This is a genomic window from Massilia sp. CF038 (assembly GCF_900129765.1).
In the GTDB taxonomy this organism is placed as follows: domain Bacteria; phylum Pseudomonadota; class Gammaproteobacteria; order Burkholderiales; family Burkholderiaceae_D; genus Telluria_A.
On sequence record NZ_FQWU01000002.1, the window covers coordinates 1 to 55,811 of the forward strand.

General features: G+C 61.3%; 53 protein-coding genes and 2 tRNA genes (1 of these 55 running past the window's edge). 17 read left to right on the forward strand and 38 right to left on the reverse strand.

Features of this window, described 5'->3' with window-relative positions:
- Positions 1-160 precede the first annotated feature (160 nt).
- The 5 genes from lon to BUC24_RS10070 all read right to left on the reverse strand — a co-directional run bounded on the left by lon (position 161) and on the right by BUC24_RS10070 (position 6,409).
- Complete coding sequence (lon, locus tag BUC24_RS10050) at positions 161-2,569, reverse strand: endopeptidase La (RefSeq protein WP_073215093.1); 2,409 nt, start codon at positions 2,567-2,569, stop codon at positions 161-163.
- A gap of 287 nt (positions 2,570-2,856) precedes the next feature.
- The gene (gene clpX / locus BUC24_RS10055; RefSeq protein ID WP_073215095.1) at positions 2,857-4,125 is read right to left on the reverse strand and encodes an ATP-dependent Clp protease ATP-binding subunit ClpX; all 1,269 of its coding nucleotides are present in this window, start codon (positions 4,123-4,125) and stop codon (positions 2,857-2,859) included.
- A 150-nt stretch (positions 4,126-4,275) separates the two neighbouring features.
- Positions 4,276-4,893 (reverse strand): ATP-dependent Clp endopeptidase proteolytic subunit ClpP, encoded by a 618-nt coding sequence (gene clpP, locus BUC24_RS10060; protein WP_073215098.1) that lies wholly within the window; start codon positions 4,891-4,893, stop codon positions 4,276-4,278.
- Positions 4,894-4,945: 52 nt separating this feature from the next.
- The gene (gene tig, locus BUC24_RS10065; protein WP_073215101.1) at positions 4,946-6,286 is read right to left on the reverse strand and encodes a trigger factor; all 1,341 of its coding nucleotides are present in this window, start codon (positions 6,284-6,286) and stop codon (positions 4,946-4,948) included.
- A gap of 36 nt (positions 6,287-6,322) precedes the next feature.
- Positions 6,323-6,409 (reverse strand) — tRNA-Leu (locus BUC24_RS10070).
- 215 nt (positions 6,410-6,624) lie between these two features.
- Here BUC24_RS10070 and BUC24_RS10075 point away from each other — a divergent pair.
- Complete coding sequence (locus BUC24_RS10075) at positions 6,625-7,980, forward strand: MATE family efflux transporter (RefSeq protein ID WP_073215103.1); 1,356 nt, start codon at positions 6,625-6,627, stop codon at positions 7,978-7,980.
- Positions 7,981-8,234: 254 nt separating this feature from the next.
- Here the strand turns inward: BUC24_RS10075 and BUC24_RS10080 are convergent, their stop codons facing one another.
- Together BUC24_RS10080 and BUC24_RS10085 are read right to left on the reverse strand one after the other, a co-directional pair.
- Positions 8,235-11,321, reverse strand: coding sequence for an efflux RND transporter permease subunit (locus BUC24_RS10080; protein WP_073215105.1), 3,087 nt, complete (start codon positions 11,319-11,321; stop codon positions 8,235-8,237).
- Positions 11,318-12,478 (reverse strand): efflux RND transporter periplasmic adaptor subunit, encoded by a 1,161-nt coding sequence (locus BUC24_RS10085; protein ID WP_229448157.1) that lies wholly within the window; start codon positions 12,476-12,478, stop codon positions 11,318-11,320. Before BUC24_RS10085 ends, BUC24_RS10080 begins: the two co-directional genes overlap by 4 nt.
- 159 nt (positions 12,479-12,637) lie before the next feature.
- On the opposite strand from BUC24_RS10085, the gene hpnC reads away from it, so the two are divergent.
- From hpnC to BUC24_RS10110, 6 genes are all read left to right on the forward strand, one after another.
- A complete protein-coding gene (gene hpnC, locus BUC24_RS10090; RefSeq protein ID WP_073215108.1) occupies positions 12,638-13,447 on the forward strand; it encodes a squalene synthase HpnC in 810 nt (269 codons plus the stop codon).
- 81 nt (positions 13,448-13,528) lie between these two features.
- The gene (gene hpnD, locus BUC24_RS10095) at positions 13,529-14,362 is read left to right on the forward strand and encodes a presqualene diphosphate synthase HpnD (protein WP_073215112.1); all 834 of its coding nucleotides are present in this window, start codon (positions 13,529-13,531) and stop codon (positions 14,360-14,362) included.
- Positions 14,355-15,689, forward strand: coding sequence for a hydroxysqualene dehydroxylase HpnE (gene hpnE, locus BUC24_RS10100; protein ID WP_073215114.1), 1,335 nt, complete (start codon positions 14,355-14,357; stop codon positions 15,687-15,689). The genes hpnD and hpnE overlap by 8 nt, the downstream gene beginning before the upstream one ends.
- Before the next feature lie 142 nt (positions 15,690-15,831).
- The gene (locus BUC24_RS26915) at positions 15,832-15,981 is read left to right on the forward strand and encodes a hypothetical protein (RefSeq protein WP_178372524.1); all 150 of its coding nucleotides are present in this window, start codon (positions 15,832-15,834) and stop codon (positions 15,979-15,981) included.
- A 26-nt stretch (positions 15,982-16,007) separates the two neighbouring features.
- A complete protein-coding gene (locus BUC24_RS10105) occupies positions 16,008-16,895 on the forward strand; it encodes a DUF1700 domain-containing protein (RefSeq protein ID WP_073215117.1) in 888 nt (295 codons plus the stop codon).
- Positions 16,896-16,914: 19 nt separating this feature from the next.
- Positions 16,915-17,730, forward strand: a complete 816-nt coding sequence (locus BUC24_RS10110; protein WP_073215121.1) for a head GIN domain-containing protein — start codon at positions 16,915-16,917, stop codon at positions 17,728-17,730.
- Here BUC24_RS10110 and BUC24_RS10115 read toward each other — a convergent pair.
- Complete coding sequence (locus tag BUC24_RS10115; protein WP_073219898.1) at positions 17,711-18,961, reverse strand: TIGR03862 family flavoprotein; 1,251 nt, start codon at positions 18,959-18,961, stop codon at positions 17,711-17,713. The genes BUC24_RS10110 and BUC24_RS10115 overlap by 20 nt on opposite strands.
- Before the next feature lie 131 nt (positions 18,962-19,092).
- On the opposite strand from BUC24_RS10115, the gene BUC24_RS10120 reads away from it, so the two are divergent.
- Positions 19,093-19,482 carry a hypothetical protein gene (locus BUC24_RS10120; RefSeq protein ID WP_073215123.1) on the forward strand — a complete coding sequence of 130 codons (390 nt, stop codon included), beginning with the start codon at positions 19,093-19,095 and terminating at the stop codon, positions 19,480-19,482.
- Positions 19,483-19,587: 105 nt separating this feature from the next.
- A complete protein-coding gene (locus BUC24_RS10125; protein ID WP_073215126.1) occupies positions 19,588-20,514 on the forward strand; it encodes an alpha/beta fold hydrolase in 927 nt (308 codons plus the stop codon).
- 11 nt (positions 20,515-20,525) lie between these two features.
- On the opposite strand, the gene moaD is transcribed toward BUC24_RS10125, so the two are convergent.
- The 6 genes from moaD to kbl form a co-directional block, all read right to left on the reverse strand.
- Positions 20,526-20,783 (reverse strand): molybdopterin converting factor subunit 1, encoded by a 258-nt coding sequence (moaD, locus tag BUC24_RS10130; RefSeq protein WP_073215129.1) that lies wholly within the window; start codon positions 20,781-20,783, stop codon positions 20,526-20,528.
- A gap of 6 nt (positions 20,784-20,789) precedes the next feature.
- A complete protein-coding gene (gene glp, locus BUC24_RS10135) occupies positions 20,790-22,040 on the reverse strand; it encodes a molybdopterin molybdotransferase MoeA (protein ID WP_073215132.1) in 1,251 nt (416 codons plus the stop codon).
- A 1-nt stretch (position 22,041) separates the two neighbouring features.
- Positions 22,042-23,517, reverse strand: a complete 1,476-nt coding sequence (gene thrC / locus BUC24_RS10140; RefSeq protein WP_073215135.1) for a threonine synthase — start codon at positions 23,515-23,517, stop codon at positions 22,042-22,044.
- A gap of 169 nt (positions 23,518-23,686) precedes the next feature.
- A complete protein-coding gene (locus BUC24_RS10145) occupies positions 23,687-25,084 on the reverse strand; it encodes an L-serine ammonia-lyase (RefSeq protein ID WP_073215139.1) in 1,398 nt (465 codons plus the stop codon).
- A 33-nt stretch (positions 25,085-25,117) separates the two neighbouring features.
- Positions 25,118-26,080, reverse strand: coding sequence for an NAD-dependent epimerase/dehydratase family protein (locus BUC24_RS10150; protein WP_073215142.1), 963 nt, complete (start codon positions 26,078-26,080; stop codon positions 25,118-25,120).
- Positions 26,081-26,113: 33 nt separating this feature from the next.
- On the reverse strand, positions 26,114-27,325 hold the full coding sequence (kbl, locus tag BUC24_RS10155; RefSeq protein WP_073215146.1) for a glycine C-acetyltransferase: 1,212 nt from the start codon (positions 27,323-27,325) through the stop codon (positions 26,114-26,116).
- A 182-nt stretch (positions 27,326-27,507) separates the two neighbouring features.
- Here kbl and BUC24_RS10160 point away from each other — a divergent pair, with 182 nt between their 5' ends.
- Positions 27,508-28,083: a helix-turn-helix domain-containing protein gene (locus tag BUC24_RS10160; protein WP_073215150.1), complete on the forward strand. Its 576-nt coding sequence runs from the start codon at positions 27,508-27,510 to the stop codon at positions 28,081-28,083.
- On the opposite strand, the gene BUC24_RS10165 is transcribed toward BUC24_RS10160, so the two are convergent.
- The 8 genes from BUC24_RS10165 to BUC24_RS10200 all read right to left on the reverse strand — a co-directional run bounded on the left by BUC24_RS10165 (position 28,084) and on the right by BUC24_RS10200 (position 38,726).
- The gene (locus BUC24_RS10165) at positions 28,084-28,830 is read right to left on the reverse strand and encodes a substrate-binding periplasmic protein (protein ID WP_073215154.1); all 747 of its coding nucleotides are present in this window, start codon (positions 28,828-28,830) and stop codon (positions 28,084-28,086) included. It abuts the gene before it with no gap.
- Positions 28,831-28,858: 28 nt separating this feature from the next.
- Positions 28,859-29,596, reverse strand: a complete 738-nt coding sequence (locus tag BUC24_RS10170; protein WP_073215165.1) for a hypothetical protein — start codon at positions 29,594-29,596, stop codon at positions 28,859-28,861.
- Positions 29,597-29,714: 118 nt separating this feature from the next.
- Positions 29,715-31,877 carry a prolyl oligopeptidase family serine peptidase gene (locus BUC24_RS10175; RefSeq protein WP_083598860.1) on the reverse strand — a complete coding sequence of 721 codons (2,163 nt, stop codon included), beginning with the start codon at positions 31,875-31,877 and terminating at the stop codon, positions 29,715-29,717.
- A 118-nt stretch (positions 31,878-31,995) separates the two neighbouring features.
- Positions 31,996-34,404, reverse strand: coding sequence for a putative bifunctional diguanylate cyclase/phosphodiesterase (locus BUC24_RS10180; protein WP_073215168.1), 2,409 nt, complete (start codon positions 34,402-34,404; stop codon positions 31,996-31,998).
- 1 nt (position 34,405) lies between these two features.
- Positions 34,406-35,035 (reverse strand): methylamine utilization protein, encoded by a 630-nt coding sequence (locus BUC24_RS10185; RefSeq protein ID WP_073215172.1) that lies wholly within the window; start codon positions 35,033-35,035, stop codon positions 34,406-34,408.
- Between the two features lie 153 nt (positions 35,036-35,188).
- Positions 35,189-36,598, reverse strand: coding sequence for a tetratricopeptide repeat protein (locus BUC24_RS27505; protein ID WP_073215177.1), 1,410 nt, complete (start codon positions 36,596-36,598; stop codon positions 35,189-35,191).
- A 225-nt stretch (positions 36,599-36,823) separates the two neighbouring features.
- Entirely contained in the window at positions 36,824-37,456 is a 633-nt protein-coding gene (locus tag BUC24_RS10195; RefSeq protein ID WP_073215180.1) for a 3'-5' exonuclease, read from the reverse strand.
- A 7-nt stretch (positions 37,457-37,463) separates the two neighbouring features.
- Positions 37,464-38,726 carry an Hsp70 family protein gene (locus BUC24_RS10200; RefSeq protein ID WP_073215184.1) on the reverse strand — a complete coding sequence of 421 codons (1,263 nt, stop codon included), beginning with the start codon at positions 38,724-38,726 and terminating at the stop codon, positions 37,464-37,466.
- A 209-nt stretch (positions 38,727-38,935) separates the two neighbouring features.
- On the opposite strand from BUC24_RS10200, the gene BUC24_RS10205 reads away from it, so the two are divergent.
- The 3 genes from BUC24_RS10205 (at position 38,936) to BUC24_RS10215 (ending at position 42,155) form a co-directional block, all read left to right on the forward strand.
- Positions 38,936-39,976 carry a LacI family DNA-binding transcriptional regulator gene (locus BUC24_RS10205; protein ID WP_073215187.1) on the forward strand — a complete coding sequence of 347 codons (1,041 nt, stop codon included), beginning with the start codon at positions 38,936-38,938 and terminating at the stop codon, positions 39,974-39,976.
- A 106-nt stretch (positions 39,977-40,082) separates the two neighbouring features.
- Positions 40,083-41,702 carry a cytochrome c oxidase subunit I gene (gene ctaD / locus BUC24_RS10210; protein ID WP_073215190.1) on the forward strand — a complete coding sequence of 540 codons (1,620 nt, stop codon included), beginning with the start codon at positions 40,083-40,085 and terminating at the stop codon, positions 41,700-41,702.
- A 3-nt stretch (positions 41,703-41,705) separates the two neighbouring features.
- Positions 41,706-42,155 carry a DUF2244 domain-containing protein gene (locus tag BUC24_RS10215; RefSeq protein ID WP_073215193.1) on the forward strand — a complete coding sequence of 150 codons (450 nt, stop codon included), beginning with the start codon at positions 41,706-41,708 and terminating at the stop codon, positions 42,153-42,155.
- Here the strand turns inward: BUC24_RS10215 and BUC24_RS10220 are convergent.
- Positions 42,148-42,768 (reverse strand): 2-hydroxychromene-2-carboxylate isomerase, encoded by a 621-nt coding sequence (locus BUC24_RS10220; RefSeq protein WP_073215197.1) that lies wholly within the window; start codon positions 42,766-42,768, stop codon positions 42,148-42,150. The genes BUC24_RS10215 and BUC24_RS10220 overlap by 8 nt on opposite strands.
- A gap of 174 nt (positions 42,769-42,942) precedes the next feature.
- Here BUC24_RS10220 and BUC24_RS10225 point away from each other — a divergent pair, with 174 nt between their 5' ends.
- Complete coding sequence (locus BUC24_RS10225) at positions 42,943-43,551, forward strand: M15 family metallopeptidase (RefSeq protein WP_073215200.1); 609 nt, start codon at positions 42,943-42,945, stop codon at positions 43,549-43,551.
- A gap of 24 nt (positions 43,552-43,575) precedes the next feature.
- On the opposite strand, the gene tagH is transcribed toward BUC24_RS10225, so the two are convergent.
- Entirely contained in the window at positions 43,576-44,199 is a 624-nt protein-coding gene (gene tagH / locus BUC24_RS10230; RefSeq protein WP_229448159.1) for a type VI secretion system-associated FHA domain protein TagH, read from the reverse strand.
- Between the two features lie 178 nt (positions 44,200-44,377).
- Here tagH and BUC24_RS10235 point away from each other — a divergent pair, with 178 nt between their 5' ends.
- On the forward strand, positions 44,378-45,241 hold the full coding sequence (locus BUC24_RS10235; RefSeq protein WP_073215203.1) for a class I SAM-dependent methyltransferase: 864 nt from the start codon (positions 44,378-44,380) through the stop codon (positions 45,239-45,241).
- A 23-nt stretch (positions 45,242-45,264) separates the two neighbouring features.
- Here the strand turns inward: BUC24_RS10235 and BUC24_RS10240 are convergent, their stop codons facing one another.
- The 9 genes from BUC24_RS10240 to BUC24_RS10275 all read right to left on the reverse strand — a co-directional run bounded on the left by BUC24_RS10240 (position 45,265) and on the right by BUC24_RS10275 (position 50,336).
- A complete protein-coding gene (locus tag BUC24_RS10240) occupies positions 45,265-46,062 on the reverse strand; it encodes an SDR family NAD(P)-dependent oxidoreductase (RefSeq protein ID WP_073215207.1) in 798 nt (265 codons plus the stop codon).
- 47 nt (positions 46,063-46,109) lie between these two features.
- The gene (locus BUC24_RS10245; RefSeq protein WP_073215210.1) at positions 46,110-46,916 is read right to left on the reverse strand and encodes an oxidoreductase; all 807 of its coding nucleotides are present in this window, start codon (positions 46,914-46,916) and stop codon (positions 46,110-46,112) included.
- Between the two features lie 70 nt (positions 46,917-46,986).
- Complete coding sequence (locus BUC24_RS10250; protein ID WP_073215213.1) at positions 46,987-47,592, reverse strand: TetR/AcrR family transcriptional regulator; 606 nt, start codon at positions 47,590-47,592, stop codon at positions 46,987-46,989.
- A gap of 95 nt (positions 47,593-47,687) precedes the next feature.
- Complete coding sequence (locus BUC24_RS27460; RefSeq protein ID WP_267873476.1) at positions 47,688-47,819, reverse strand: hypothetical protein; 132 nt, start codon at positions 47,817-47,819, stop codon at positions 47,688-47,690.
- 52 nt (positions 47,820-47,871) lie between these two features.
- Positions 47,872-48,138: a hypothetical protein gene (locus BUC24_RS10255; protein WP_073215216.1), complete on the reverse strand. Its 267-nt coding sequence runs from the start codon at positions 48,136-48,138 to the stop codon at positions 47,872-47,874.
- Positions 48,139-48,258: 120 nt separating this feature from the next.
- Positions 48,259-48,333: transfer RNA gene (locus tag BUC24_RS10260), tRNA-Val, on the reverse strand.
- A gap of 44 nt (positions 48,334-48,377) precedes the next feature.
- Positions 48,378-49,076: a DNA polymerase III subunit epsilon gene (dnaQ, locus tag BUC24_RS10265; protein ID WP_073215219.1), complete on the reverse strand. Its 699-nt coding sequence runs from the start codon at positions 49,074-49,076 to the stop codon at positions 48,378-48,380.
- 46 nt (positions 49,077-49,122) lie between these two features.
- Positions 49,123-49,560, reverse strand: a complete 438-nt coding sequence (gene rnhA / locus BUC24_RS10270; RefSeq protein WP_073215223.1) for a ribonuclease HI — start codon at positions 49,558-49,560, stop codon at positions 49,123-49,125.
- Positions 49,557-50,336, reverse strand: a complete 780-nt coding sequence (locus tag BUC24_RS10275) for a class I SAM-dependent methyltransferase (RefSeq protein WP_073215227.1) — start codon at positions 50,334-50,336, stop codon at positions 49,557-49,559. The genes rnhA and BUC24_RS10275 overlap by 4 nt, the downstream gene beginning before the upstream one ends.
- Before the next feature lie 26 nt (positions 50,337-50,362).
- On the opposite strand from BUC24_RS10275, the gene gloB reads away from it, so the two are divergent.
- A complete protein-coding gene (gene gloB / locus BUC24_RS10280) occupies positions 50,363-51,163 on the forward strand; it encodes a hydroxyacylglutathione hydrolase (protein WP_073219908.1) in 801 nt (266 codons plus the stop codon).
- 1 nt (position 51,164) lies between these two features.
- Here gloB and aceB read toward each other — a convergent pair whose 3' ends face one another.
- On the reverse strand, positions 51,165-52,754 hold the full coding sequence (gene aceB, locus BUC24_RS10285; RefSeq protein ID WP_073215231.1) for a malate synthase A: 1,590 nt from the start codon (positions 52,752-52,754) through the stop codon (positions 51,165-51,167).
- Between the two features lie 132 nt (positions 52,755-52,886).
- On the opposite strand from aceB, the gene BUC24_RS10290 reads away from it, so the two are divergent.
- Positions 52,887-53,792, forward strand: a complete 906-nt coding sequence (locus BUC24_RS10290) for a LysR family transcriptional regulator (protein ID WP_073215233.1) — start codon at positions 52,887-52,889, stop codon at positions 53,790-53,792.
- 130 nt (positions 53,793-53,922) lie between these two features.
- Here the strand turns inward: BUC24_RS10290 and BUC24_RS10295 are convergent, their stop codons facing one another.
- The 4 genes from BUC24_RS10295 to BUC24_RS10310 all read right to left on the reverse strand — a co-directional run.
- Entirely contained in the window at positions 53,923-54,126 is a 204-nt protein-coding gene (locus tag BUC24_RS10295; protein ID WP_008448165.1) for a cold-shock protein, read from the reverse strand.
- Between the two features lie 334 nt (positions 54,127-54,460).
- Positions 54,461-54,826, reverse strand: a complete 366-nt coding sequence (locus BUC24_RS10300; protein ID WP_073215236.1) for an Hpt domain-containing protein — start codon at positions 54,824-54,826, stop codon at positions 54,461-54,463.
- A 12-nt stretch (positions 54,827-54,838) separates the two neighbouring features.
- Positions 54,839-55,489 carry a uracil phosphoribosyltransferase gene (gene upp / locus BUC24_RS10305; RefSeq protein ID WP_073215239.1) on the reverse strand — a complete coding sequence of 217 codons (651 nt, stop codon included), beginning with the start codon at positions 55,487-55,489 and terminating at the stop codon, positions 54,839-54,841.
- 85 nt (positions 55,490-55,574) lie between these two features.
- Positions 55,575-55,811, reverse strand: partial view of an isovaleryl-CoA dehydrogenase gene (locus tag BUC24_RS10310; RefSeq protein ID WP_073215243.1) — the 3' portion only. It continues 1,443 nt past the right edge of the window; 237 of the gene's 1,680 nt are visible here — the last part of the coding sequence; its start codon lies beyond the right edge, outside the window — the gene reads right to left on this strand; it ends in the stop codon at positions 55,575-55,577.

The window sequence follows — 55,811 nt, forward strand, 5'->3', positions numbered from 1 at the left end:
CGAAACAGGCTCACGGCCTTGAGGACGATTCAGCCTGCCTGCGCTCGGTTTTCCAAGCGTCCCTGGAATCATAACGTCTTCGTGACGTATAGAGGACGATGTAGTGGCCAAAAAAAACAGGCACCCGAAGGTGCCTGTCTACTACAGCGATACTACCGGTTTAATGTTTCACGATATCAGTCGCAGCTTGACCATCGACCGCGGCAGGCGCCACTGCAACCGCAGCAACTTCCACCACTGGCGTCGGCAAGCGCTCCAGTGCAATTTCCAGGACCTTGTCAATCCAGCGCACCGGCACGATTTCGAGCTTGTTCTTCACATTGTCTGGAATGTCGGCCAGATCCTTGACGTTCTGCTCCGGAATCAGCACCGTCTTGATGCCGCCACGATGCGCCGCCAGCAGCTTCTCTTTCAAGCCACCGATTGGCAACACTTCGCCGCGCAGCGTGATCTCGCCTGTCATGGCCACATCGGCGCGCACTGGAATGCCCGTGAACACGGAGACCAGCGCGGTCGTCATGGCGATACCAGCAGACGGACCATCCTTCGGCGTCGCACCTTCCGGCACGTGAATGTGGATGTCCGCTTTTTCGAACACATCATTCTTGATGCCCAGGCGATTCGCACGCGAACGCACCACGGTGCGGGCCGCTTCGATCGATTCCTTCATCACGTCGCCCAGGGTACCGGTGCGCACAACAGCGCCCTTGCCCGGCATTTGCACCGCTTCGATGGTCAGCAGATCGCCGCCCACTTCGGTCCATGCAAGGCCGACCACCTGGCCAATCTGATTCTCTTTTTCCGCCACGCCAAAGTCGTAGCGGCGCACGCCCAGGAACTTGTCCAGATTCTTGCCCGAGACGATGACCTTTTTATCGGCCTTCTTCAGCAGCAGCATCTTGACGACCTTGCGGCAGATCTTCGAGATTTCACGCTCGAGCGAACGCACGCCGGCTTCGCGGGTGTAGTAGCGGATGATGTCGCGGATCGCGCCCTCTTCCACCTTGATCTCTTCTTCCTTCAGACCGTTGGCCTTGACTTGCTTCGGCAGCAGATAGCGCTGCGCGATGCTGGTCTTTTCGTCTTCGGTGTAACCCGACAGGCGAATGACTTCCATGCGGTCCAGCAGTGCTGGCGGAATGTTGAACGAGTTCGAGGTCGCCACAAACATCACATCCGACAGATCGAAATCAACCTCGATGTAATGATCGGAGAACGTGTGGTTCTGTTCCGGGTCCAACACTTCAAGCAAGGCCGAGGAAGGGTCGCCGCGGAAATCCGCACCCATCTTGTCGATCTCATCGAGCAAGAACAGCGGGTTACGCACGCCAACCTTCGCCAGCGATTGCAGCACCTTGCCTGGCATCGAGCCAATGTAGGTCCGGCGGTGGCCGCGGATCTCTGCCTCGTCGCGCACGCCGCCCAGGGCCATGCGCACGAACTTGCGGTTCGTTGCCTTGGCAATGGACTGGCCCAGCGAGGTTTTACCCACACCTGGAGGACCCACGAAGCACAGAATCGGCGCCTTGAGCTTGTCCACACGCTGTTGCACCGCGAGATATTCCAGAATGCGTTCCTTGACCTTGTCCAGGCCATAGTGATCGCCTTCGAGTACTTTCTCGGCGTTGCTCAGGTCGTTATTGACCTTGGATTTTTTCTTCCACGGCAGATTGACCAGGGTGTCGATGTAATTGCGCACGACGGTCGCTTCAGCGGACATGGGCGACATCAGCTTGAGCTTCTTGAGTTCGTTGGTGGCCTTGTCCAATGCCTCTTTCGGCATCTTGGCGGCAATCACCTTCTTCTCGAGTTCGTCGATATCGGCACCGTCTTCGCCCTCACCCAGCTCTTTCTGGATCGCTTTGACTTGCTCGTTCAGGTAGTACTCGCGCTGCGACTTTTCCATCTGGCGCTTGACGCGGCCGCGGATGCGCTTTTCCACTTGCAGAATATCGAGCTCGCCTTCCAGCTGGCCGAGCAGATGCTCAAGCCGTTTGGCGACGTTGAAGATTTCCAGGATCACTTGCTTCTGCTCGAGCTTGAGCGGCAGATGGGCAGCAACCGTGTCAGCCAGACGGCCGGCGTCGTCAATGCCTGCCAGCGAGGCGAGGATCTCAGGTGGAATTTTTTTATTCAGTTTGACGTACTGGTCAAACTGCTGAACGATCGCGCGGCGCATCGCTTCGACTTCGGAATCGTCACCGATTTCCGAATCGAGCGGCGTCAGGTCCGCGATAAAGTGCGTCGGCGCATCGCTGATGTGGTTGATGCGCGCACGCTGGGCTCCCTCGACCAGCACTTTGACGGTGCCATCGGGAAGCTTGAGCATTTGAAGAATATTCGCCACGCAACCGATCTCGTAGATGTCGGACGCGGACGGTTCGTCCTTCGCGGCAGCCTTTTGCGCGGCAAGCATGATGCTCTTGCCCTGCTCCATGGCGGCCTCGAGTGCCTTGATCGACTTGGGACGGCCGACGAACAGTGGTATCACCATATGCGGGAAGACGACCACGTCGCGCAACGGCAGTAATGGCAGCGTCGTTTGCTCGGTTAATTTGGAAGTTGTCATGGCATACCTTATAGAAAGCGTGTTTATGATGTTGGCACTCTCTGCCAAAACACAAGACCGGCGGAAAACAATATTTTCTACAAGTAGTTTGAATAATTCAGCAACTTGAATCGAATACAACCGGGTTAATCTAAAAGAATTTATTAGAACATCAAATAAAAAAGCCACCGCGCAGCTTGTTGCTGCGAGTGGCTTTTCGAATGAAGCCTGATTCTTTTATTGAGGTAAATTGTACCGCCAAGAATTAGGTATTCAAACCCTTTTTGTTGCGTGCACGCGGCAGATGTTTAGTTTTCTCCGGATGCCTTGGCAGTTTCGCTATAGATCAACAGGGGTTTTGCCCCATTCGTGATCGTATTTTCATCAATAACCACTTTGATGACATTCTGCTGATTTGGCAATTCGTACATAACATCGAGCAATGCATGCTCCAGGATCGAACGCAAGCCACGCGCACCGGTTTTGCGTGCCAATGCTTTACGTGCAATGGCGTGCAAAGCAGCCGGACGAATTTCCAGTTCCGCGCCTTCCATTTCCAGCAATTTTGAATATTGCTTGATCAAGGCATTTTTTGGCTCGATCAAAATCTGGATCAGTGCTTCTTCAGTCAACTCGCTCAATGCTGCTACGACAGGCAGACGGCCAACCAGTTCCGGGATCAGACCAAATTTGATCAGATCTTCCGGCTCTGCATCGAGCAGCACATCGCTGTTGTCGCGCTGCACCTGGCTCTTGACGCTGGCCGAGAAGCCGATACCGCTCTTTTCGGAACGGTTCTGGATAATCTTGACCAGGCCGTCGAAAGCGCCACCGCAGATGAACATGATGTTGGTCGTGTCGATCTGCACGAAGTCCTGGTTCGGGTGCTTGCGCCCGCCTTGTGGCGGTACCGAAGCCATGGTGCCTTCAATCAGTTTCAGTAACGCTTGCTGCACGCCCTCGCCCGATACATCGCGGGTAATCGACGGATTGTCGGATTTACGCGAAATCTTGTCGATCTCATCGATGTAGACGATGCCGCGCTGGGCCTTGTCGACTTCGTAATTGCAGCTTTGCAGCAGCTTCTGGATGATGTTTTCCACGTCCTCGCCCACGTAACCGGCTTCGGTCAGGGTGGTGGCATCGGCAATGACGAAAGGCACATTGAGCATGCGTGCCAGGGTCTGGGCCAGCAGGGTCTTGCCCGAGCCGGTAGGACCGACCAGCAAAATGTTGCTCTTGGCCAGTTCGACTTCATCTTTCTTGCCGAGGTGCTTGAGACGCTTGTAATGGTTGTAAACGGCCACCGACAGGATGCGCTTGGCCTTTTGCTGGCCAATCACGTACTGGTCGAGCAAGTCCTTGATTTCATTCGGCGTCGGCAAGTCGGACTTGGCACCGGCGACCGATTCCACGTTCGAGGTTTCGTCGCGGATGATGTCGTTGCACAAGTCGATGCATTCATCACAGATGAACACCGACGGTCCTGCGATGAGTTTCTTTACTTCGTGCTGGCTCTTGCCGCAGAACGAGCAGTAAAGGAGTTTTTCGCCGCTGGAGGATTTTTTGTCTGACATGGGCAGGTTTCTAATGGATTGCTATAAATATAACGCTAAGACGAGCGCGCAACAAGTGCGCTGCGCATTGCCATGCTACCCGAAATAAAAAACAAACGCCCGAACGTTGTCGCGCTCGGGCGTTTTTTCAGCAACAGAATTCGGCTTGCATCAAGCGCGGGTGGTCAGTACTTTGTCGATCAGACCATATTCCGCAGCTTCGTCACCGGACATGAAGCGATCCCGGTCGGTATCTTTGTGGATCTGTTCCATCGTCTTGCCGGTACGCTCAGCCAGGATGTGGTTGAGGCGTTCGCGCAAGTACAGGATTTCCTTGGCCTGGATTTCGATATCCGAGGCCTGGCCCTGCGATCCACCGGACGGCTGGTGAATCATGATGCGCGAGTTTGGCAGCGAGAAACGTTTGCCCTTGGCGCCAGCAGCCAGCAGGAAAGCGCCCATCGAAGCAGCCATGCCCGTGCACAGAGTCGACACGTCAGGCTTGATGAAGTTCATCGTATCGAAGATCGCCAGACCAGCCGACACCGACCCGCCAGGCGAGTTGATGTAGAGGGAAATATCCTTGTCAGGATTTTCGCTCTCAAGGAACAGCAGCTGGGCCACAATCAGATTGGCCATCTGGTCGTTGACCGGGCCGACCATGAACACCACGCGCTCCTTCAGCAGGCGCGAGTAAATGTCGTAGGAGCGTTCGCCGCGGCCACTCTGTTCTACAACCATCGGGATCAGACCCAAGGATTGCGTATCCAATGCCGGATTTCGGTTCATCGTTGTCTCTTCCTTAATTAGGCGCGCAAGCCCGAAGGCTCGCGCCGAAGGCTTACGCTTGTGCGTTACTTCCCATCAATTCGTCAAAAGCGACCACTTTGGTGGAAACTTTTGCCTTACCGAGCACATAGTTGACGACGTTTTCTTCCAATACAAGGGCTTCGACTTCCGACAGACGACGACGGTCGCTGTAGTAGTACTTGAGCACTTCTTTTGGATCTTCATACGACTGGGCGAAATCTTCGATCTGGGCCTTGACCTGCTCGGCCGTGGCTTGCAGTTTGTTGTCAGCAACCAGTTGCGACAGGATCAGACCCAAACGCACGCGACGCTCGGCCTTGGTGGCGAACAGTTCTTGTGGGAAAGGCATGTTCTTGACATCCATACCGCGCTGGGCCATGTCCTGACGGGTCATTTCAGCCAGACGCTCGGAATCCTGGGCGATCATCGACTTTGGCACTTCCATGTCGGTCACGGCAACCAGGGCATCCATCACGGCATCTTTATTGCGCGCCTTGACGCGGCCAGCGACTTCGCGCTCGAGGTTGACCTTGATGTCAGCGCGCATTTTGTCCAGATCGCCATCTTCCATGCCCAGCGATTTGGCGAATTCTGCATCAACTTCTGGCAAGTGCGCCCATTCCAGCTTTTTCAGGGTGATGGTGAACTCGGCGGTTTTGCCGGCCACATCTTTACCGTGGTAGTCCTCTGGGAAAGCCAGTGGGAAAGTCTTGCTTTCGCCAACTTTCAGGCCAATGGTAGCGGCCTCGAATTCTGGCAGCATGCGGCCTTCGCCGAGCACGAAGGCGTAGTCGTCAGCTTTGCCGCCTGGGAATTCAACGCCATCGATCACGCCGACGAAGTCAACGGTCACGCGGTCGCCACCGGCAGCAATGGCTGCGCCGCCGTCGCCGTGGGCGCCAGCTTCACCTTTGGTGTGGTAGTGCACGCGCTGCTTGCGCAGGATGTCGATGGTTTTTTCGATTTCCGCGTCGGACACGTCAGCCTTGACGGTCTCGATGTCCACAGCCGACAGGTCGCCAACGACCACATCCGGGTAGACTTCGAAAGTTGCGTCGAAGGTCAGCACGCCTTCCGGACTCTCTTCTTTTGGTTCGATTTTCGGGTAGCCGGCAACGCGCAGCTCAGCCTTGTTGGCAGCATCGGCAAACGCGCGGCCGACTTTGTCGTTCAGCACGTCGTTTTCGATCTGGTAGCCATATTGGGCTGCGACCATTTTCATCGGAACTTTGCCTGGGCGGAAGCCTGGGGCTTTGGCCGTTTTAGCCTGTTGTTTCAGGCGCTTTTCGACTTCCGTACGGACGTCAGTCAGCGGAAAAGAGATCGTCAAGCGACGTTCGAGTTTACCCAGGGTTTCGACTGCAGTTGCCATTGTAAAAATCGTCCAAAAAAATATGAATTAAACTCGTGGTGCGAGGAGGGGGACTCGAACCCCCACACCATTGCTGGCGTCAGGACCTAAACCTGGTGCGTCTACCAATTTCGCCATCCTCGCGGGATCGCAACCGTTTATGGCGGATGCCTCTTACCGTCTGAAAACACAAAGGGCGCCCGACGATGAAACCGGCCGCCCTGCACTGCCTTTGTTAGGGGCTACAACATCAACCCGGTATTTTACTGGATTTTCTGACCACATAGGAGAAAATTCGAAACGAGCTCAGCTTGGGTATAATGTGAAACCGATTTCAAGTTCACTGTTATTCCGCTCGCATGCGCATCGACAAATCCAGCCAGCTGCGCAATGCGGGGCTGTTCGCGATTACCTGGCCCATCTTTATCGAGCAGCTCTCGCATATTCTGCCGGGCATCGTCGACACCTTCATGGTCAGCCACCTGGGCGACGGCGCCGTGGCCGGGCTGGCCGTGGCCAACCAGATTGTCGGCTTCTTCATTATCCTGTTTTCGTTCATCGGCATTGGCAGCACGGTGGTGCTGACGCACTACCTGGGCGCGCGCGATCGCGACGGTGCCGCACGGGTCGCCGCCACGGCGGTGGGCGTGAATTTCTGGCTGGGCGTGGTGGTCAGCGTGCTGATCTGGCTGGGATCGGGCGCCATGCTGCGTCTGCTGCACTTGCCGCCCTCCCTGATGCCCTACGCCCAGCCCTTCCTGGCCTTAATGGGCGGCACCCTCTTCCTCGAATCGCTCAATATTGCCTTTGGCGCGGTGCTACGCGCACACGGGCATACGCGCGAAGCCATGTTCATTGCCATCGGCATGAACGTGATCAATCTGCTGCTCAATGTCGTGCTCATTTTCGGTATGCTGGGATTGCCGAAGATGGGCGTGGTTGGCGCCGCCTTGTCGACCGTGGTCAGCCGTGCGCTGGCGTGCCTGGCCCTGGCCTGGGTGGTGCGGCACCAGTTGCAACTGCGGTTACGGCTGCATTGGCTAACGCGCTTTTCGCGTGATGCCATTGCACGCATCCTGCGTATTGGCATTCCCGCTGCCGGCGAGAATCTGTGCTGGCAAGCCAGCTTTATGGTGATCACCTATTTTGTCGGACAGATGGGCGAAAGTTCGCTGGCGACGTTCTCGTACGCCATGCAGCTCTCCATGATCATGATGATGCTGGGCATTGCGATCGGGATCGGCACCGAGATCATTGTCGGCCACCTGGTCGGCGCAGGCGAGCTGGACGAAGCCTATCGCCAGCTGCTGCGCAGTCTGAGGGTCGGGCTGGGCGTGACCGTCATCACCACCTGCAGCGTGGTGGCGCTGGCGCCCTGGCTGTTTGGCATGTTCACCCAAGACCCCGTCATCATTGCCGGCGGCGCCCTGCTCCTGCGCGTCAGTCTGCTGCTCGAACCCGGCCGCACCTTCAACCTGGTGGTAATCAACTCCCTGCGCGCAACAGGCGACGCGCGCTTTCCCGTGCTGATGGGCATGTGCTCCATGTGGGGCGTGGCCGTCCCGCTGGCCTGGTACCTGGGGCTGCACCTGGGCTGGGGCCTGATCGGCATCTGGATTGCCTTCACCTGCGACGAATGGGTGCGCGGATTAAGCATGTACGCCCGCTGGAAAAGCCGCGTCTGGGAAAAACACGCCCGCGCCATCCACGCCTGACAGGGGTCAGACCTCAATACTGCAATTATTTCAGTATTGAGGTCTGACCCCGATTCTGCAACTATTTCAGTATCGAGGTCTGACCCCGTTTGCGCACTATGAAAGGGCCACTTTTCCGACTTCCCAACTGTCGGCCCAAATCGCCACTCCCCTATGAAAAAATCGGGGTCAGACCTCAATACTGCAATTGTTTCAGTATTGAGGTCTGACCCCGATTTTGCAACTTGTCGCGGCGCGTGGCCGTGCCGCTTTGCTTAGCGGTGGGCGGGACGCTTGACGCGGAACCAGGCGGCGTACAACGCTGGCAGGAACAGCAGTGTCAGCGCGGTTGCGACGACCAGGCCGCCCATGATGGCCACTGCCATCGGGCCCCAGAAAACGGAGCGCGATAGGGGGATCATGGCCAGCGCGGCAGCAGCAGCCGTCAGGATGATCGGGCGGCAGCGCCGCACTGCCGCTTCCACTACGGCGTCCCACGGCTCGGCGCCGTTGGCGATGTCGTGCTCGATCTGGTCCACCAGGATCACGGAGTTGCGGATGATCATGCCGAACAGGGCGATCACGCCCAGGTTGGCAACGAAGCCGAATGGCCGCTGCAAAATCAGCAGGGCCATCGCGGCGCCGGCCACGCCCAGCGGGCCCGTCAGGAACACCAGCAGCGCCCGCGAGAAGCTGTGCAGCTGCAGCATCAGCAAGGTGAAGACGATGAACAAGACCAGCGGCACATTCGCGGCAATCGATGCTTCGGCCGCTTTGCTGTCCGCTTCCGCACCTTCCAGACTGATGGTGTAACCAGGCGGCAGCGCGGCGCGCAGGTCGCCCAGCTTTTCGCTGATCTGGCCCGATACGGTCGGCCCCTGGATGCCGTCGACCACGTCGCACTGCGCGGTGATGGCCCATTCGCGCCCTTCGCGCCACACCACGCCCGGCTCCCACACGAAGTGGGCGCGCGCGATCTGCGATATGGTCACCGATTTGCCCGAGGCAGTGGGGATGTTGGTGTCGTTCAGGACCGAAATCGTGGCCCGCTCTTCCAGCGGCTGGCGCACGACGATGTCGATTAACTTGTTGTCTTCCCTGAACTGGCCGATGGTGGTCCCCGACAGGATGGTGTTTGCGGCCCGCATGACCGTTTGCGAGGTCACGCCCAGTGCGCGCAGCTTGTCCTGGTCCAGATCGAGGCGCAGCACCTTGACCGATTCGTTCCAGTTGTCGTTGACGCCGATCGCATTGGGATTGGCGCGCATGATGTCTTTGAGCTTGTCGGCGTATTCGCGCACGGTTGCGATCTCCGGTCCGGCCACGCGGAACTGCACCGGATACGGCACCGGCGGCCCGTTCGGCAGCAGCTTGACGCGCCCGCGCACTTCGGGGAAGTCGTTCTTGAAGATCTCGACGATCTTCAGGCGCACGGCGTCGCGGCTCTTGATGTCCTTGGCCAGCACGACGATCTGCGAGACGTTCGATTGCGGGAAGATCTGGTCCAGCGGCAGGTAGAAGCGCGGGCTGCCTGTGCCGACGTAACTGGTCACGCTTTCGATGTTCTCCAGCTTGCCCATCATGGCTTCGAATTTTTTGACTTGCGCTTCATTGGCGGCAAAGCTGGTGCCTTCCGGGGTCCACATTTCCACCATCAGCTCCGGCCTGCTCGAGTCAGGGAAGAACTGCTTTTCGATGAAGTTGAAGCCGTACACGCCCAGGAAAAACACCAGCAGGCTCAGTGCGATGGTGGTCTTGCGCCATGCGACGCACCAGGTGACGATGCGGCGAAAACGCTGGAAGCCCGGGGTGTCGAACACTTCGTGCCCTGCTTCGCCTGGCGCATGCGGTTTGACCTTCAGGATCAAAAAGCCGATGTAGGGCGTGAACACGACCGCCACAAACCAGGAAATGATCAGCGCAAGGGCGTTCACCGAGAACATGGAGAAGGTGTATTCGCCCGCCGCCGATTTGGCCAGGCCGATCGGCAGGAAGCCGGCTGCGGTGATCAGGGTCCCGGTCAGCATCGGCATGGCTGTCGAGGTATAGGCGAAGGTGGCTGCTTCAAAGCGCGACATGCCCTCTTCCATTTTTCGGACCATCATTTCAACGGCGATGATGGCGTCGTCCACCAGCAGGCCCAATGCGATGATCAGGGCGCCCAGCGAGATCTTGTGCAGGTCGATCGAGAGCATGCTCATGAACAGGAAGGTGATGGCCAGCACCAGCGGTATGGTGAGTGCCACCACCAGGCCGGGGCGCACGTCCAGGCGCAGCGGTTTGGTGTGCAGACCCAGCGCCAGGAAGCTGACGATCAGGACGATGGCAATGGCTTCAATCAGCGTGTGGATGAATTCACTGACCGAGGCGGTCACCGCGCGCGGCTGGTCCGATACCCGCGCCAGTTCGATCCCCACCGGCAGTTGAGAGCGGATTTTGGCCACGGTCTCATCGAGCCCCTTGCCCATGTTGATGATGTTGCCGCCCTTTTCCATCGAGACGCCCAGGCCGATGACCTCCTTGCCATTAAAGCGCATCTTGTCGCCCGGGGGATCCTGGTATTCGCGCTTGATGGCGGCAAAGTCGCCCAGCCGGAAGGTGGTGCCGTTGGCGCGCAGTTCGAGGTTTTCCAGGTCTTTCACCGTCTTGAGCGCACCTGTCACGCGCACCTGCAGGTCGTCGGTCGGGGTGACCAGCACGCCCGTCGATTCGACCGTGTTCTGGGTGGCGATCTGGTTGGCGATCACTTCAAACGGCACGCCCAGTTGCGCAAATTTCTTGTGCGAGAATTCGATGTTGATTTTTTCGTCCTGCACGCCGAACTGCTCGACCTTCGACACCAGCGGCACTTGCAGCAGCTGCTGGCGCACGAAGTCGGCATAGTCCTTCATCTCGGCATAGGTAAAGCCGTCGCCCGACAAGGCGAAGATGGAGCCGTAGGTGTCGCCAAATTCGTCGTTGAAGAAGGGGCCGATCACGCCACCGGGTAGCGTGCCGCGGATGTCGCCGATTTTTTTGCGCACCTGGTACCAGGATGCGGCTGTTTCGTGCGGCGGCGTCGATTCGCGCAGCTGCACCAGGATGATGGTTTCACCCGGCTTGGAATAGCTCTTGATGCGGTCGACGTACGGCGTTTCCTGCAGCTTGCGCTCGAGTTTATCGGTCACCTGCTCTGCCATCTGTACTGCGGTCGCACCGGGCCAGATGGCGCGCACCACCATCACACGGAAGGTGAATGGCGGATCTTCATCCTGGCCCAGGTTCATGTAACTCAGGATCCCGCCCAGCAGCAGCACGGCCATCAGGTAGCGCGTCAGCGGGATGTGTTCCAGCGCCCATGTCGATAGATTGAAGCCCTTCATTTTGCGCCCTCGCCCGCTGCCACGGCTGGCACGCCTTCTGTCGCCGAGCGTTCGCTTGCGAGGATTTTGACTTCCTGTCCTGGCTTGAGCAGGTTGACCCCGGCCGTGACCACGGTCTGACCCGGCTTGACGCCACCGACCAGCACCACTTCGTTGCCGGCCGTGCCGCCCACCTGCACCGGCACCAGCCTGACCTTGCCGTTTTCAACCAGCCACACCGAGGTGGTGGATTTTTCGTGGAACAGCGCAGTCAGTGGCACCCGAATCAAAGGTACAGCGGTGGTGGAGGAAAACTGCACCAGCGCTGTCATGCCCAGCTTGACGTCGGCCGCGCTGTCGGGAATCGATACCTTGACGGCGTACGTACGCGTGGCCGGGTCGGCCACCGGCGAGACTTCGCGCACTTTGCCGGGAATGACCTGGTCCGGACGCGCCCACATCTTCACTGTCACGTCTTCCACCTTGCGCAGCGTGTCGACCTTGTCTTCCGGCAGACCGATGACGATTTCCTTTTCGCCCGCCTTGGCCACCCGGACCACTGGCTGGCCCGGGGTGACGACCTGCCCGACATCCGCGTCGACCGCGGTGACCACGCCATCGCTGTCGGCGACCAGGGTGGCATAGCCGGCTTGATTCGACTGGCCGAAGTAGCCCGCCTGCGCGGCATCCACATTCGCCTGCGCGGCCCGGAAGCTGGCCAGTTTTTCATCCAGCACGGCTTGGCTGACAAAGTTCTTCACGCGCAGTTCCTGATACCGTTTCAGCTCGGCCTTGGCCAGGTCGCGCGAGGTTTCCGCCGCTTGCAGGCTGGCTTTCGACTGCGCTTGCGAGAGGCGCAAATCGGCCGGGTCGAGCTGCATCAAGATCTGCCCTTTCGTCACCTGCGTGCCCGGATCGACCTTGCGCGCCGTGATTTTGCCCGGCACCCGGAAGCCCAGGCGCGACTCGACCCGCGCCCGCACTTCGCCGGAAAACTCGGCGTTGATCCCGACATTACTGGCATGCAGCACCAGCACCCGCACTGGACGCACGTCCGGTGTCTTGGCGGCCTCTTTGGCGCAGCCGCTCAGCAAGACAGCACTGGTCAGCAGACTGATCGACATGAGGTGGCCGGGGGATGCCGGCAGACGCAGGCGCAGGTTTTTCAGGAGGGACACAGTGTTTTCCTTTACTATGCGGTGGGCTATGCAGAGGAGCGCCTGAGTAGTGTCTTGATGCTACTACTGCGGCGCCGCTCGCTGCTAACTGACTTTTCAGTTAGTAATTATAATGTTGCAACTCATAAATGCAAATGACTTTCGCGTCATTTATTTTCCATGCCCGTTGATCACTACGAAAATTTCCCTGTCGCCTCCGTTTTGTTGCCAAAAAAGCTAGTGCCGGCGGTGGAGGCGATTTACGCCTTTGCCCGCAGCGCGGACGATATTGCCGACGAGGGGGATGCGCTGCCGGCTGCGCGCTTGTCCGCTTTGGCAGCGTACGAAGCTGCGCTGGCGTCCATTGCCGCGGGCGAACACCAGAGCGATCCGATGTTTGCGCGGCTGGCGGCCGTGATTGCGCAGTACCAATTGCCGCTGCAACCGTTTTACGACTTGCTGTCCGCCTTCAAGCAGGACGTGGGCACCAAGCGCTATGCCAATTTTCCCCTGCTGCTGGACTATTGCCGGCGCTCGGCCAACCCGGTCGGCTTCCTGATGCTGTCGCTGTATGGGGCAGCCAGCGCACGCAACATCGCCGATTCGGATGCAATCTGCTCGGCTCTGCAGTTAATTAATTTCTTGCAGGACGTGGCGATTGACCGCGAGAAGGACCGCACTTACATTCCGCTCGACGATCTGGCGCGCTTTGGGGTGGACCAGGCGCAGCTTGACCGTGCCGATGCCGATCCCCGTTTCCAGGCCTTGATGCAGTTTGAAGTGGACCGTGCGCGCGAGATGATGGTGGGCGCCGCGCCACTGGCGAAACGCTTGCCTGGACGCATAGGCTGGGAGCTGCGCATGGTCGTTCAGGGCGGCTTGCGCATTCTCGACCGGATCGAGCAGGTGCAGTTCGATGTATTCCGCCGCCGCCCCAAACTGGCCCTGCCCGACTGGCTGGTCATCGGCTGGCGCGCCCTGTGGATGTAAGAAAAACCCGGCGCGCCACCCTGCTTTCAGCCGCTGCACTATAGAATAGCGGCTTCGCATCGAATTCTTGCACTTTTGCCCATGTCCCCAGACGAATACTGCCAACAAAAAACTGTCCAGAGTGGATCGAGCTTTTATTACAGCTTCCTGTTCCTGCCGCAGGAACGGCGCCGCGCCATCACTGCGCTGTACGCGTTCTGCCGCGAAGTTGACGATACCGTTGACGAATGCACGGACCAGTCGATTGCCCGGATCAAGCTGGCCTGGTGGCGCAACGAGATTTCGAGCATGTATGCCGGCAAGCCGACCCACCCGGTCACGCAAGCCATGCAGCCTCACCTGACGGTCTACGACCTGCAGGAGAAGCACATGCAAGCCATTATTGATGGCATGGAAATGGACCTGGACCAAACCCGCTACCTGGATTACCCGGCAATGCAGAAGTATTGCTGGCACGTGGCCAGCGTGGTCGGCATTCTGTCCGCCAGCATCTTTGGCGTGACCAATCCGAAAACGCTGGAATACGCCGAAAAGCTGGGCCTGGCATTCCAGCTGACCAATATCATTCGCGACGTGGGCGAAGATGCACGCAAGGGCCGCATCTATCTGCCGGTCAACGAGCTGCAGCAATTTAACGTGACTGCGGCCGACCTGCTCAACGCGCGCCACAGCGAGAAATTCGAGAACTTGATGCGCTTCCAGGTCGAACGCGCAAAAAAAGTCTACGACGAAGCCTTCGCCTTGCTGCCGAAGGAAGACCGGCGCGCACAGCGCCCGGGCTTGATGATGGCGGCCATTTACCGCACCGTGCTGGACGAGATCGAACGCGACAATTTCCATGTGCTGACCCAGAGGATCTCGCTCACGCCGATCCGCAAGCTGTGGCTGGCATGGAAGACCTACATTCGTGGCTAACACCGCCGCTGTTGTTGGCGCCGGCTGGGCTGGCTGCGCGGCAGCCGTGGAACTGGCGCACGCTGGTTACCATGTGACCCTGTATGAAGCGGCGCGCACCCTGGGCGGGCGCGCACGCGCGGTGGACGTGAACGGCGCACGGCTCGACAACGGTCAGCATATTCTGCTGGGCGCGTATGCCGAAACACTGCGTCTGATGCGCCTGGCCGGCGTTGACCGCGCTCAGGCGATCCTGACCCTCCCCTTGCAAATGCGTTATCCACCCGGACACGGGATGGATTTTGTTGCCCCTCGCCTGCCAGCCCCGCTGCATCTGGCCATTGCCCTGCTGCGCGCGCGCGGCCTGGCCGGCGCCGACAAGATGGCACTGGCGCGCTTTTCCACCACCGCGCGCTGGATGGACTGGACACTGCACAAGGACTGCAGCGTCAGCGAACTGCTGGCGCGCTTCGACCAGACGCCGCGCCTGATCCAGCTGATGTGGCGCCCGCTGTGCCTGGCCGCCCTGAACACGGTGCCGGAACGCGCCTCGGCCCAGGTTTTTCTGCATGTGCTGCGCGACAGCCTGGGCGCGCGGCGCAGCAGCTCGGACATGCTGCTGCCCAAAGCTGATCTGACGGCCTTGTTCCCGGCAGCGGCAGGCGCTTACATCGAAGCGCGCGGCGGCAGCGTGCGCACTGGCACCAAGGTACAAGCCCTACGTGCACAGCAAGACGGCTGGCAGCTTGACGCCAGCGGCGGCGCAGACGGCCAGACACAAACCCGCGCGGACGTGGTTGTGCTTGCAGCCGGCGCACCAGCGAGTGCACCCTTGCTGGCAGCCGTGGGCCAAACCGCACTGGCCGCCCAGCTCGATGCTTTTGACTACGAACCGATTACCACCTGCTACCTCCAATACGCAGCAGGCACCAGGCTGGACCTGCCGTTTTATGCTTTGGTCGACGACCCGGCCAATCTGCACTTCGGCCAGTTTGTGTTCGACCGTGGCCAGCTCGATGAAGTTCAGTCAGGGTTGTTCGCCGTGGTCATCAGCGCCGCTGCAGAAGCTGCCGCAATGGAACGGGATGCCCTGGCCGATGCCATCGCCGCCCAGCTCGCCAGCGTGCTGGGGCAGCCGGCCCTGCGCCAGCCGCTGTGGACCCAGGTCATCACCGAAAAGCGCGCGACCTTTGCCTGCACCCCCGGTCTGCTACGTCCGCAGGTCGCCAGCGGCCTGCCCGGCCTTGCCATTGCTGGCGACTACACCGCCAGCAACTATCCGGCCACCCTGGAAGCGGCTGTGCGCAGCGGCGTGGCGGCAGCCAGGGCTGTGCAAACCCGGGCTTGAGCGGCGCGCGTGCGCACGGTTATCCCCCCATTTTGTCGTTGATGGCGCGATTTATGCAGACTGTCGCATTCCCGTGGCTGACCAGGACGTGTTCTCGTAAAGTAACACCATCGACAACCGCTCCTTGAAACGGACTTGCACAATGAACATCACCTTGGGATTACGCGCGCTGCTCTTGCTGGCTTTTGTTGCCGCAAGCACGACCGTGATCGTCGCACCTGGCCTGGTGGGCGGCAACAATGCCGCTGACAGCGATGTGCTCGACTTGATCGTTGCGATCAACCATTCCTGACCCACACGCAAACGGAGCCATGCCATATGGACAAGATTGAATACCTGGAAGCGCTCAAGCGTGCGATGACTGGCCTGGCGCCGGAAGCGCAGGCCAAGACGCTGGCCTTTTACGAGCAGCGCTTTGTCGACGGCGTGGCCGCCGGCCGCAGCGAAGCAGAAATCGCCGCCGAGCAAGACGATCCTCGAAAAATCGCCATGACCTTGCGCGCCAACAGCCACATGGCTGCCTTTACCGAAAAAAAGAATCCAGCCAACTTTGTGCGGATGGCGTTTGCCGCTGTCGGTCTGGCCATCTTCAATCTGTTCATGGTCGTACCGGCCATGGTGTACGCTGCCATGCTGACGGTGCTGTACGTCTGCGGCTTGACGTTTTATCTCGCTGGCACAGTCATTACCGCCAGCGGCTTGTCGGGCACCGATGAAATCAAGCTCACCGGCCCGCTGCGCCACATCCTTGACGACGGCGAGAGCACCCCGACGCGCGTCACCATCAACGAGCAAGGCATCAACATCATCACCGACCGCGATAGCAGCAAGCAAGGCACCAGCGTGGTAGCAGGCAAAGATGCCAAGGCCAGCAAGGAAGACGACAGCGAAGCTGACAGCAGCGCCACTACCGAAGACAGCCCCAAAGACGACAGCGTGACCGCCCGCGATTCCTCGGTGGAAGCCGATCCCATCGATGCCATTGCCGAGCGCGCCGCCAAGCGCGCCGAGACGGCTGTCAGCGAGCGCATCACCATTGCCAGCGAGTTGAACGATGAAACCCGCGCCACCCAAGTGTTTGTCGGCATCGGCCTGGTCCTGGGCGGCATTCTCCTGATCCTGCTGAGCCTGGTCATCACCCGCTATACCGTCATTGGCGTCAAGCGCTACATCGAAATGAATCTGTCCCTGCTCAAGGGCCATTGAACCCGGATCGGATCCAGCCATGCGTACCCTAGTCAAAATCGGATTCAGCCTGCTGGCCCTCGCGGTCGTGCTGATCATCATCTTGTTCGGCGCACTGCGCGCTCACGGCAGCAATAGCGGACGCGCCAATCCGGAAGGCCGGGTCGTTGCCAGCGAAAGCCGTACCATCAGCGACAGCGTCAATGAAATCGATTTGAGCGGCCCCATCAACATGACCTTGCGTCAGGGTGCCACCCCGTCATTGACCGTGCGTGGCGAGCAGCGTCTGCTGGGCAACATCGAGACCAGCGAAAACGGCCACAAGCTCAGCATCGGCACCAAGGGCATGCTGTTGCACCATCGCCAGCCTTTGCAGGTGGTGCTGACACTGCCCGCCATCAGCAGCATCACCGTGCGCGGCAGCGGCGACAGCACCATCAATGGCTTTAGCGGCGACAAGGTCGACGTCCAGCTGTACGGCTCGGGCAACGTCAAGTTCAACGGCCGTTACAAGGACGTGGCCGCCAGCGTACATGGCAGCGGCGACATGGAAATGAACGGCGGGTCCAGCGACAAGGTGGAGGTAGCGCTGGTCGGCTCCGGCCAGATGACCGTGGTTGGCCAGTGCAAGGAATTCAAGGCCGAACAAACCGGCACCGGCGACCTCGATGCCGAGCATCTGGCGGCCGATCGCGCAGAAATCAGCCTGCGCGGCTCAGGTACCTCGGTGGTGCAGGCACGTAAAACAGCCGATGTGACCCTGCGTGGCAGTGGTGATGTGAGCGTGCTGGGCAATCCCGACGCGCGCACCATCAACCGCACCGGTAGCGGTGACGTTACCTTCCGCGACCAGTAAGCAGCCAGTCCAGCGCGCCCCGGCCAGCTGCGCGGCCGCTGGCAAAACAAGCGGTCAGCAGGTAGCCGCCCGTGGGTGCTTCCCAGTCGATCATTTCGCCGGCCACAAATACCCCAGGCAGCGCGCGCAGCATGGCGCTGGCCGGATCGATCGCATCGAAACGGACCCCGCCAGCACTGCTGATTGCCTCGTCGATCGGGCGGGCACGGCGCAGCACCAGCGGCAGCATCTTGAGCGCGCTGGCCAGGCTGTCGGTATCGGCAAACTGCGCCGCTGTCAGGCATTCGCGCAGCAAGCCCGATTTCACCCCCTTGATACCCAGCCGGCTTTGCAGATGCGAGGACATCGAGCGCGCGCCACGCGGGCGCGTCACCTCGTCCAGCACGCGCTCGGCGCTCAGGTCGGGCAGCAGGTCGAGCCAGATGGTGGTGCTGCCGTGCGCGCCAATCTGGTCGCGCAGCGTGGCCGACAGGGCGTAAATCAGGCTGCCCTCCACGCCTGTCGCCGTGACGACGAACTGGCCCTGGCGCTTTTGCAGCACGCCCTGGGCATCCTTCCAGCTGATGGCCACGGTGGTCAAAGGTTCGCCCGCATGGCGCTCGCTGAAGTGCGCGCTCCAGTCGGTGTCGAAGCCGCAGTTCGATGGCTGCAAGGGCGCCACCGCCACCGATTTCTCCTGCAGCAGCGGCACCCAGGCCCCATCTGAACCCAGCCGCGCCCAGCTGCCTCCGCCCAGCGCCAGAATGACGGCATCCGCTTCTACGCTGCGCTGCCCGTCGGGCGTGGCAAAGCGCAGCGCGGCGCCGTCCCAGCCCAGCCAGCGATGGCGCATGTGAAACTGCACGCCTGCTTCGCGCAGGCGATGCAGCCAGGCGCGCAGCAGTGGCGCCGCTTTCATAGCAGTGGGGAAGACGCGGCCGGAACTGCCGACGAAAGTGTCCACGCCCAGCGCGTGTATCCATGCGCGAACCGCTGGCGCGTCGAACTGGGCCAGCCATTGCGCCACGGCGTCCTGACGCGCGCCGTAACGGCCCACAAAGTCGACGTATGGCTCGGAATGGGTGATGTTCATGCCGCCTTTACCGGCCAACAGAAACTTGCGGCCGACCGAAGGCATGGCATCATAAACATCAACCAGCACGCCGCCCTGACTGAGCACTTCGGCCGCCATCAGGCCGGCCGGACCACCGCCGATGATGGCAACGCGCGAAATTGTGGGAGCTGTGGTCATGGCATGGTCAGGCATGGAATCGACCCGCATTGTAGTCGACTTCGGGCCGCCAAAAGAAGATGTAAAGCGTGCTTGACATGCGTGGTTCGTGTCACTAAGATGTAAAGCATACTTTACTAAGGGAGCTGATCATGAAAGAGCAAGCCGTCCGCAACACCTTCAATCGCGAGCTGATGGGCGCGCTGGCAGTGTACGCTGTCATCCTGATGGTCTCGCTCAGCGCAGGCAAGGGAATGCAGCCAGGCCTGGCGCGCACCCTGGTCATGCTCAGTCCCATGATCGGCTTCATGCTGGCCCTGCGGGTGATGGTGCGCCAGATGGCCAGAATGGATGAATTCCTGCGCCGGACCAGACTGGAAAATCTGGCCATGGCCGCCGCCATCACGGCAGGCCTGAGCTTTACCTACGGCTTCCTGGAACTGGCGGGCTTTCCCAAGCTGTCCATGTTTTCGGTGTGGTGCGTGCTGGGCGGGGCCTGGGCCTCGATCACCTTTTTGCGCTGCCGTGTCAGGTTTGGATAATCCGATCAGGGCCATGCGCAACGAACTGGGCTTGAGCCAGACCCGCCTGGCCCACCGGCTGTTCGCCAAGCCGATCCCGGCTATTTTTACCCCTACGGAGTCACCATGATTGTTCGCCTGTTGTGTGCCCTGCCCCTGACCCTCGCCATCTTGTCATCCGCGCCAGCGCTGGCACAAGAAACCAATCGTTTCGCCTTGACCGAGCCCGCAGCGGAGCGGTTCCAGATCGGCGCCACCCAGGTGCAGCGCTTCGGCCAGGGCAAACCGGCACTGATCCTGATCCCGGGTCTGGCCAGCGGCCCCTGGGCCTGGCAAGCCAGCATTCGCGATCTGGCGCGCGATCACAGCGTGTATGTGCTGACCCTGCCCGGCTTTGACGGACTGCCTGCCGTCCCGGGCCAAGGCATGGGCGCGGCCCAGGCCTCGCTCGGCGCCTTGATTGCCGAGCGCAAGCTCGATCGGCCCGTATTGGCTGGCCATAGTGTGGGCGCGATGCTGGCGCTGGGCTACGCTGCCCAGCATCCGGACAAGGTGCGCGGTGTGATTTCACTGGACGGCCTGCCACTTCTGGCAGGCACGGAAGACTGGGACCTGCCCCAGCGCGGCAAGATGGCAGCTGACCTGGCGCGTCGCAAGCCGACCACAGCGCAGCAGTTTGCGGCCGAACAGCAGGAATACATGAGCGGCACCGGCGTGATCGACATGGCGCGCGCCGATGAACTGGCGCGCCTGACAGCGAAAAGCGATCCGGCCGCCGTGATGCGCTACATGGCCGAGGCCATGACGCTCGATCTGCGTCCGGTACTGGACAAAGTGACTGCGCCAGTGCTGGTCATCTCGCCCTACTTCCAGCTGGACGCCGATCAGCAGCGCATGACGGAAGCGGCCAAGTCGGCCTACTACACGGCGCTGTTTGAAGGCACGGCCGATCTGAAGGTGGTGTCGATTGCGCCGGCGCGCCACTTTGTGATGTTCGATCAGCCCGACCAAGTCAACAAGGCGATCCGGGAATTCCTGGCGCGGCTGAAATAAGTTTGAGCGGCTCAGCCGCCCGTGACGGGCGGGAAGAATGCCACTTCACCGCCATCGGCAATGGCGGTATCGGCGCCGCACATGACGTGGTTAAAGGCCGTGCGCAAGGGCTTTTCATCAGCCAGTGCACTGGCCCACACGCCGCCGCGCTTTTGCAGGAAGGCGCGCACGGCACCGACGGTCAGCACGCCTTCAGGCAAGGCCAGATTTTCGCTGGCCGTGCCCAGTTCCTCGCGTACGCTGGCAAAAAAACGCAATGCTATTTTCATGTGGCCTTAATGGAGTAATTCGCTGAACGGGATGAAGCGGACCATATCGCCAGCGGCAATCGTCTGGCCGGGCGGGTTATCAATCAGGCCGTCGCCCCAGACGGTGGAGGTCAGCACGCCCGAGCCTTGATTCGGGAACAGGTCCAGGCCACCTTGCGCATTGGTGCGCACGCGCAAAAACTCGTTGCGGCGGTCGGCCTTGGGCCAGTTGAAATCGGCGCGCATGGCAAACGTGCGTGGATCGAATGGCCCGGCCACACCCTGCTGATGCAGGATGAAGGGACGCACGAACAGCAGGAAAGTGATAAAACTGGACACTGGATTGCCCGGCAAGCCAAGGAAGTAAGCCGCGCCGCCATCGCGCCGCACTTCGCCAAAGGCAAGCGGCTTGCCTGGCTTGACGGCGATCTGCCACATGTTCAGACGCCCTTCCGCTTCCACCGCAGGCTTGATGTGATCTTCTTCGCCGACCGACACGCCGCCCGAAGTGATGATCAAATCATTGGCGCGGGCTGCATCGCGCAGCGTGGCGCGGGTCGCTTCCAGGGTGTCGGGCACGATCCCAAAGTCGGTCAGTTCGCAACCCAGGTTTTCCAGCAAGGCACGCAGCAAAAAGCGGTTGGAATTGTAGATGGCGCCAGCGGGCAGTTGGCCGCCTGGCGCTTCGCCCGGCATGATCAACTCGTCACCAGTAAAGAAGACGGCCACACGCAGCTTGCGCAGCACCGGCAAACTGGCCAGTCCCACCGACGCTGCCAGTCCCAGTTCCTGGCTGCGCAAGCGCGTGCCTGCACCAAGAATGACACCGCCGGCGGTGATGTCCTCGCCGGCGCGGCGTATCCATTCGCCCGCCTTGGGCGTGTGCCGAACCGTGACCAGGCCCGCTGTCGAAGCTTCGCACTGCTCCTGCATGACCACCGCATCGGCGCCTTCGGGTATCAAGGCGCCGGTAAAAATACGCGCTGCCGTGCCGGGTGCCAGGAACTGGCCCACGTGCCCGGCCGGAATGCGCTGGGCCACACGCAGGGTCGCGCTGCCGCTGGCGCAATCGTCAGCGCGCACCGCGTAACCGTCCATCTGCGTATTGTCGGCCGAAGGCACATCGATGGTCGAGGCTTGCGCCTCTGCCAGCACACGGCCATTGGCAGCCAGCGTCGGCACGGTTTCCGTGGCCAGCGGCACACGCGGCGCAGCCAGCATGAAGTCCAGCGCTTCACGAACCGACAGCATGGGTGGGCGCGGGGCGACGTCGCTCATCTCACAGTCCCGTATTGGAGGCAATGTAGGACTTCATTTTGGCCACGTCGGCCGGCATGACGACAAACTTTTGCGGCAGCGATTCGATATCCTCAAAGCCGGCCGGACGCTCGGCGTCGACGCCGAGCGCGTCCAGAATGGTCTCGTTGAATTTGGCCGCCAGCGCGGTTTCCAGCACGATCATCGGTACGCCCGGCGCCATGTACTGGCGTGCCACCTTGATGCCGTCGGCAGTATGGGTGTCGATGGTGATGTCGTAGTCGTCGGCCACGTCGCGGATGGTATCGAGCCGGTCTTTGTGGGTCGATTTGCCGGACGCGAAACCGTACTCGGACACGCGCTTGAATTCGTCGCCGTCGCTGCCCGGTTTGCCCGACAGGTCGAAACCACCCTCGGTCTCCACCTTGTGGAACAGCTGGCGCACGCGCGCCGCGTCACGCCCCACCAGGTCATACACAAAGCGCTCGAAGTTCGACGCCTTGGAAATGTCCATCGACGGGCTGCTGGTGTGGTAAGTCTCGGCCGACTTGCGCACACGGTACACACCGGTGCGGAAGAACTCGTCCAGCACATCGTTTTCGTTGGTGGCGGCAATCAGGCGGTCAATCGGCAGACCCATCATGCGCGCAATGTGGCCGGCGCAGATATTGCCAAAGTTCCCGGACGGGACCGTGAACGAGACTTTTTGCGTATTCTCGGTCGTTGCCGCCAGGTAGCCACGGAAGTAGTACACCACCTGGGCCACCACGCGCGCCCAGTTGATCGAATTGACGGTGCCGATCTTTTGTGCGGCCTTGAATGGCAGATCGTTCGACACGGCCTTGACCATGTCCTGGCAATCGTCAAACACGCCTTCCACGGCGATATTGAAGATATTCGGGTCCTGCAGGCTGAACATTTGCGCGCTCTGGAAGGCGCTCATTTTCTTGTGCGGCGACAGCATGAAGACGCGGATGCCCTTCTTGCCGCGCATGGCGTATTCGGCAGCGCTGCCCGTATCGCCCGAGGTGGCGCCAAAAATATTGAGCTCGGCGCCGTTCTTGGCCAGCGCGTATTCGAACAGGTTGCCCAGCAATTGCATGGCCATGTCCTTGAAGGCCAGAGTCGGCCCGTTCGACAGCGCTTGCAGAATCAGGGTTTTGTCGCCGTTTTGTTCCAGCACGCGCAGTGGCGTGATTTCGGCTGCTTTCTGGCCTTTGCGCGTGTTGCGGTACACCTCGGCCGTATAGGTTTTTTTGGTCAGCTTGCGCAGGTCCGCTTCCGGAATGTCGGTGGCGAACTTGCGCAGAATTTCGTAGGCCAGGTCGGCATACGACAGCTTGCGCCATGCATCGAGCTCGGCGCCGGTCACTTGCGGGTATTCGGCTGGCAGATACAGGCCGCCGTCCGGCGCCAGGCCGCCCAGCAGAATGTCGGAAAATTGTTGGGGTGCTTGCGATGCGGCGCCCTGGTCGGCGCGGGTAGACACGTAGTGCATAAAGGTGGTTGAGGTCCGTTTAGAGGCTGGCAAGGTGCAGCTGAAACAAGGCAATCGGACGATTATTATAGTGCGGACCGGATTGCCTTGCGTGGAATGCCACTTTTCCCGAATTTATTGCGGAGCGTTTGCCTCAAACTGACCTTGTTACCACCCGTGTGCGAGCGCCTTAGCAGGCTGCGTGATTGACTGTGACCACGTGGATGGCCAGACCGCCCAAGGAGGTTTCCTTGTACTTGTCCTGCATGTCGGCGCCGGTCTGGCGCATGGTTTCGATCACGTCGTCCAGGCTGACGAAGTGGGTGCCGTCGCCCTTGAGGGCTAGCGAGGCGGCGGTAATGGCCTTGATGGCGCCCATGCCGTTGCGTTCAATGCAAGGAATCTGCACCAGGCCGCCGATCGGGTCGCAGGTCATGCCCAGATGGTGCTCGATGCCAATTTCGGCCGCGTTTTCAATCTGCTCATTGCTGCCGCCCAGCGCGGCGACCAGGCCGGCTGCCGCCATGGCGCAGGCAACCCCCACTTCGCCCTGGCAGCCGATTTCGGCGCCCGAGATCGAGGCGTTCTTCTTGCACAGCATGCCGATACCGGCCGCGGTCAGCATGAAGGCGCGCACACCGGTCACCGGATCGCTGGGGCGGCAATCTTCGGCGTAGTAGCGCAGCACCGCTGGGATGATGCCAGCGGCGCCATTGGTCGGCGCCGTGACCACGCGGCCACCTGCTGCGTTTTCTTCGTTGACTGCCATGGCGTACAGGCTGACCTGGTGCAGCGCATCGTGCGGCAGATCGTTGGCGCGGTTGTCGCCATTGAGTGCATCCTGTGCCTGTTTCCACAGCTTTGCTGCACGGCGCTTCACATTCAGACCGCCTGGCAGCTGGCCGTCGGTGATCAGGCCGTGGGCGATACAGTCACGCATGACCTGCCAGATCTTGTCCAGACCGGCATTGAGTTCGTCTTCGCTGATGCGCGCCAGTTCGTTCGCGCGCAGCATTTGCGGGATGGTCTTGCCGGTTGCTTTGCCATGGGCCAGCAGCTGGTCCATGGTATCGAAGGGGAACGGGATCGGCGCGTCGCCACCGGAATTGCTCTGGCGCGCGTGCGATTCGCCGGCAGCGTGAATGAAACCGCCGCCCACCGAATAGAACACGCGCTCGATGGCCGAACCGTCGGCCAGCTTGAGCGTGAAGCGCATGCCGTTCGGGTGCTCCGGCAGGCTCGAACTTTTATGCCACACCAGGTTGGTCTTGGCAGTGAACGGCACTTTCTTGGTGCCCAGCAGCTTGATGACGCCATCGAGTTCGGCTTCGGCCAGCTTGTCGTCGACCGAATCCGGATCCACGCCCTGCGGTGTTTCGCCCATCAGGCCCAGGATGACGGCTTTGTCGGTGGCGTGACCGACACCGGTCAGCGCGAGCGAGCCATACAGGGCCGCTTCCACGCCCACCGCTTCATCGAGTGGACCGCATTCGACCAGGAAGCGGCGCGCCGCCACCATCGGGCCCACGGTGTGGGAACTCGACGGCCCGATGCCGATTTTGAATAGGTCGAATACGCTCATGTCCATCGCTGTGTCTCTTTTCGTTTTTGGTAAAACTGTTTATGCAGCCTGGCTGATACCGACGTCGATGTTTGCGAGCATGTCGGTCACCAGCTGCTCCAGGCCGATGCGGGCTTTCCAGCCCCAGTCGGCAGTTGCTTTGCTGTCGTCCAGGCTTTGCGGCCAGGTGTCGGCAATGGCCTGACGGCTGTCAGGCTGGTAGCCGATCGTGAAGTCCGGCAGCGCGCGGGTAATCGCAGCGGCCAGCTCACGCGGATTGAACGACAGACCGGCGACATTATAGGCGCTTCGAATAGCAATTTGTCCAGCTTGCGCTTCCATTAACTCGATGGTGGCGCGGATCGCGTCGGGCATGTAGATCATTGGCAGCGTGGTCTCGGGGCCCAGGAAGCACTGGTAGGTTTCGCCGCGCAACGCCGCATGGAAAATGGCGATCGCGTAATCGGTGGTACCGCCGCCCGGAGGCGACTTGAAGCTGATGATGCCTGGATAGCGGATGCTGCGCACGTCCACGCCGTACTTGGTGAAGTAGTACTCGCACAGGCGCTCGCCAGCCAGCTTGCTGATGCCGTAAATCGTGGTCGGGTCCATCACGGTGAACTGCGGCGTGTTTTGCGCTGGGGTGTTCGGGCCGAAGGCGGCAATCGAGGACGGCCAGAAGATGCGCAGGGGTTTGCCCTGTTCACCGCGCTCGCGCGCCACTTCCAGGATATTGAGCAGGCCATCCATGTTCAGTTCCCAGGCCTTGAGCGGGGCTTTTTCGCCGGTAGCCGACAGCAGCGCGGCCAGCTGGTAGACCTGGGTGATGTTTTCGTCGGCGATGAATTTGTTCAGGCCAGCGCGGTCAAGCACGTCAAGCTGGGTGTAGCGCGCCGCCTTGTAGACATTGTTGGCACCAATGTCGGAGGCGATGACGTTACCCGCGCCGTGGCGTTCGGCCAGTGCGCCAACCAGTTCACTGCCGATTTGGCCGTTGGCGCCGATGATGAGAATGCGTTCCATATTGTTCTTGTCCGTTCTGTAATCTGATGATGCTTAGTTCTTGAGAATGCCCAGCTCGCGCCCGGCCTGTTCGAATGCTTTGAGTACGGTGTCGAGCTGCTCGCGCGTGTGCGCGGCCGACAGCTGGACCCGGACCCTGGCCTGCCCCATTGGCACGACCGGGTAGAAGAAGCCGCTGAGCAGAACGCCCAGCTCATACATTCGTGCCGCAAATTTTTGCGCGATGGGCGCTTCAAACAGCATCACCGGCACCACCGGGTGGGTGCCCGGCTTGATGGTAAAGCCGATGCGCTCGATCTCCTGGCGGAAGTAGGCGGTGTTTTCGTGCAGACGGTCGCGCAGTTCGGTCGACTTGGAGATGCGCTCCAGCACCGACAGCGAAGCACCGGCGATCGATGGCGCCAGCGTGTTCGAGAACAGGTAAGGACGCGACTTCTGGCGCAGCGTGTCAATCACTTCCTTGCGCGCCGAAGTAAAGCCGCCCATGGCGCCGCCCAGGGCCTTGCCCAGGGTGCCGGTGATGATGTCGATGCGACCCAGTACATTGTGGTGTTCGTGGGTGCCGCGGCCGGTCTTGCCCATGAAGCCGGAGGCATGGCATTCGTCGATCATGACGAGCGCGCCGTACTTGTCGGCCAGGTCGCAGATCTTGTCGAGCTGGGCGATCGTGCCGTCCATCGAGAACACACCATCGGTCACGATGACTTTATGGCGCTTGCCTGCTTCGGTGGCGGCCTTGAGCTGTACTTCCAGGTCGGCCATGTCATTGTGCTGATAGCGATAGCGGCCGGCCTTGCACAGGCGGATGCCATCGATGATGGACGCGTGGTTCAGGGCGTCGGAAATGATGGCGTCGTTTTCGTCGAACAGGGGCTCGAACACGCCGCCGTTGGCGTCAAACGCGGCAGCGTACAAGATAGTGTCTTCAGTGCCCAGGAAGGCGGAAATGGCTTTTTCCAGTTCCTTGTGCACGGTCTGGGTGCCGCAGATGAAGCGCACCGAGGACAGGCCGTAGCCGTATTTTTCGGTCGCTTCGATCGATGCTTGCTGGGTTTGCAGGTCGCCCGACAGGCCCAGATAGTTGTTGGCGCACATATTGATCAGGGTGCGGCCGTCTTCGGCCACCACTTCGGCACCCTGACGCGAGGCGAGCACGCGCTCCGGCTTGTACAAGCCCTGGCCGCGCAGCGTGTCCAGGTTCTGCTGCAGGCCACTGAAAAACGCATTTTTCGCTTGATCGCTCATGTTTATCCTCTTGTTGGGGGTGCCGGCTTGACCGGCGGTTGCAGGATGCTGTACCGTGATCACTCGGTGATGCTGATTCCGAGATATCGAACTCAAATTCAATATAATGGATATTACCCAAGGCCAGTGAACTTGGCAAGCATCAGTTTGATTCCCTGAATATATAAACTTGGTAAATGCATATGAACACTGCCCTGAGCAGCAATTCTCCTCCTGAAGTGGGCGCGACGCTACAGCGGCTGCGCCTGGCGCGCGGGCTGACGCTGGAGGATTTGTCCAGGATTGCCGGGGTGTCGAAATCGATGTTATCGCAAATCGAACGCGAGAAGGCGAACCCGACCATCGCCATTACCTGGCGCCTGGCCAATGCGCTCGGCGTGCAGATCGGGGAACTTTTATCGTCGGAAACACGGATGCCGGAAACGATCCGTGTGCTCGACGCCCACGAAACGCCCACCCTGCCCGGCACCCATGCCGGCTACACCCTGCGCATTTTGGGTCCCATGGAAATGGCGGGAAAGTACGAGTGGTATGAACTGACCCTGGCGCCAGGTGGCCTGCTTGAATCGCAAGCGCACGACCCGGGCACCAGCGAACACATGACGGTGCTGCACGGCGCAATTGAAGTGGAAGTGGGCGTCGACCGCAAAAAGGTCAAACTGGGTGGCACGGCGCGCTATCCGGCCGACCAGAACCATGTGCTGCGCAACACGGGCAAAACCGAAGCGAAAGCCCTGCTGGTGGTGTGCCACCGCTGATCAGGGCCAGCCCTCGCGCGCCTGACTGGCGTACTTGTGGCGGATGGCTTTCATGCTGCCATCCTTTTCCATTTTGCCCAGTTCGGCGGTCAGCCTGGCCACCAGGGCCGGGCTGCATTGCTTTGAACAGGCCAGGTAATTGTCCGTCGTGCTGAGCGCGGTGCCGGCCACGATCTGGCCGCGGCGCGGCTCGTCACGCAGATACACCTGCATTTCTTCCAGCGGCCCGAACCAGGCTTGAATGCGCCCTGCCAGCAGCATGCGCGGCACGTCGTCGTTGAGACTGATCTCAAAAATTTGTTCCGGTTTGAAGCCCTGTTCACGCAGCAAGGTGACGTTGGCTGTGCCGCGCGCCACCGCCACCGCGCCCAGCGTGGTGCGGGCCTGCTCGTAGCTGCGGATTTGCGCGCCGGTGGTGAAGAAACCGCGCTCGGCGTGATACAGCTGGGCAATCCAGGTAAAGTGCGGATCGCGCTCGGGCAGGCGGGCCAGCGGCAAGATCAGTTCGTCGCGACTGGTGGGCAATTGCACCGTGAGAATGGCACGATTTTTTGGCATGAAGATCAGGCGCGGTGTCAAACGTGCCCGCTTCATCGCTTCCAGCACGATTTCGCCCACCACCCCGTGTCCGCCATCCTTGCTGGCCATGGGCGGAATGTCCATCACGTACACTGGCACTTCCTCGGCTGCGGCGGCCAGGGCGCTACTCAAGAGCAAAACAGACAGGGTGCCGCACAAGGTGCGCATAACAGTGATCCGGAAGAACAATATGTTCTCAAGATACATCAAGCGTCTGCTGCGGTCCAGCCGTGATGGCGCGCACAATGACCGCAGCGGCCGCCGCAGCCAGAATATGCTTGAGCGTATGCCCGCTGACCACCGTCAAAAGGGCCATGCCGGCATGGTCGGCCACTTCGCACAGCTTGGCCAGCACGTACAGGCCGATGGCCAGACCGAAGGCGCGCCGTTGCGTCAATGCCGCACCGGCTTGCCATTGCAACAGGGGAATCAGGACCAGTGGCGCCATTTGCAACAGCAGGTAGGGCCGCAAGTCGCCCGTAGCCTGCCACCAGAAGACGCTGGCAACGGCCGCCGGGATCAGCAGCAACAGCGCCAGCGACGATGACAGCACCGTGGCCAGCAAGGCCGCGCAGGCCAGCGCGATGGGCAACCTGTCCCATAGCAAGCGCGCGTTGTCGGGCGCCAGGTGATACCAGGTCGAGCCGAACGCCGTCAGCGCCAGCGCCGCAATAAACACCAGCGCGCCCATGCGCGCATTGCCAGCCAGCGGACTGCGCTTCAGGCGCAGCGCGCCCCACGCTGCTACCAGCAGAAAGAACAGATTGGACAGCACGTCGCCCAAGTGGTCGATCCCGAACCAGCTGCGCTGATCGGCAAAGGCGTGATAGTGCTCGGGCTGGGCGATGGGACCGTATAGCACCATGGCCAGAATCACCGCCATGGTGGCGTACAGCGCGGGCAGCTGCTTGCTGCGATGAAGAGGCGGCGTCATGAGGATCCTTTGCTTGGGTGAAGCGCCAGTGTGCCGCCCTGCCCCCAAAGGTGATACCCAATAGCAAGACGTCGCCAGAAAGGCGACGTCCGGTACTGCATTTTAATACTGCTGCGGCTTACTGCGCGGCCACCTTGGCTGGCTCGTGCATCTTCAGCGCATGGCTGAGAAAGCCCCAGCGGTCGGCTGCTTCTTCAATCACCTTGGCGGTCGGCTTGCCGGCGCCATGGCCCGCCTTCACATCGATGCGGATGATCACCGGCGCCGCGCCCGCCTGCGCTGCCTGGGCAGCGGCCGCGAATTTGAAGCTGTGCGCCGGCACCACGCGGTCGTCGTGGTCAGCGGTGGTGATCATGGTGGCCGGGTAGCAAGTGCCGGCCTTCAAGTTGTGCAGCGGCGAATACTTGAAAAGCGCCTGGAATTCATCGGCATTGTCTGCCGAACCATAGTCCGAGGTCCAGGCCCAGCCGATGGTGAACTTGTGGAAGCGCAGCATGTCGAGCACACCCACCTGCGGGATGGCCGCGCCAAACAGCTCGGGACGCTGGGTCAGTGCCGCGCCCACCAGCAAGCCGCCATTACTGCCACCGCCAATGGCCAGTTTGGCTGGCGAGGTGACTTTGTTGGCGATCAGCCATTCAGCGGCGCCAATGAAGTCGTCAAACACGTTTTGCTTGTGCAGCTTGGTACCCGCTTCATGCCAGGCTTCGCCGTATTCGCCGCCGCCGCGCAGATTGGCCACCACGTACACGCCGCCCATTTCCATCCAGGCCAGGTTGGCGGCCGAGAAGCTTGGGGTGAGCGAGATGTTAAAGCCGCCGTAGCCGTACAGATAGGTCGGGTTGTTGCCGTCGAGCTTGAGACCCTTTTTCGAGACGATGAACATCGGCACCTTGGTGCCATCGCGGCTGGTGAAGAATTGCTGGCGCGTCTCGTAGGCAGCCGGGTCGAAATCGACCTTCGGCTGGCGGAACACCGTGCTCTTGCCGGTCTTCATGTCAAGCCGGTAGATCGTGGTCGGATTGGTAAAGCCGGTGAAGGAGTAAAACGTTTCGGTGTAATGGCGCTTGCCGGCCAGACCGGCAACCGAGCCAATGCCCGGCAAGGCAATCTCGCGCACCAGCTTGCCCTTGCGGTCCGTCACTTTGACCACGCTACGGGCGTCTGGCAGGTACTCGGCCACGATCTGGTTGTTGATCATGGAGGCGCCCACCAGCGTTTGCCCGCTCTCGGCAATGATCTGCTTCCAGTTCGCTTCTGCCGGCTTGCGGGTATCAATGGCGATCACGCGCGAGCGCGGCGCCTTGCGGTCGGTCGTGAAATAAAACACCGGACCGTCATTGTCGATGAAGCTGTAGGATGCTTCGAAAGCGTCAATCAGCGGCACCACCTTGGCGCCCGGCTTGCCCAGCTCTTTGTAGAAGATGCGGTACTTGGCCGCCGTGCCCTTGGTGGCAGTGATGATCAGGTATTTGCCGTCATCGCTGACCTGGCCGCCAAAGCCCCATTCCTTTTCGTCCGGGCGGTCATAGACCAGTACGTCGGCGCTTTGCTCGGTGCCCACCAGGTGGTAGTACAGCTTCTGGAAATAATTGACGCCGGCCAGCTTGGCTGACTCTTCCGGTGCGTCGTAGCGGCTGTAGAAGAAGCCCTTGCCATCCGGGGTCCAGGATGTGTTGGAGAATTTGACCCATTTCAGGTGGTCGTTCAAGTCCTTGCCGGTGGCGATGTCGCGCACCTTCCATTCGTTCCAGTCGGAACCAGAGGCGGCGGTACCGTAAGCCAGGTATTTGCCGTCGGGGCTGACGGCCGAGCCTGCCAGCGCAACGGTGCCGTCCGCCGCCAGGGTATTTGGGTCCAGCAGCAGGCGCGGCGCGTCGGCCAGCGACTGCATGGTGTACAGCACGGCCTGATTCTGCAAACCGTCGTTGCGGCTGTAGAAGTAGCGCCCGCCTTCTTTGTAGGGCACGCTGTAGCGCTCGTAATTCCACAGCTTGGTCAGGCGCGCCTTGATGGCCTCGCGCTCGGGGATCTGGCCCAGCACCGACTGGGTGACCTTGTTTTGCGATTCGACCCACAGGCGGGTTTCTTCGCTGTTGGCGTCTTCCAGCCAGCGGTAAGGGTCAGCCACCGTGGTGCCATGGTACACGTCTGTCTGTTCGACCTTTTTGGTCACCGGATAGTTCAGCGGCGCGGCGCCAGCCGGGCAGGTTTGCGCCAGGGCCTGGGCGCCAAACAGGGCGAGCAGACTGAGGGCCAGGGATGCATGTTTCATTTGCATGGAAGAGAGTCTTTCGGTAAAGAGTCGAGGTCGCCCGGCCGCGTCACGGCGCAGCCGACAGGAAGATGGCGCGGGAGATCATAGCGCGAATCACTGCAACATTGCTATATGCATATGACTAGCTGACAGATTCCTCGTAGGGCAAGCTCAGCTTGCGGGGCGGCACCCAGGATGCAATCCAGGCTGCCATCTGCTCGCCCGGGATCGGACGGCTCATGAAGTAGCCCTGCGCCTGGTCACAGCCGAGGGCAGCGAGCAGGCGCCATACTGCTTCGCTTTCGATGCCTTCGGCCACCACGCGCAAGCCCATGTTGTGGCCCAGGTCGATGGTCGAGCGCACGATCTTGGTGTCGCCAATGTCGTTTTCCATGTTCAGAACGAACGACTTGTCGATTTTCAGCTCGTCCACCGGCAGGCGCTTGAGGTAAGCCAGCGACGAGTAGCCGGTACCGAAGTCATCAATCGACAATTCCACCCCCATGGCGTGCAGGCGCTCGAGTGTAGTCTGGGCCCGCACCGGGTCATCCATGATCGCGCTTTCGGTGATTTCGAGGCAGAACGAGGATGGCGCCAGCTGGTGGCGGGCCAGGATCTCGGCAAATTTCTCGGGCAGATTCTGGTCCATCAAGTCGCGCGTGGACAGGTTGACGGAAAACTTCAGGTGAATGCCCTGCCCGGCCAGCTCGCTGCACAGCGCGGCCGAGCGGTCCAACACCCAGCGCGTGAGCACGCGAATGAAGCCGGTCTGCTCGGCAAACGGGATAAAGTCGTCCGGGAAGACATTGCCGCGCACCGGATGCTGCCAGCGCACCAATGCCTCGGCGCCAATCACTTCGCCCGTATCCAGGCGTAGTTTGGGTTGCAGATGGAGGCGGAATTCACCGCGCTCGATGCCATTGCGCAGCTCGGTCAGCAAGCCCAGGCTCTTGGCGCTGGCCGTGTCCATTGCCGCTTCATACACGATGGCGCCATCGTTGCGCTGCTTGGCCTGGTACATGGCCACTTCGGCCATCGACAGCAATTCCTCGGCGCTTTCGCCAGCGGCAGTGGCGCCCGCAATGCCGAGCCCGGCGCCGATGTCGACGGTCTGTTCATCGAGCGAGAGCGGCGCTTCCAGCGTATGCAGCAGCGCGGCCGCCACGCGCTGGGCCTGCTCAACCGTGCAATCGGGCAGCAGGACGGCAAATTCGTCACCGCCCAGGCGGGCCAGCTGGGCCGCAGGATGCAATTCGGGCACGCGCAGGCGCAGCCGCTCGGCCACCTGGCGCAGCAAGGCATCGCCAAAATCGTGGCCCATCACGTCATTGACATGCTTGAAACGGTCCAGGTCGAGCATCAGCACGTACAGCTTGTGTTCGCGCTTGTGCGCCTCGTCCAGCGCCTCGCCCAGCATCAGCACGAACTGGGCCCGGTTGGGCAGATTGGTCAGCTGGTCCCAGTAAGCCAGGCGCCGAATTTCCTTTTCACGGCGGGCGATACCGTCACGCATGCTGTCGAAGGCTTTGGCGAGGGCCCCGACCTCATCGTCGCCCCGCACCGCAATGTCACCGCGGTAGTCGCCCCGCTCCAGCCGGCGGGCGGTGCGCGCCAGTTCGCGCAGCGGCATGGCAATGCGCTTGGCCGTGAGCACGGCGGCGACGCTGGCCACCAGAATGCCGACCAGTGTGAGCGCCACCAGGGTGCGTTCCAGCCGGGCGTACTGCTCGGTGGCCGCGTCGATCGACTGGGCCAGCAGCACGCGCGCATCGTGGGCCGCGTTGTGGCCGATCGGCAGCAGGCGTGCGCTGTAGCGGCTGCCGTTAATGTTCAGATCGAAAGCGCCCAGCGGCTTGTCGGGTACCGGCTGCAGGTCGCTGCCGAGCTTGGCCCGGAACTGGGGTGCAATGGTGGACTCGGCCACCACCCAGGCGCCCTGCTTGTCGCGGGTGAGCAAGGTCACGTCCAGGGCCGAAATTTCGCGCATGTCGAGCGCAATCTGGCGGTCGATCACAAAGCCCATTACGATCCAGGCAATCGTCACCGGGGCCTTGACCGGCATGACCACGATCTGCACCGGCTTGTGGTCAACCACGGCAATGGCCTGGGCGCCGTTTTCGCGGTCGGCCCGTTCCAGCAGGCCGCGCACCAGCTGTTCCAGGGCACCGGCGCTGACCATGCCGCTCGACACCATGACCTTGCCTTCGCCATCGATCAGCATGGTCAGATCGGCGCGGGCGCGCCGTCCGCTGTTGTCCAGGGCCGATTCGATGGTGGCACGGTCTTCCTCGCCGCCGTTGCCGATGGCGGCCACAAAGGCGGTGTCGCGCGCCAGCACCTGGGCGCCGAAGCGATGCTGCTGGGCGTTTTGCTCGACCAGCTTGCGGAACACTTTTTCGCCGTTGATCAGTTCGGCGCTGATGGAGGCGCGCGCGTTGGCATCGATACCGCGTTCAATCACTAGCAAGCCGAGCACCTGGACCACGATCAGCAGCACCAGGAACAGCAGGGCAATGCGCCCTTCCAGACTCTTGAAGGGATTCAGGCGCACGTCAGTAACCTGCCTCGTTGTCTGGCGCCGGCGGCTTCATGCTCAGCTTGAAGGCCAGTGGCGCGGGCGCGTCGGCCTTGAGCACGAGTGCCTGTTCAGCCACGCTGCCACTCATGTTGTAGTGCCAGGCCGAGACGCTGTAGCGCGCGCCGGGCGGCACCTCGATGCTGACCATGCCGGCCGCGTCGGTCTTGGCAAACCATGGCGAATCGACCACTTTAATGTAGGCCACCATGCGGTCGTGGATGTTGCAGCCAATGACCACCAGGCCCGCCTTGTCGAACACCTGTGGTGCGGCGGCCACACCGGAATACAGTTTCTGGTCGAATTTTTTGGCGGGCGAGAAGGAATAGATGTGGTGCTTGACCTTGTCGTTGTTGGGAAACGACACGGTGCTGCCGGTCTGGATCACGCTTACCATGGGCAAAAACTTCAGGCCGCTCTGTTCAATCTGCGCCGGCCGCTGCTGTTTTGGCACGGCGCCAGTGCCGCCTGGATCGACCACAACGATGGCGTCCGCCAGTGGCTTGCCAGCGCTGTCGCTCACTTGCACAGTGACAGTGGCGGCCGTGGCGGCTGTGCCAAACGTGGCTGCAGCAAGCAGAGTCAGTAATCGAACAAGTTTTTCCATGAGCACGACCGGGAGTGAGTGGAAAGGCCGGACGTCGTGCTGCCGGCTGACCTATTGTAGCGTCTGGCGGAAAAATGCGAGAGGAGTTTTCGCGCCCGTGCGGGACCAGATATCGCACCGACAACAAGGCAAAAAAGACATGCCGCGCAGGCTTCAGGGACGGCGGGCGGCGCCAGCCGGAGCCGTTTGCACTTGCGGCACATGGCGCAGCTGCCACTGGCGCGACAGGTCCAGCGCGCAACCGATTTCAGCGGGCGTGAGACGGCGCGCCACCATGCTCTTGTTGGCGCTGGCCGTTTCATCGCCGGCGTCCGCTGCCAGCAGCATCCACATGTAGGAGCGCACACTGTCGCGCGGCACACCGCGGCCGCTGCTGTACATGCCGCCCAGATTGTATTGCGCCAGCGCGTGACCCTGTTCGGCCGCCTGGCCGTACCAGAACACGGCCATGGCATCGTCTTGCGGCACGCCCTGGCCATTGGCGTACATCACGCCCAGATTGTTCTGGGCACTGGCATCGCCCTGCTCGGCAGCGACGCGGTACCAGCGCGCCGCTTGCATATCGTCTTTGTCCACGCCCTGGCCAGTGGCATAAATAACGCCCAGGTTGAACTGGGCGTTGGGTGCTCCCTGGTCTGCTGCGCGCCGGTACCACGCCAGCGCGCGCAGCGGGTCGCGCGGGGTACCTCGGCCGTTGGCGTACATGCTGCCCAGATTGTACTGGGCCAGCATGTGGCCCTGCTCGGCCGCCCGCAGATACCAGGCCATGGCGGCGCTTTCGTCGCTGGCCACGCCCTGGCCATTGGCCAGCATCACGCCCAGGTTGAACTGGGCGTCCTTGTCGCCCTGGCTGGCGGCACGCTCGAGCCAGGCCATGGCGCGCAGCGGATCGGCGCGCACGCCCAGCCCTTCGGCGTAGGCCACCCCCAGCTGGCGCTGGGCGCCTGCATTGCCTTGCGCGGCGGCCTGGCGAAACCAGCACAGGGCCTGGGCATCGTTCGCCTCTACCCCCTGGCCGCGCTTGTACATCAAGCCCAGGTTCAGCTGGGCCTGCGCATCGCCCTGCACCGCGGCCTTGCGAAACCAGGCCATGGCCAGTGGACAGTTGACGGGGGCGCCGTGGCCGTACAGATAGCATTCGGCCAGCAGACTCTGGGCGCTGGCCACGCCCTGCTCGGCGGCGCGGTAAAACCAGGCCAGGGCCAGCTCGTGGTTCTGCTCGAGTCCGCGCCCTTTCTTGTACATCTGCCCCAGGTTTTGCTGGGCCGAGGCGTCGCCCTGCTCGGCCGCATGGCGGAACCAGTAGGCCGCTTCGGCATCGCTGCGGTCGACCCCGCGCCCGTTGTAGTACAGGGCGCCCAGGTGGTTCTGGGCAAAGGCCAGGCCCTGCAGGGCAGCCTGGCGCAGCCACTTGAAGGCGTGCGCATAGTCGCGCTCGATGCAGTCGCCTTTTTTGTACATGAGTCCGAGGTTGAACTGGGCGTAGGCGTCGCCGCGCTCAGCTGCCTGGCGGAACCACACGTAGGTTTGATAGTTCTCGCGAGATATGTTCTGCCGGTTCATGCTGATCCTCCGGCCAAAGGCCGTGCAAGCGCAGGAGTGGGGGAAATGCCGCAGCATCAGGCGACCTGAAAAGTATTGCTAAAAGTTTAAAACGGGAACAGGCATCTCGTTTGACAGTCCGCAAAGGCGCGCCAACGACAGCAAGATCTGGCACATGAAAAAACCCCGTAGTGATTGCTCACGGCGGGGTTTGTATGCGGCAGGAAAAAAGCGCGGGCGAGCTGGTCAGGCCGGGGGGCGTTCGCGCGCCAGCTTGTGGAGGTAGTCGGGCACCTTTGCAGCGCTGAGCTTGTTGAGCGCGACCAGCAACTGCGGCGCCACCGGGCCGAGCCCGTAGCGGCTGCCCAGGTGGCGGCCCATGTGCAGCAGCAGTTCGGCAGCCACTTCGGCATCGGATTCGGCGCGGTGGGCAGCGCTGCGAAAACGGATGCCCAGCTGGCCCGACAACTGGCCCAGCTTGTAGCTGGCCATGCCTGGAAACACGCGCCGCGACAGCTTGAGCGAACAGACCAGGCCGACGTGCGCCGGCACCAGCGCCAGGCGCTCGGCCTCGGCCTTGAGGAATTTTTCGTCGAAGCTGGCGTTGTGCGCTGCCAGGGCATCGGTACCGATAAAGTCCAGCAGCTGCGGCAGCACCTGGTCCACCGCCGGGGCGCGGTCCACCATGGCCTGGGAAATGCCGGTGAGCGCACTGATAAAGGATGGAATGCGCACGCCGCAATTGACCAGCGACACGTAGCGGTCGGTCACGCGGCCGTGCTCGATGCGCAAGGCCGCCACTTCGGTGATGCGGTCGCCCATCGCGGGCGACAGGCCGGTGGTCTCGAAGTCCAGCATCACGATTGCTTGCTCGAACATGGCGGCCCTAGCTGAATTTGCGCACGGCATCGAGCGCCAGGCCCGAACCGATGCTGCCGAACAAATCGCCCTCGACCTTGCGCGCCTGGGGCAGCAAGGCGCCGATCCGCTCGCGCAGCATGCGCACGCCGCTCGATCCACCGGTAAAGAAGACGGTGTCGACCGCATCCGGGCCGACCCCGGCATCGGTCAGCAGCTTGAGCACAGTCTGCTCGACTGCACCCACCAGGTGCGCAATGGCGTCCTCAAACTCGGCGCGCTGCAGCACCACGTGTTCGGGCGGCGACAGGCGCTCCAGCGAAAGCGGCACCTGCTGCTCGGCGGACAGGGCGATCTTGCCCTCCTCCACTTTCATGGCCAGCCAGTGACCGGCGCGCTCGTCAATCAGACGCTGCAGGCGCGCCAGCTTGGCTGGCTCACGCGCATCGCGCGCCACGTCGGCGAGCTGGGTCCAGGTTTTCTTGGTGTATGCCAAGTTGATCGTGTGCCAGGTAGCCAGGTTAAAGTAATAGCTCGACGGAATCGCGCTATTGTTGTTCAGCAAAGACTGGTAACCCAGCAGGGGCATCACCGATGACAGGCTCAGGTATTTGTCAAAGTCGGTGCCGCCAATGTGCACGCCACCGGTGGCCAGAATGTCGTCGCGCCGATCGGCACGCGCGATCCGCTCGGGCGCCAGGCGCACCAGCGAAAAGTCGGAGGTGCCGCCGCCAATGTCGGCAATGAGCACCAGTTGTTCCGAGCTGATCTGCGATTCATAGTCGAAGGCTGCCGCAATCGGCTCGAACTGGAAGTCGACATGCTTGAAGCCGACCGCGTGGGCGATGCCCTCGAGCGTGTCCTGGGCCAGCTGGTCGGCTTCCTTGCTGTCGTCAATGAAGAACACGGGACGGCCAAACACGGCCGAAGTGAATTCGCGCCCTGCTGCCAGTTCGCCGCGCCGTTTCAATTCGCCAATGAACTGCGCCAGCAACAGACGAAACGGCAAGGCGCGCCCGCCGACTTCGGTCTGGCCGTCAATCAGGCTGGTGCCCAGCAAGCTCTTGAGCGAACGCATGAGGCGTCCATCGTAGCCCGCCAGATAGCCGGCCAGGGCCGCGCGGCCATAGCTGACTTCATCGTCGTCGGCATTGAAGAACACGACCGAGGGCAAGGTGGGCTTGCCGTCTTCGAGCGCGAGCAGGCGCGAACCGTTGGCCGGGGCCTGGGGCGCGACCCACCCTACTGTGGAATTGGAGGTGCCGAAATCGACGCCGCAAGCATTGGCCATGGAACCCCTTGGTAGTAAGGGGCGGTATGTTACCAGAAATCGGGCTGGCGCGACAGTGGCGGGCACGGCCGTGGTGCGCCCGCCACGTCTCATCGAATACGCAACACTTGCTGCGTTTTATATTGCCTTACGGCAATTTAGAAGGCTACACTGCAAGATATATCCCGTTCGCTGCCATGACCAATTCGACTCCTCTTGTATGCGCCTCCATGGCTGACATTCAGGCGCTGATCCAGCGCCAGGCGCGGCGCGTGACCTCGTATGACGTGGCGTCGCTCGCCGGGGTGTCGCAATCGGCCGTGTCACGCTGCTTCCAACCTGGCGCCAGCGTTTCCAAAGCCACCTTCGCGCGCGTGATGGAAGCTGCCAAGGCCCTGGACTATACGCCCAACGCCGCTGCCCGCAGCCTGAATACGCGCCGCTCGAACCAGGTGGCGCTGCTGGTGTCGAATCTGGTGACACTGCACTACCCCGAAATCGTTACCGAGCTCAGCCGTCACTTCAGCGGGCACGGCCTGCGCATCCTGCTGTTTTCCTTCACGGACGAAGGCGATATCGACCGCACCCTGTCCGAGGTCTGGCAGCACCAGATCGACGGCGCCATTGTTGCTGCCAGGCTGGGACCGCAGCAAGTGGCCGAATTCGAGCGCCGCGCCGTGCCGTTCGTGCTATTCAACCGCCACTTGCGCGAGCGCGTGGTCAATGCCGTCGTGTGCGACCAGGCCGAGGCCGCGCGCATCCTGGTGTCGCGCCTGGCGGCCGGTGGCCACCGGCGCTTCGCCCTGATCGAAGGGCCGCGCGGCTCGGTAGTGGCCCAAGACCGCTCGCGCGGGGTCTCGGCGCGCCTGGCCCAGCTCAAGCTGGCGCCGCCCCTGATCGTGCGCGGCAACTACGATTACGACAGCGGCGCGCGTGGGCTGCGCGAAATCATCGCCACCCTGGGCGCGCCACCGGACGCGGTGATCTGCGCCAATGACCTTACTGCGATGGGCTGTCTGGACTGCGCACGCCACGATTTCCAGCTCGATGTGCCGGGCCAGCTGTCCATCACCGGCTTTGATGGCGTGCCCCAGGCGGGCTGGCTGAGCTACCGGCTGACCACGGTGCGCCAGCCGGTGGAGCAGATGACGCTGGCAGTGACCGAGATGTTGACCGACATGATCGCTGGCGGCCCCGGGCGGCCCCAGCAGCGGGTATTTGCCGCCACGGTGGTCGACGGCGCGACCGCACGGCTGGGGCCTGCGTTCTAGCTGTTTCGTGCTTGCTTGAGCGGCGTCAAACCGGCGCACGCGGCCTATCGTCACGGGCTTTTACCTCGTTATAGTCATCGCACCAGCTTTCATCAGCGAGGAAGTGATGCCTGTTCCCCCCAGCAGCGGCGCGCCGGCCGCGTTTGTGGCCAGCCCGTCCCACGGCGCCGACCATGCTGCCCATGATCATCCGCATGGCTGGCGGCGCTGGCTGTACGCCACCAACCACAAGGATATCGGCACCCTCTATCTGTGGTTCTCGCTCATCATGTTCCTGACGGGCGGCTTGCTGGCGCTGCTGATCCGCGCCGAACTGTTCCAGCCCGGCCTGCAGTTTTTCCAGCCGGAGCTGTACAACCAGTTTGTGACGTCGCACGGCCTGATCATGGTGTTTGGCGCCATCATGCCGTCCTTTGTCGGCTTCGCCAACTGGATGGTGCCGCTGCAGATCGGCGCGTCCGACATGGCCTTTGCGCGCATGAACAATTTTTCGTTCTGGCTGCTGCCGCCCGCGGGGCTGCTGCTGGTCGGTTCCTTCTTCGTCGACGGCGGCGCCACCGGTTCCGGCTGGACCATGTATCCGCCCCTGTCGCTGCAAATGGGCGCCGGCATGGACATGACCATCTTCGCGGTGCACCTGATGGGCGCCTCCTCGATCATGGGCGCCATCAACATCATCGTCACCATCCTCAATATGCGCGCGCCCGGCATGACGCTGATGAAAATGCCCATGTTCTGCTGGACCTGGCTGATCACCGCCTACCTGCTCATTGCCGTCATGCCAGTGCTGGCCACGGCTGTCACCATGCTGCTGACCGACCGCCACTTCGGCACCACCTTCTTCAACGCGGCCGGCGGCGGCGACCCGGTCATGTTCCAGCACGTGTTCTGGTTCTTCGGCCACCCCGAGGTGTACATCATGATCCTGCCCGGCTTTGGCATGATCTCGCACATCATCCCCACGTTTTCGCGCAAACCCCTGTTTGGCTATGCCAGCATGGTGTACGCCACAGCCGCCATTGCCATTGTTTCCTTCATCGTGTGGGCGCACCACATGTTCACCACCGGCATGCCCATCACGTCGCAACTGTTCTTCATGTATGCCACCATGCTGGTGGCGGTGCCCACGGGGGTCAAGGTGTTCAACTGGATCGCCACCATGTGGCGCGGCGCGCTCACCTTCGAGACCGCCATGCTGTTTGCCATCGGTTTCATCTGGGTGTTTACCATTGGCGGCTTTTCCGGCCTGCTGCTGTCCATTGCGCCCATCGATATCCAGGTCCACGATACCTACTATGTTGTGGCACACTTCCACTACGTGCTGGTGGCCGGCTCGCTGTTTTGCCTGTTTGCCGGCTTTTACTACTGGGTACCCAAATGGACGGGGCACATGGTGAACGAATGGCGTGGCAAGTTCCACTTCTGGAACTCCCTGATCTGGGTCAACCTGACCTTCTTTCCCATGCATTTCCTGGGCCTGGCCGGCATGCCGCGCCGCTATGCCGACTACCCCGCCCAATTCACCGACTTTCATGCCTTCACCTCGGTGGCCGCCATGCTGTTCGGCCTCACGCAAGTCTATTTCCTGTTCTTTGTGGTCTTGCCCACCATTCGCGGCGGCGCCCCCGCGCCTGCCAAGCCATGGGACGGCGCCGACGGCCTGGAATGGACGGTGCCCAGCCCGGCGCCCTTCCATACCTTTGATGTACCGCCACGCATCATGTAAGCCATGAAACAGGAATGGCACCTCAAACGCAATTGCTCCATGTCACCGCGGCAGGTGATGGCAGCGTACGGGTCCCTGTGTCTGGCGCTGCTCGTGATCGGGTTGGGCTTTGCTATGCGTGGCCTGTGGCCGGTATTGCTATTTGCCTTGATCGACATCGCCGCCCTGTTGCTGGCGCTGTTGCACTATGCGCGCCACGCCACCGACCACGAGCATATTGCCCTGGGCGAGCAAAGCCTGCTAATCGAAAGGATCGAGGCCGGCACCGTGCACCAGGTCAGGCTCGATCCCTGCTGGACCCGCATGCGGGTGCCGCGTACACCGCGCTTGCGCATCGAACTCGAGGCCTGCGGGGTGCGCGTGGAAGTGGGGGTGTTTGTGTCCGAAGAAGCGCGCCAGGTGCTGGCGCGCGAGCTGCGCGGGGCCTTGCGGACGCGTTCCTACCTCAGCTAGCAGCCGGGGCAGCGGCGGCCGCAGCGAAGCGAATCGCATCGTCCAGGCGGTCATTGCCCCAAAACATCTCCGAACCCACAAAAAAGGTCGGGGCACCAAACACGCCGAGCCGGTGCGCCTCGGCCACCTGGTCGCGCAGGCGCGCCTTGACCTCATCGGCACGTGCGGCAGCCATCAGTTCCTGCGCCGGCAAGCCCATGTCCTGCAGAACCGCAAACACCAGGGTGTCGCTGCCGATGTCCTGATCGAGGGCGAAATTGAGCAGCATGATGCGGCGGCTATATTCGCCACCCCAGCCAGCGTCGGCGCCCAGCAGGGCGACGCGCGACGCTTGCACTGCCGTGCGCGGAAAGGTGCTGGGCCGGCGGAAGGGCAAGCCATATTTTTTGCCTTCGCGCGCCATGTCGTTCCAGACATAGGCGCCCTTCTCCTTTTGCAGCACGAAGGGCGAATTGTCCCAGCCAAACGCCTGGAAGATCGGTCCCAGCAGGAACGGGCGCCATACCACCGGCACCCCGCGTTTGGCGGCCGTTGCCTCAATCCGCATGACCGAAAGATAGCTGTAATTGCTACCGAAGTCGTACCAGAAATGAATGGGGGTGGGGACTGTCATAAACGCTCCGCTGTGATGGCGCTCCCATCATACACGGCAGGCGCGCCGCAGCGGACTGCATAAAAACATGTCTTTTTTTCACTTTGGTGATTTTTGGTGATGGACTTTTCAGCTTCGGCGCCTAGTCTGTAGGAGTAGTCCTATCCACCCTCATCCGCCGCCTGAAAGGCCACCATGCGACTCACCGACATGATTTCCGAAGTTCAGAGCACCCTCGGCATTGCCCACGACGGCAAAGCCGGCCCAGAAACCTGGAACGCCATCTACAATCGCATCGTCAGTCCCAAGACGGCCAGCCTGAGCGCAAGCGCAGCCCTGCTGCCGGTCGACGCGCGCAGCGAGAAATGCATTGCTACTCTGCACAGTGCCGTGCAGCCGTATGCGCGTGCCCTGATCGAACGGGCCCGGTCAGTGGGCATTACGATCAAGATCATCAGTGGCCTGCGCACCTATGACGAGCAAAATGCGCTGTTTGCCCAGGGCCGCACCCTGCCTGGCGCCATCGTCACCAACGCCAAGGGAGGTCAATCCAATCACAACTTTGGTATTGCGTTCGATATTGGTATTTTTGAAGGCGGCCAGTACAGGGGCGAGTCACCCAAGTACAAGGTGGTCGGTGCGCTGGGAGTGGAGCTGGGACTGGAATGGGGCGGCAACTGGAAAACCATCCGTGACGAGCCCCATTTCCAGCTGCGGCCGGAATGGGCCCTGGCCATGGCGGAAAAACAAATGCTGGCTGCGCTGAGAACGCGCCACGACGCGGGCGCCGACTTTTTCGCCTGACGCCCGTGCAGGCGCCAATCCGGCTTACACCTTGCCTGCGCCTGGGAGACGGTTGACTTCTTTCTCGTACGCTTCCAGGAAATCCGGACCGAACAGGGTCTTGAAGTTGTCTTGCGCATCGCCAGCCACCTTGCCGTGCTGCTCGCAATAGTTGTCCCACAAGGCTGCCTTGCGCAGCGCAGGCACCAGTTTGTGCGGCAAGGATTCCGGCAGCGCGGCCTCGAAGCGCTCCGGGCGCAGACGTGCGATGACTTTGGTCATACTGGCCTTGGTGCCCGCCACCACGCCTTTTTGATGGCCATGCAAGTCGCCCATTGCGTCGTCGATGGCTTCCAGCGGTTCCATAAACCCAGGCATTTTTTTGCGCAGCATCTGGGTCATCACGGTCTGGCTGTCCGGGAAGAACTTCAACGGGTTGTTGTTACGTAACACCACCACGGTGACACCTGCCTTGACTTCCTGCTTGACCAGCGAGCGCAAGGCCAGCAAGTCAATCACGCCCTGCAAACTGCCCGCGAGGATTTTGCCCATCGTTTCCATGACTTCCGGCGTCAGGGCTGCCACTGCTTCCGGGGGCAAGCCGGCGCCACGCAGGAATGCCTGGCGCAATTGTTCGTTGTTATCCACGTGGTGATCCAGGTCCGTCATGAAGATATCTCCAGACTAATAGTTGTTAGCATTGAGAAATGATGCCAGAGCTTGGCACTGACTGGCAACTCCGTTGCCAATTATTACAATTCGGAACCACAAAACCACGCTTTTGTTCACACTCGGTTAATATCATGAACCTTCGGAAATTTGCACTAGTTACATCACAGGGAAGTTCATGTCCGTCAAAGCGCCGTCCACCCGGTTTTCCCCCTTGTTGTCCCAGCCGGGACGCGTGCAACATCTCCATTTCGCACCTGATCCCTGGATTTTGCAGCAATGTCTGGAGACGGACATCGTCTTTCTGGCCAATCCCCCCGCTTACGAGGAACTGAGCGAGACCTATGCGTATGAGGTCACGTTCGAAAAAGAATCGAAAGCGCGCAAGGAGGCAGAGCCGGTCCGCTATGCCATCAGCACCGCCTTGAAGCGGTTCCGCTCGCGCGTCCTGAAGCGCAACAAGGTCCTCAGCATTCTGAAAACACTGGTGGCCGAGTCGTCATCGCAACGGATCAACGTGCTCGACGTGGGCTGCGGCTGGGGCGAGTTGCTGCAAACCTTGCTGACCTCATTGCCGGAAGCCCAGCGCACGCGTGTGGCACCGCATGGCGTGGAAATTTCGCGCGCATTGGCAAAATTGTCAGACGACAAACTACGCCCGCTGGGTGGACGTTGCATCCACGCCTCGGCGCAGGACGGCATTCTCGGCTTCGACGAAAACTATTTCGACATCATTGTGATGGCTTCCTTCCTCGAGCACGAATCGAATCCCCTCGCGGTGCTGGAAAACAGCCGCAAGCGTCTCAAGCCGAACGGCACCATCATCATCAAGGTACCGAACTTCGCTTGCATCAACCGCCGTTTGCGCGGCGCACGCTGGAGCGGCTTCCGCTGGCCCGATCACGTCAATTACTTCACGCCGGCCACCCTGCGCGCCATGGCCGCCAAGGCCGGTCTCGATATCACCCGCATGAGCGCACTTGACACCACCCCGTTCAGCGACAGCATGTACGCGCTGCTGCAGGTCGCCAAACGGGACTGAACCAGCCGGACTTGGCCGGCCGCTCAGGCTGACAACAGATGCGGCGCCACCTTGCCGCTCTGCGCCGCACCAAAGACAGCCGCACGCGCGGTGTCAAACCGTTCGAACAGCGCCGGCTCGGCCAGCGACGGCATGGTCAGCACTTCCCCCAGATCCAGCGCGCGCATGGCCGCGTCGACCATCGCATCGGTTTGCATGACCGATTCCGGCGCCAGCGCCGACAAGGGCACGCCCGATTTGTCCCAGAGCGCCGTTGCAGTGGCTGCCGGCAGCACAATCTGGATCTTCACGCCGCTATCGGCCAGTTCCTGCTGCAAGCCGCGGCTGAACGCCAGCACAAACGCCTTGGTGCCACTGTAGACGGCACTGAAGGGCAGCGTATGCAGCGCCAGGGCGGACGCGATATTGATGATCAGGCCGTCGCGGCGCGCTTTCATGCCCGGCAGCGCAGCGTGCGTCAGGCGGGTCAGCGCCGTGATGTTCAGCGTAATCTGATCGATCGAATCCTGTACCGGACTGAGCGCGACCGGCGCCAGGCGTGCGATGCCAGCGTTATTGACCAGCACGGCAATGGCGGGGTCGCTGCGCAGGCGTTCTTCGACGCGGTCCTGGCCAGCGTCCGTTGCCAGATCAGCCACCAGCGCTTCGGCGCGCACACGGTGGCGGACGGCGAGATCGGCCGCCAGCGCCTGCAAGCGCTCGGCGCTGCGCGCCACCAGCACCAGATCGTAGCCACGCTGCGCCAGCCGGTCGGCATACACGGCGCCAATGCCAGCCGAAGCGCCGGTGATGAGTGCGATTTTGCGAATTGTTTGTGGCATGTTGCATCCTTCAGTTGTGGTTGGAATGACTGGATCGATACCCCTTGTCACGCGAGCCGCAGATCCTTGCGCAGCCCGGCGTCCAGCAAACCCGCAGGCGCAAAACGGCGCAGCAGACGCAGGCGCGCGGCAAGTTTGCCCGCGGTATAGCGCAGTTTTGGGGTGCCGATTTGCGCCGCCTTGAGCACCGTGTCGGCGACCACCGCCGGTCCCTCGGCAGCGGCCATGAGGGCTTGAATACGGCTGGCCAGCGCGTGGCGTATGGTTTGGTAGGCCGTGAGTTTGGCGTCCGGTTCAACCAGATTGGTGTCAAACGGCGTATTTGTATAAGCCGGCTCGATCACCACCGAACGGATACCCCAGCTGCGCAATTCATGGTCCAGCGACTCGGCATACCCTTCGATGGCGTGCTTGGTGGCAGCGTACAGCGCACCAAACGGCATCGGCAAAAAACCCAGCACGGAACCGATATGCAGAATGCGACCACTGCCCTGGGCCCGCATATGCGGCAGCACTGCACGTGTCATGCGCACGATGCCAAAGAAGTTAATGTCAAAGATTGCTTGCGCCTGGGCGATGGCGCTTTCTTCGGCAGCGGCGGCGCCCATCCCGACGCCCGCATTATTGACCAGCAAGTCGATCCGCCCTTCCGCCTGCATGACCGCGGCGACCGCTGCCGCGACAGAGGCGTCGCTTGTCACGTCCAGTGCCAGCATGTCGAACGGCCGCGCCGCCCCCTGCGCACCGCGGCGGCTGGTGCCGTAGACCTTGAAACCCGCTGCAGCCAGGCGCAGCGCCGTGGCTTCGCCAATGCCTGATGAGGCCCCCGTCACCAACGCAATCTTCTTGCTCATGCCTGTCCCCCGGTTAAAATATGACGATCATCATATTTTTGATTAAAAAAAATGCACCGGCCATGGCGCCTCAGGGCGCCGCTGTCCAGTGCTTCAACATTGCAGCGCTCATGGCGCGCGACAGGTTGGGGTCGTCCACGGCGCGCGCCAGCATGGTCGCGCCAATCAGTGACGCCAGCAGCGCCATGGCCTGTTCGTGGGCCTGCGGCTGACCCCAGTCAGGCATCTGGCGCGCCAGCAGGTCGATCATTTCCTTGATATGGGTGGTGGCCGCATGGCGGACCTCGGGTGCCTGGCGCGGCATCTCCGAGCACAAGGCCGATACCGGGCAGCCCGTTTCAATCGCTTCAAGGTGCTGCGGCGACAAATACGCCTGCATGATGGCCTGCAAGCCCTGCCCCGGCGCGGCCGCTGCTGCCAGGCGCGTGGCCAGTGCCACCGATTCGGCGCCGGCGCGCTCGCCCGCCTCTGCCAGCAAGGCGTCGCGCGATTCAAAATGGGCGTAAAAACCGCCGTGCGTCAGCCCCGCTTCTTTCATGATGTCGGCCACGCCGGTGCCACTGTAGCCACTGCGTCGGATGGCGCGTGACGCCACTTCCACGATACGCTCGTGGCTGATTTCCTTGCGGGTGGCGGCTGGCCGTTTAACGGTGGGCGATTTCATGATGATCATCATATACTATTTTCAAGCCGTGTGCACCGCGTGCTGATCTTGCCAATTTTTGCGCGAAAAAAAAGGGCGGCAACAGCCGCCCTTTTCTCAGCTGGCGTTTAGAAGCAGCAGGAAAGCATCCTGATGCAGCACTCGATACCGCCGCAGCAATCATGGGTGCCTGCCAAGGCCGCGACGGACGTGGCAGCCAGCGCGAGGGCTGCGGTAACTTTAAAGATGGTCGATTTCATACAAGACTCCGTTTATTCGTTGAGATGAGAAAAGTTAGTCACAACACCTTTCTCAGTCAGGCGGCGTCCATACTTCCTTGTACTGACTGGGCAGATGGGTACTGCCTTCCATGCGCCCATGCCCGTTTGCCTCACATCCGGCAAACAGCGGCATTTGCACTTCAGGCGGTGCCAGCGCATTGGCAGGGGGCAGACAGCCCATGTCGACGCATTGCATTGCCGTGCAATCCTGCGTGCCACAGCAGGGACGCGCTTGGGCAGCCGCATATGAGTTGGCGGCCATTGCCAGTGCAAACAGCAGTGCGAGGACGAATTTCATGCGGCTAGTGTAACCGTATTTTTTGATGCGAGCTTCATGCTGGCTACATGCACGACCTGGCGGCACAAAACAAAAAGGCTCGCACACAATCGTGGCAAGCCTTTAAATTACTAAAATTCTTGGTGGGAAGTGCAAGTTTCGAACTTGCGACCCCTGCAGTGTGAATGCAGTGCTCTACCCCTGAGCTAACCTCCCGAAGCGGGGCGTATTATGACATACCGTTTGAAAAACGTCACCTTTTACGCGTAATTTCGCCAGATGCAACTGCCCTTCACGGCCTTGTCGAGCCCGCCCAGTACGCTTTCGTGTTCGGCCAGCTCGTCCGCACTGGCTGCCAGAATGATGACTTCTGCCAGCGCCACCGCCTCCAGCGTGGGGCCGCCAGTGTTTTCTTCCACCTCCAGCTCCATCGACAAACTGTTCTGGCCGCGCGTCATCGACAGATACACGTCCGCCAGCAGCTCGGCATCGAGCAAGGCGCCGTGCAGCTTGCGGTGCGAGTTCGACACGCCATAGCGGTCGCACAGGGCATCGAGCGAATTGCGCTTACCGGGATGCATCTCCTTGGCATGGACCAGGGTATCGATCACGCCGCTGCAATGCTCGGTGAACGAAGGCAAACCCAGCAGCTTGAATTCGTGGTTCAGGAAGCCCAGGTCAAACGGCGCATTGTGGATGATGACTTCGGCGCCCTGGATATAGTCGCGCAGCTCGGCCGCAATCTCGGCGAACTTCGGTTTGTCGCGCAGGAATTCGGTGGTCAGGCCGTGCACCGCCAGCGCGCCCTCTTCCGAATCGCGCTCCGGGTTGATATACCGGTGGAAGTTATTCCCGGTCAGCATGCGGTTCTTGAGTTCGACGCAGCCGACCTCGATGACGCGGTCGCCCGTGCGTGGGTTCAAGCCCGTGGTTTCAGTATCGAGAACGATTTGACGCATGGATCTTTTCAGTGAAGTGACACAATGGCGCGCAGTATAGCAAAGCCTAGCGGCGCACCGTCTCGACGCCGCGATTGGCCAGGCCATCGGCGCGTTCGTTGCCTGGATGCCCATTATGGCCGCGCACCCATTTCCATTCCACCTTGTGCTGCCCCTGCGCCAGATCGAGCGCCTTCCACAAGTCTTCGTTCTTGACCGGTTCCTTGGCGGCCGTTTTCCAGCCGCGCGCCTTCCAGCCATGGATCCACTCGGAAATGCCTTTTTGGACGTACTGGCTGTCGGTGTACAAAGTCACTTCGCAAGGCCGGTTCAGCGAACCGAGCGCCTCGATCACTGCACGTAATTCCATGCGGTTATTGGTGGTGTTCAGTTCACCGCCGAAAATTTCCTTTTCATGGCCGTCAGCCACCAGCAACGCACCCCAGCCGCCTGTGCCTGGATTACCCTTGCAGGCACCATCGGCGAAAATATCCACTTTACTCATTCTTGCTTTCTATTAGTTGCAGGTACCGCTTGCGGCGCCGTGGCCGATTTTTTGCTCCAGGCCGGTCCGATCATGGTCATGCCCTTGACCCGTTTGATCGCGTGCACCATGTAGACCGCGCCCAGATACGGCCACCAGCGCTGACCGCCCTGCTCCATGAAGGCAAAGCGGTTCAGCCACTGCGCGCTGCGGCAAGGCGGCGCATAACAGCCAAAATGGCTGCGGCTCACACCCAGATTCAATAATTTTAACCAGTCTTTCATGCGCGGCATAGAGATGAATTCGCCGGCAACGGGCAGATACGGCGCATTGGTCAGTTTGCCGAGCACCTGGCGCGCGCCCCACAGGCTGGCCGGATTGAAGCCGCAAATGATGACCTGGCCTTCGGGAATGAGCACCCGTTCCACTTCGCGCAGCACCTGGTGTGGCTCGGCAGCAAACTCCAGCACGTGCGGCAACACCACCAGGTCCAGCGACTGGGATGCGAATGGCAACTCGGCAAAATCGAGCGCCACCGCAATCTGGCGCCCGCCCGGCGCCGCCTTGAGTTGTTCCAGCGACGACATGCGGGTGGCGGCCTGCCATTTGTTGGGCATCCGGTTGGCGGCCAGCGCGTCGATTTGCGGCAAGCCGATCTGCACCGCGTTATAACCGAAAATATCGGCCGTGAGCTCGTCCAGACAAGCCTGCTCCCAGGCACGCACGTAGGCGCCAGCCGGCGTCTGCAGCCAGCTGTCGAGCGCTATAATGGACTTCTCGGATGCCGCGCTATCCATGCTTACCCTTGATCGAAACCGCCACTATGCCCCCTCAATTGCCCACCGCCTTGCGCGTCATCGCAGTTCCCGCGTTTCAGGATAATTACCTGTGGATCGTGCACGATGGCGTGCACGCTGCGGTCATCGACCCGGGCGCGGCCGAACCCGTGATGGCCGCGCTTGCTTCTAATCATCTTACGCTAACTGCCATTCTACTCACCCATCACCATGCTGACCATATTGGTGGTGTGCCAGCCCTGTTGGCCCAGTGGCCGGTACCTGTTTTCGGCCCCCGCAACGATGGCATTGCCGCCGTCACGGTGCCGCTGGGCGAAGGCGAGCAGGTCGAGGTGCCTGGCCTGAACTGGACGGTCAGCGTGCTGGACGTGCCAGGCCACACGCGCGGCCATATTGCCTACGTCAGCGAACGCGCGGGCGCTCACTGGCTGTTTTGCGGGGATACCTTGTTTGGTGCCGGTTGCGGGCGCCTGTTTGAAGGCACGCCAGCGCAGATGAGTGCGTCGCTCGACAAGCTGGCTGCGCTGCCGGACAACACGGAAGTGTATTGCGCGCATGAATACACGCTGGCCAATTTGCGCTTTGCCCAGGCCGTCGAGCCCGACAACGAAGCCATTGCCGCACGCATGGCGCATGATGGCGCGCTGCGATCGCGCCAGCAGCGCACCATTCCCAGCACCATCGCCAGCGAAAAAGCGACCAATCCCTTCCTGCGTTACCGGGCCGCGCCCATCGCAGAGAAATTGATCGCTCTAAATAAACTCGCGCCAGGGGCAGACGCCGTTGCAGCGTTTGCCGCCTTGCGCGAGTGGAAAAACAGCTTCTGACTTAAATTTCTTCGTACAGCGGCAAGGTCAGGAACTCGGCAAACGCTTCCGAGGTGGACATTTCTTCGAAGATTTGCGCTGCGCGGACATAGGTCGGGTTGTCGCCATTGGGCGCCACTTCCTTCACTTTGGCCAATTCCTGCGGAATCATCGCGCGCACCATCTCGGCCGTGACCTTGCGGCCGTCGTCGAGCACACCCTTGGTCGAGCGGATCCACTGCCACACTTGCGAGCGGCTGATTTCCGCCGTTGCCGCGTCTTCCATCAGGTTATGGATCGGCACGCAGCCATTGCCGGCCAGCCAGCTGCCCAGGTAATGGATGCCCACGTTGATGTTGTAGCGCAGGCCGGCTTCCGTGATCGGTGCTTCCGGCTTGAAGTCCAGCAGCTCGGCCGCGCTCACGTTCACATCCGGACGCTGCTTGCTGATCTGGTTTGGCTGGTCGCCCAACACCTTCTTGAATTCGCCCATGGCCAGTTCCACCAGGCCCGGGTGTGCCACCCAGCCGCCGTCGTAGCCATCGGTGGCATCGCGCGCCTTGTCGTTGCGCACGCCGCCCATGGCCACGTCGTTCTTTTCCGGATCGTTCTTAATTGGAATCAGCGCCGCCATGCCGCCGATGGCAGGTGCATTGCGCTTGTGGCAGGTTTTCAGCAAGAGCAGCGCGTAAGCACGCATGAACGGCGAAGTCATCGTCACTTTCGGACGGTCGGCCAGGCAGAAGTCCTTGTCCAGCTTGAACTTCTTGATGCACGAGAAGATGTAATCCCAGCGGCCGGCGTTCAAGCCAGAGCTGTGTTCGCGCAGCTCGTACAGGATTTCATCCATTTCAAATGCGGCCAGAATGGTTTCGATCAGCACGGTCGCCTTGATCGTGCCTTGTGGCAGGCCCAGCTCCTGCTGCGTCATCACGAAGATGTCGTTCCACAGGCGCGCTTCCAGGTGCGATTCCATCTTTGGCAGGTAGAAATACGGACCGGCGCCGCGCGCCAGCTGTTCCTTGGCGTTATGAATCATGAACAGGGCAAAGTCGAAGATGCCGCCCGAAATGCGCTTGCCATCGACCAGCACATGCTTTTCGTCCAGGTGCCAGCCGCGCGGCCGCACCACCAGGGTGGCGATTTTGTCGTTCAGTTTGTAGGTCTTGCCGTTCTGCTCGAGCGAGATGGTGCGGCGCACCGCGTCGCGCATATTGATCTGGCCGGTGATCTGGTTGTCCCAGTTGGGCGTGTTCGAATCTTCAAAGTCGGTCATGTAGCTGTCGGCGCCCGAATTGAAGGCGTTGATGACCATTTTGCGCTCGACCGGGCCGGTGATTTCCACGCGGCGGCATTCGAGTGCCGGCGGAATCGGGGCAATGGTCCAGTCGCCCGCGCGGATATGGGCCGTCTCGGGCAGGAAGTCCGGCCGCTCGCCGGCGTCAAGGCGCTTGGCGCGCTCCACGCGGGCAGCCAGCAATTCCTGGCGGCGCGGCTCGAAGGCGCGTGTCAGCTTGGCGACCAGGGCCAGCGCTTCCGGCGTCAAAATCTGTTCGTAACCGGGCTTGATGTCTGCCGTGATCTGCATGCCGGCGGGGGTGGCGAAAGTCATACGTGCTCCTGTGAAGTGTTGTGAATGCTTGGATGTCTACCTGCGTTCAAGTATATTCACTATTTCGTAGCTAAACGAGACATTAAATACATTCATCTGTGCGTTTTTATCACAGATGGGAAAGCCATCCGCATGGGTCAATTTCGCCAGATTTCCACTTTCGTCGATGTGGTGGCGCGCGGCAGCCTGTCGGCCGCTGCGCGCGCCGAAGGCATCGCCCCCGCCATGATCGGGCGCCGCCTGGATGCGCTCGAAGCGCGCCTGGGCGTCAAGCTGCTGCAGCGAACGACCCGCAAACTGGTGCTTACCAACGAAGGCGCCGCTTTTCTCGAAGATTGCCAGCGCATCCTGGCCGAACTGGAAGAAGCCGAAAGCGCGGTGGCCGAGCGCAGTGCCAAGGCCACCGGTCACTTGCTGGTGTCGGCCCCGGCCGGGTTCGGCCGCCAGCACGTGGCGCCGCTGCTGCCTTCGTTTCTGGCCGAGCACCGCGACGTGACCGTCAACCTGAACTTGAACGACCGCGTGGTCGATGTGGTGGGCGAAGGCGTCGACGTGGCCATCCGCATTGCCAGCCTGAACGATTCGCCCCTGGTGGGCGTCAAGCTGGCCGACAATCAGCGCGTGCTGGTGGCCTCCCCGGCCTATCTGAAGCGGCACGGCACCCCGACCACGCTGGCCGATCTGGCGCGCCACAACTGCCTGGCCATCAGCAGCGAAGGCAGTCAGCGCGGCTGGACCTTCCGCGACAATGGCAAGCTGGTGACCCTGAAAGTGGCGGGCAATATGGTCTGCAACGATGGCGCCGTGCTGCACGATTGGGCGCTGGCGGGCAAAGGCCTGGCCTGGCGCTCGATGTGGGAAGTGAGCAGCGAGATTGACGACGGCCGCCTCAATACTGTGCTGGACGCCTTTTCAGCGCCCGGCAACGACATCTACGCCGTGTTTGCCCAGCGCCGCCATTTGCCGTTGCGCATCCGCGCCTTTGTTGATTTCCTGCGCCACAGCTACGCCCAGCCAAACTATTGGCGAAAAGCATGAATTGCAAAATCGGGGTCAGACCTCAATAAAAAAATGTTTTTCTATTGCGGTCTGACCCCGATTTAAAAAGATTCAGACGAAAAAAAATCCCCGGAAACCGAGGATTTCTTAGTCGTTTGACTCAGCGATATTACAGTGGCTGAATGTTCGAAGCTTGCTTGCCTTTAGGGCCGGCGGTTACTTCGAAAGAGACGCGCTGGTTCTCTTGCAGCGATTTGAAGCCTGCCGACTGGATAGCCGAGAAGTGAGCGAACAGATCTTCGCCGCCTTCGTCAGGAGTGATGAAGCCGAAGCCCTTCGAATCATTGAACCATTTTACGATGCCAGTTGCCATTACAATTTCCTATTTCAGTTAGTTGGGCTTACGCCCGTTTTAGATCGTTTGAAGAAGCAAGAAAGAAATGACAGACAGACTGCACTACTACCTCGAATCCAACGATCCCGCATTATACCCAATAAATCAAAAAAATCACGTTCTCTGCAAAATAAACCTGCGGAACACCCTAATCATTGAATTCCTCAACTTTTACAGTGCCGTATTTGCAGCGGCAGTACGATGAATATAGGGCATGGATGCTATCGAAGTTTGCGCTAGATCAAACGATCGCTGCACCCGTGTTGCATTAACGCATAAGCAACAGATCCGTGTCGCGCTATTGAATCCGGTCTTACTGCTCCGGATACTGTTCGGCCTTCGGATTGTGCTCGGCCCATAGCAGGTACGCGTCCAGATCGGCCAGCCAGGCGCGCCAGTCCTGCGCCGCCACGGCGTCGAAGGCCATCAGCACGCGCAAGCGCTGCTCGAGCTGGCGCGCCTGCTGGCCAAACACCCTGAAGCCGAACGTGGCTGCCGAGCCCGCAATCGTGTGCAGGGTCTGGTGCAAGCCCGCCACGATGTCGGCCTGCGGTGCGACCGGGTCAAACGCCGCCTGATAGCCGCGCAGGCGCGTCAGCGTGGCCGGCACGCTGGCGGCAAACTTGTCGTTGAGCGCACTCAGCCGGGCAAAGAAGTCTTTGTCGATCAGGGTTGCCATTGCCGCCGAATCTTACTTGGTGCCAAAAATACGGTCGCCCGCATCCCCCAGGCCAGGCACGATGTAGGCATGGTCGTTCAGGTGCGAGTCAAGCGAGGCGACGTAGATTTTCACGCCCGGATGCGCGGCCTGGAACACGGTCACGCCTTCCGGTGCGGCCACCAGGGCCAGGAAGATGATCTGTTCGTCCGACACGCCACGCTTTTTCAGCACGTCCACTGCGTGCACGGCCGAGTTGCCGGTCGCAACCATCGGGTCGCACAGAATGAAGATACGGTCGGCGGTGTCCGGCAGGCGCACCAGATACTCCACCGGCTTGTGGGTTTCCGGGTCGCGGAACACGCCCACGTGGCCCACGCGCGCCGATGGCACCAGTTCCAGCAAGCCGTCGCTCATGCCGATACCGGCACGCAGAATCGGCACGATGGCCAGTTTTTTGCCGGCGATGACAGGCGCATCGATGGTTTCCAGCGGGGTTTCGATCTTGCGCGTCGTCAGCGGCAGGTCGCGCGTGATTTCGTAGCCCATCAGCAGCGTGATTTCCTTGAGCAGTTCGCGGAAGGTGCGCGTGGAGGTGTCGCGCTCGCGCATGTGGCTCAGCTTGTGCTGGATCAGCGGGTGGTTCAGGATGAAAAGGTTCGGAAAACGTGGGTCTTGTTTCATGATGGTTCTATTTTCATTGTTGTGGCTTATCCCGGCATTATCCCAGCCGCAGCCGGGTTTGTCCGCATTTTGGCAAATATAGTCACTATATTGGCAGCGCCCGCGCCAGAATCGCCGCGCAATCGACACCGGCCGGCAGCCGCCCGTAGGCGCCGCCCACGTCCTGCGCGATGCGCGACGCAATAAAGGCGTCGGCCACAAAGCCTGGCGCATGGGCCAGCAGCAGCGCGCCCTGCACTGCCACCACGATCCGTTCGGCCAGCCGGCGCGCGCCGTATTCGTCGCTTTGTGGCTGCGCCAGATCGGCCAGCAGGCGGTCGGT

What these genes read in the sequence shown, in the direction of transcription:
- lon (WP_073215093.1), bottom strand. Translation starts at nt 2,569, where the DNA reads ATGACAACTTCCAAATTAACCGAGCAAACGACGCTGCCATTACTGCCG.
- clpX (WP_073215095.1), bottom strand. Translation starts at nt 4,125, where the DNA reads ATGTCAGACAAAAAATCCTCCAGCGGCGAAAAACTCCTTTACTGCTCG.
- clpP (WP_073215098.1), bottom strand. Translation starts at nt 4,893, where the DNA reads ATGAACCGAAATCCGGCATTGGATACGCAATCCTTGGGTCTGATCCCG.
- tig (WP_073215101.1), bottom strand. Translation starts at nt 6,286, where the DNA reads ATGGCAACTGCAGTCGAAACCCTGGGTAAACTCGAACGTCGCTTGACG.
- BUC24_RS10075 (WP_073215103.1), top strand. Translation starts at nt 6,625, where the DNA reads ATGCGCATCGACAAATCCAGCCAGCTGCGCAATGCGGGGCTGTTCGCG.
- BUC24_RS10080 (WP_073215105.1), bottom strand. Translation starts at nt 11,321, where the DNA reads ATGAAGGGCTTCAATCTATCGACATGGGCGCTGGAACACATCCCGCTG.
- hpnC (WP_073215108.1), top strand. Translation starts at nt 12,638, where the DNA reads ATGCCCGTTGATCACTACGAAAATTTCCCTGTCGCCTCCGTTTTGTTG.
- hpnD (WP_073215112.1), top strand. Translation starts at nt 13,529, where the DNA reads ATGTCCCCAGACGAATACTGCCAACAAAAAACTGTCCAGAGTGGATCG.
- BUC24_RS26915 (WP_178372524.1), top strand. Translation starts at nt 15,832, where the DNA reads ATGAACATCACCTTGGGATTACGCGCGCTGCTCTTGCTGGCTTTTGTT.
- BUC24_RS10105 (WP_073215117.1), top strand. Translation starts at nt 16,008, where the DNA reads ATGGACAAGATTGAATACCTGGAAGCGCTCAAGCGTGCGATGACTGGC.
- BUC24_RS10110 (WP_073215121.1), top strand. Translation starts at nt 16,915, where the DNA reads ATGCGTACCCTAGTCAAAATCGGATTCAGCCTGCTGGCCCTCGCGGTC.
- BUC24_RS10115 (WP_073219898.1), bottom strand. Translation starts at nt 18,961, where the DNA reads ATGACCACAGCTCCCACAATTTCGCGCGTTGCCATCATCGGCGGTGGT.
- BUC24_RS10120 (WP_073215123.1), top strand. Translation starts at nt 19,093, where the DNA reads ATGAAAGAGCAAGCCGTCCGCAACACCTTCAATCGCGAGCTGATGGGC.
- BUC24_RS10125 (WP_073215126.1), top strand. Translation starts at nt 19,588, where the DNA reads ATGATTGTTCGCCTGTTGTGTGCCCTGCCCCTGACCCTCGCCATCTTG.
- moaD (WP_073215129.1), bottom strand. Translation starts at nt 20,783, where the DNA reads ATGAAAATAGCATTGCGTTTTTTTGCCAGCGTACGCGAGGAACTGGGC.
- glp (WP_073215132.1), bottom strand. Translation starts at nt 22,040, where the DNA reads ATGAGCGACGTCGCCCCGCGCCCACCCATGCTGTCGGTTCGTGAAGCG.
- thrC (WP_073215135.1), bottom strand. Translation starts at nt 23,517, where the DNA reads ATGCACTACGTGTCTACCCGCGCCGACCAGGGCGCCGCATCGCAAGCA.
- BUC24_RS10145 (WP_073215139.1), bottom strand. Translation starts at nt 25,084, where the DNA reads ATGGACATGAGCGTATTCGACCTATTCAAAATCGGCATCGGGCCGTCG.
- BUC24_RS10150 (WP_073215142.1), bottom strand. Translation starts at nt 26,080, where the DNA reads ATGGAACGCATTCTCATCATCGGCGCCAACGGCCAAATCGGCAGTGAA.
- kbl (WP_073215146.1), bottom strand. Translation starts at nt 27,325, where the DNA reads ATGAGCGATCAAGCGAAAAATGCGTTTTTCAGTGGCCTGCAGCAGAAC.
- BUC24_RS10160 (WP_073215150.1), top strand. Translation starts at nt 27,508, where the DNA reads ATGAACACTGCCCTGAGCAGCAATTCTCCTCCTGAAGTGGGCGCGACG.
- BUC24_RS10165 (WP_073215154.1), bottom strand. Translation starts at nt 28,830, where the DNA reads ATGCGCACCTTGTGCGGCACCCTGTCTGTTTTGCTCTTGAGTAGCGCC.
- BUC24_RS10170 (WP_073215165.1), bottom strand. Translation starts at nt 29,596, where the DNA reads ATGACGCCGCCTCTTCATCGCAGCAAGCAGCTGCCCGCGCTGTACGCC.
- BUC24_RS10175 (WP_083598860.1), bottom strand. Translation starts at nt 31,877, where the DNA reads ATGCAAATGAAACATGCATCCCTGGCCCTCAGTCTGCTCGCCCTGTTT.
- BUC24_RS10185 (WP_073215172.1), bottom strand. Translation starts at nt 35,035, where the DNA reads ATGGAAAAACTTGTTCGATTACTGACTCTGCTTGCTGCAGCCACGTTT.
- BUC24_RS27505 (WP_073215177.1), bottom strand. Translation starts at nt 36,598, where the DNA reads ATGAACCGGCAGAACATATCTCGCGAGAACTATCAAACCTACGTGTGG.
- BUC24_RS10195 (WP_073215180.1), bottom strand. Translation starts at nt 37,456, where the DNA reads ATGTTCGAGCAAGCAATCGTGATGCTGGACTTCGAGACCACCGGCCTG.
- BUC24_RS10200 (WP_073215184.1), bottom strand. Translation starts at nt 38,726, where the DNA reads ATGGCCAATGCTTGCGGCGTCGATTTCGGCACCTCCAATTCCACAGTA.
- BUC24_RS10205 (WP_073215187.1), top strand. Translation starts at nt 38,936, where the DNA reads ATGGCTGACATTCAGGCGCTGATCCAGCGCCAGGCGCGGCGCGTGACC.
- ctaD (WP_073215190.1), top strand. Translation starts at nt 40,083, where the DNA reads ATGCCTGTTCCCCCCAGCAGCGGCGCGCCGGCCGCGTTTGTGGCCAGC.
- BUC24_RS10215 (WP_073215193.1), top strand. Translation starts at nt 41,706, where the DNA reads ATGAAACAGGAATGGCACCTCAAACGCAATTGCTCCATGTCACCGCGG.
- BUC24_RS10220 (WP_073215197.1), bottom strand. Translation starts at nt 42,768, where the DNA reads ATGACAGTCCCCACCCCCATTCATTTCTGGTACGACTTCGGTAGCAAT.
- BUC24_RS10225 (WP_073215200.1), top strand. Translation starts at nt 42,943, where the DNA reads ATGCGACTCACCGACATGATTTCCGAAGTTCAGAGCACCCTCGGCATT.
- tagH (WP_229448159.1), bottom strand. Translation starts at nt 44,199, where the DNA reads ATGACGGACCTGGATCACCACGTGGATAACAACGAACAATTGCGCCAG.
- BUC24_RS10235 (WP_073215203.1), top strand. Translation starts at nt 44,378, where the DNA reads ATGTCCGTCAAAGCGCCGTCCACCCGGTTTTCCCCCTTGTTGTCCCAG.
- BUC24_RS10240 (WP_073215207.1), bottom strand. Translation starts at nt 46,062, where the DNA reads ATGCCACAAACAATTCGCAAAATCGCACTCATCACCGGCGCTTCGGCT.
- BUC24_RS10245 (WP_073215210.1), bottom strand. Translation starts at nt 46,916, where the DNA reads ATGAGCAAGAAGATTGCGTTGGTGACGGGGGCCTCATCAGGCATTGGC.
- BUC24_RS10250 (WP_073215213.1), bottom strand. Translation starts at nt 47,592, where the DNA reads ATGATGATCATCATGAAATCGCCCACCGTTAAACGGCCAGCCGCCACC.
- BUC24_RS27460 (WP_267873476.1), bottom strand. Translation starts at nt 47,819, where the DNA reads ATGAAATCGACCATCTTTAAAGTTACCGCAGCCCTCGCGCTGGCTGCC.
- BUC24_RS10255 (WP_073215216.1), bottom strand. Translation starts at nt 48,138, where the DNA reads ATGAAATTCGTCCTCGCACTGCTGTTTGCACTGGCAATGGCCGCCAAC.
- dnaQ (WP_073215219.1), bottom strand. Translation starts at nt 49,076, where the DNA reads ATGCGTCAAATCGTTCTCGATACTGAAACCACGGGCTTGAACCCACGC.
- rnhA (WP_073215223.1), bottom strand. Translation starts at nt 49,560, where the DNA reads ATGAGTAAAGTGGATATTTTCGCCGATGGTGCCTGCAAGGGTAATCCA.
- BUC24_RS10275 (WP_073215227.1), bottom strand. Translation starts at nt 50,336, where the DNA reads ATGGATAGCGCGGCATCCGAGAAGTCCATTATAGCGCTCGACAGCTGG.
- gloB (WP_073219908.1), top strand. Translation starts at nt 50,363, where the DNA reads ATGCCCCCTCAATTGCCCACCGCCTTGCGCGTCATCGCAGTTCCCGCG.
- aceB (WP_073215231.1), bottom strand. Translation starts at nt 52,754, where the DNA reads ATGACTTTCGCCACCCCCGCCGGCATGCAGATCACGGCAGACATCAAG.
- BUC24_RS10290 (WP_073215233.1), top strand. Translation starts at nt 52,887, where the DNA reads ATGGGTCAATTTCGCCAGATTTCCACTTTCGTCGATGTGGTGGCGCGC.
- BUC24_RS10295 (WP_008448165.1), bottom strand. Translation starts at nt 54,126, where the DNA reads ATGGCAACTGGCATCGTAAAATGGTTCAATGATTCGAAGGGCTTCGGC.
- BUC24_RS10300 (WP_073215236.1), bottom strand. Translation starts at nt 54,826, where the DNA reads ATGGCAACCCTGATCGACAAAGACTTCTTTGCCCGGCTGAGTGCGCTC.
- upp (WP_073215239.1), bottom strand. Translation starts at nt 55,489, where the DNA reads ATGAAACAAGACCCACGTTTTCCGAACCTTTTCATCCTGAACCACCCG.